At 36.2% G+C, this 43548-nt stretch carries 32 protein-coding genes and 1 tRNA gene; 18 read left to right on the forward strand and 15 right to left on the reverse strand.

From position 1 onward, the window contains the following. The 4 genes from QM491_RS24445 to QM491_RS24460 form a co-directional block, all read right to left on the reverse strand. On the reverse strand, nucleotides 1–1002 hold a 1002-nt coding region (locus QM491_RS24445; RefSeq protein ID WP_283330183.1), incomplete at its 3' end, for a hypothetical protein. Nucleotides 1003–1017: 15 nt separating this feature from the next. Then, on the reverse strand, nucleotides 1018–3765 hold the full coding sequence (locus tag QM491_RS24450) for a hypothetical protein (protein ID WP_283330185.1): 2748 nt from the start codon (nucleotides 3763–3765) through the stop codon (nucleotides 1018–1020). A 21-nt stretch (nucleotides 3766–3786) separates the two neighbouring features. Beyond that, nucleotides 3787–10269: a beta strand repeat-containing protein gene (locus QM491_RS24455; RefSeq protein WP_283330186.1), complete on the reverse strand. Its 6483-nt coding sequence runs from the start codon at nucleotides 10267–10269 to the stop codon at nucleotides 3787–3789. 1876 nt (nucleotides 10270–12145) lie between these two features. Continuing rightward, nucleotides 12146–13948 carry a WD40 repeat domain-containing protein gene (locus QM491_RS24460; protein WP_283330187.1) on the reverse strand — a complete coding sequence of 601 codons (1803 nt, stop codon included), beginning with the start codon at nucleotides 13946–13948 and terminating at the stop codon, nucleotides 12146–12148. Nucleotides 13949–14536: 588 nt separating this feature from the next. On the opposite strand from QM491_RS24460, the gene QM491_RS24465 reads away from it, so the two are divergent. Continuing rightward, nucleotides 14537–15325, forward strand: a complete 789-nt coding sequence (locus QM491_RS24465; RefSeq protein ID WP_283330188.1) for a Fic family protein — start codon at nucleotides 14537–14539, stop codon at nucleotides 15323–15325. Nucleotides 15326–15551: 226 nt separating this feature from the next. Here QM491_RS24465 and QM491_RS24470 read toward each other — a convergent pair whose 3' ends face one another. From QM491_RS24470 to QM491_RS24515, 10 genes are all read right to left on the reverse strand, one after another. Then, on the reverse strand, nucleotides 15552–18809 hold the full coding sequence (locus QM491_RS24470) for a T9SS type A sorting domain-containing protein (RefSeq protein ID WP_283330189.1): 3258 nt from the start codon (nucleotides 18807–18809) through the stop codon (nucleotides 15552–15554). Nucleotides 18810–19681: 872 nt separating this feature from the next. Next, a complete protein-coding gene (locus QM491_RS24475; RefSeq protein ID WP_283330190.1) occupies nucleotides 19682–20443 on the reverse strand; it encodes an SDR family NAD(P)-dependent oxidoreductase in 762 nt (253 codons plus the stop codon). Nucleotides 20444–20678: 235 nt separating this feature from the next. Then, nucleotides 20679–21248, reverse strand: coding sequence for a TetR/AcrR family transcriptional regulator (locus tag QM491_RS24480; RefSeq protein ID WP_283330191.1), 570 nt, complete (start codon nucleotides 21246–21248; stop codon nucleotides 20679–20681). A gap of 142 nt (nucleotides 21249–21390) precedes the next feature. Continuing rightward, nucleotides 21391–24450, reverse strand: a complete 3060-nt coding sequence (locus QM491_RS24485) for an efflux RND transporter permease subunit (RefSeq protein ID WP_283330192.1) — start codon at nucleotides 24448–24450, stop codon at nucleotides 21391–21393. Nucleotides 24451–24460: 10 nt separating this feature from the next. Next, nucleotides 24461–25498, reverse strand: coding sequence for an efflux RND transporter periplasmic adaptor subunit (locus QM491_RS24490; RefSeq protein WP_283330194.1), 1038 nt, complete (start codon nucleotides 25496–25498; stop codon nucleotides 24461–24463). Between the two features lie 21 nt (nucleotides 25499–25519). After that, nucleotides 25520–26905 (reverse strand): TolC family protein, encoded by a 1386-nt coding sequence (locus QM491_RS24495; RefSeq protein WP_283330195.1) that lies wholly within the window; start codon nucleotides 26903–26905, stop codon nucleotides 25520–25522. 102 nt (nucleotides 26906–27007) lie between these two features. Next, nucleotides 27008–27613 carry a TetR/AcrR family transcriptional regulator gene (locus tag QM491_RS24500; RefSeq protein ID WP_283330196.1) on the reverse strand — a complete coding sequence of 202 codons (606 nt, stop codon included), beginning with the start codon at nucleotides 27611–27613 and terminating at the stop codon, nucleotides 27008–27010. 245 nt (nucleotides 27614–27858) lie between these two features. Beyond that, on the reverse strand, nucleotides 27859–28008 hold the full coding sequence (locus tag QM491_RS25585; protein ID WP_374761272.1) for a hypothetical protein: 150 nt from the start codon (nucleotides 28006–28008) through the stop codon (nucleotides 27859–27861). A gap of 1250 nt (nucleotides 28009–29258) precedes the next feature. Further along, nucleotides 29259–29792 (reverse strand): hypothetical protein, encoded by a 534-nt coding sequence (locus QM491_RS24510; RefSeq protein WP_283330198.1) that lies wholly within the window; start codon nucleotides 29790–29792, stop codon nucleotides 29259–29261. Nucleotides 29793–30144: 352 nt separating this feature from the next. Then, nucleotides 30145–30504 (reverse strand): helix-turn-helix domain-containing protein, encoded by a 360-nt coding sequence (locus QM491_RS24515; RefSeq protein ID WP_283330200.1) that lies wholly within the window; start codon nucleotides 30502–30504, stop codon nucleotides 30145–30147. 667 nt (nucleotides 30505–31171) lie between these two features. Between QM491_RS24515 and QM491_RS24520 the strand changes: the two genes are divergently transcribed. The 14 genes from QM491_RS24520 to QM491_RS24585 all read left to right on the forward strand — a co-directional run bounded on the left by QM491_RS24520 (nucleotide 31172) and on the right by QM491_RS24585 (nucleotide 38294). Further along, nucleotides 31172–31244, forward strand: a tRNA-Met gene (locus tag QM491_RS24520). Between the two features lie 154 nt (nucleotides 31245–31398). Next, nucleotides 31399–31563, forward strand: coding sequence for a hypothetical protein (locus QM491_RS24525; protein WP_283330201.1), 165 nt, complete (start codon nucleotides 31399–31401; stop codon nucleotides 31561–31563). A 551-nt stretch (nucleotides 31564–32114) separates the two neighbouring features. Beyond that, a complete protein-coding gene (locus tag QM491_RS24530) occupies nucleotides 32115–33437 on the forward strand; it encodes a hypothetical protein (RefSeq protein ID WP_283330202.1) in 1323 nt (440 codons plus the stop codon). Further along, nucleotides 33425–33700 (forward strand): hypothetical protein, encoded by a 276-nt coding sequence (locus QM491_RS24535; protein ID WP_095160485.1) that lies wholly within the window; start codon nucleotides 33425–33427, stop codon nucleotides 33698–33700. Before QM491_RS24530 ends, QM491_RS24535 begins: the two co-directional genes overlap by 13 nt. 32 nt (nucleotides 33701–33732) lie before the next feature. Next, entirely contained in the window at nucleotides 33733–34062 is a 330-nt protein-coding gene (locus QM491_RS24540; protein ID WP_283330203.1) for a helix-turn-helix domain-containing protein, read from the forward strand. A gap of 195 nt (nucleotides 34063–34257) precedes the next feature. Beyond that, nucleotides 34258–34638 carry a hypothetical protein gene (locus QM491_RS24545; RefSeq protein ID WP_095160482.1) on the forward strand — a complete coding sequence of 127 codons (381 nt, stop codon included), beginning with the start codon at nucleotides 34258–34260 and terminating at the stop codon, nucleotides 34636–34638. A 117-nt stretch (nucleotides 34639–34755) separates the two neighbouring features. Continuing rightward, complete coding sequence (locus tag QM491_RS24550; protein ID WP_283330204.1) at nucleotides 34756–35064, forward strand: hypothetical protein; 309 nt, start codon at nucleotides 34756–34758, stop codon at nucleotides 35062–35064. A 32-nt stretch (nucleotides 35065–35096) separates the two neighbouring features. After that, on the forward strand, nucleotides 35097–35282 hold the full coding sequence (locus QM491_RS24555) for a hypothetical protein (RefSeq protein ID WP_283330206.1): 186 nt from the start codon (nucleotides 35097–35099) through the stop codon (nucleotides 35280–35282). Nucleotides 35283–35296: 14 nt separating this feature from the next. Continuing rightward, the gene (locus tag QM491_RS24560) at nucleotides 35297–35746 is read left to right on the forward strand and encodes a hypothetical protein (protein ID WP_283330207.1); all 450 of its coding nucleotides are present in this window, start codon (nucleotides 35297–35299) and stop codon (nucleotides 35744–35746) included. Nucleotides 35747–35805: 59 nt separating this feature from the next. Then, nucleotides 35806–36075: a hypothetical protein gene (locus QM491_RS24565; protein ID WP_283330208.1), complete on the forward strand. Its 270-nt coding sequence runs from the start codon at nucleotides 35806–35808 to the stop codon at nucleotides 36073–36075. A 248-nt stretch (nucleotides 36076–36323) separates the two neighbouring features. Beyond that, complete coding sequence (locus QM491_RS24570) at nucleotides 36324–36686, forward strand: hypothetical protein (RefSeq protein ID WP_283330209.1); 363 nt, start codon at nucleotides 36324–36326, stop codon at nucleotides 36684–36686. Between the two features lie 127 nt (nucleotides 36687–36813). After that, nucleotides 36814–37014, forward strand: coding sequence for a hypothetical protein (locus QM491_RS24575; RefSeq protein ID WP_166580202.1), 201 nt, complete (start codon nucleotides 36814–36816; stop codon nucleotides 37012–37014). Between the two features lie 81 nt (nucleotides 37015–37095). Continuing rightward, the gene (locus QM491_RS24580; protein WP_283330211.1) at nucleotides 37096–37884 is read left to right on the forward strand and encodes a Fic family protein; all 789 of its coding nucleotides are present in this window, start codon (nucleotides 37096–37098) and stop codon (nucleotides 37882–37884) included. Nucleotides 37885–37955: 71 nt separating this feature from the next. Further along, nucleotides 37956–38294 carry a hypothetical protein gene (locus tag QM491_RS24585; RefSeq protein ID WP_283330212.1) on the forward strand — a complete coding sequence of 113 codons (339 nt, stop codon included), beginning with the start codon at nucleotides 37956–37958 and terminating at the stop codon, nucleotides 38292–38294. A 473-nt stretch (nucleotides 38295–38767) separates the two neighbouring features. Here the strand turns inward: QM491_RS24585 and QM491_RS24590 are convergent, their stop codons facing one another. Beyond that, a complete protein-coding gene (locus tag QM491_RS24590; protein ID WP_283330213.1) occupies nucleotides 38768–40111 on the reverse strand; it encodes a hypothetical protein in 1344 nt (447 codons plus the stop codon). A gap of 503 nt (nucleotides 40112–40614) precedes the next feature. On the opposite strand from QM491_RS24590, the gene QM491_RS24595 reads away from it, so the two are divergent. From QM491_RS24595 to QM491_RS24605, 3 genes are read left to right on the forward strand one after another with little or no spacing between them, the layout of a single operon-like run. Beyond that, the gene (locus tag QM491_RS24595; RefSeq protein WP_283330214.1) at nucleotides 40615–41382 is read left to right on the forward strand and encodes an ABC-three component system protein; all 768 of its coding nucleotides are present in this window, start codon (nucleotides 40615–40617) and stop codon (nucleotides 41380–41382) included. After that, complete coding sequence (locus QM491_RS24600) at nucleotides 41382–41621, forward strand: ABC-three component system middle component 7 (protein WP_283330215.1); 240 nt, start codon at nucleotides 41382–41384, stop codon at nucleotides 41619–41621. Before QM491_RS24595 ends, QM491_RS24600 begins: the two co-directional genes overlap by 1 nt. After that, nucleotides 41599–43197, forward strand: a complete 1599-nt coding sequence (locus QM491_RS24605) for a DUF2326 domain-containing protein (protein WP_283330217.1) — start codon at nucleotides 41599–41601, stop codon at nucleotides 43195–43197. Before QM491_RS24600 ends, QM491_RS24605 begins: the two co-directional genes overlap by 23 nt. The last annotated feature ends 351 nt before the right edge of the window (nucleotides 43198–43548 follow it).

The following is a 43548-nucleotide window of genomic DNA, read 5'->3' on the forward strand; positions in this document are numbered from 1 at the left end:
CACTGTTACACTATTGCCCGGCTCACTCGAAGCTGGGGTGTAGCTCATTATTCCAGTTGTTGGTGCAAATGTTACTACTCCACTCGCATCCCCTCCTGTTCTAGTTATCACTGTGCTTAGTACTGGTAAGAAATCATCATTTGATAAAACACTTACTGCACTGGTAACACCAAATGGAGCATTCAATACGTCGTTATTCGCTGTTGCTACTTGTGGGTTTAAATCAGTACTATTTGGATTACCATCTTTATCACAATCCAATGTCAACCAATCAGAGTTTACATTGCCAATTACTTGGTCGGCTTTGTTATAACTACATGGATCGTTGGGATTTGTGTTGTCTGCTGTCGTCAATGGATCGTTATCAGTTCCTGTAGCTTCTTTGTAGTTAGTGACACCATCGCCATCGCAATCTGCATTACGCCATGTAGTACTTGTGTTAGCTAGTACCTGTGCCGAACTCCACACACATGGATTCGTTGGTTGAGTATCAGTTACATCAGGATCACCGTCACCATCTGTATCTCCAGTAATTACAGTAATCGAAGTCGTACTGTTGTCATTACCTGGCAAGTTATTTATGGTTTGGGCTCCATTAAATCCTAGGGTTCCTGTTACAGTTAGCGGTCCACCTATATTTACCCCTGTATAACCTAATATAATTTGGCTACATTCTCCAGGTATAATAGCAACAGTATTTTCTAAACGAATTGTTTGACCATCATTTGATAGAACTGTCCAACCATTGGTATTAATAGCTACTACAGAGGTTCCTATTAGCGTACTTGGAAAACTAATTAAGGGACGGAGTTTTCCTACGGCAGCACTACGACTACCGCCATCATTATTACAAATATCCACTGTCACACGACCCAAGGTTGAACCTTGAGTCAGTGTGGATGGTTGGCTTATAATATTAATGCTTACATCTTGAGCCTGTATCTCTACACTAACTAGTGTCAAGCAGACCAGAAGAATTACTATTTTTCGCAAAATGTTCATAATGCTTGCTTTTAATTAGTTAGCTGTGATTTTGGTTTCAACAGTATTATTATTTACTTTTTCTTCACCAGCTGAACCGTAGATAATAGTTACTGTAATATTTTGGCTTGTATTACTAGGTACATCTGTTTTACGTGTAGCTGTAAAACCAATAGTTTTCTTACCATTTTGTGGAATTACTACACCAGGTTTAGCTGTCACTGTAATAAAGTTAGCGTTCTCAGTAAAGGTCCAATCGCTATTACTATTGGCAGTACCTCCAACAAAGACATCTGAATTACCTGAAGTAGATGAATACGTAATGGTAAAGCCTGAAATTTTTGCCACTCTAAGCACAATTGTACTTCCGCTCACGTTTGGCTTATTATTAATTTCGAACACATTTACCACAAAGTCTCTAGAAGTACCTGCTGTTGAGAATTCCAAGCTATTGATTTCAGTAGTTGGTGTTAAGTCTGGCAATAAGGCATCTTTCCATACATTTGGCAATCCATCTACTGGAGTCAAAATACCATCTCCATCTGGATCACAATTAGTTGAGCAGTCTACGATACCATTGTTATCTATATCTAAGCTTGGGTTCAAGCCTCCTTCGATTAGGTCATAAAAACCATCATTATCACTATCTAAATCATAAGGATTAGGTTTACTATCACCATCTACATCTAAGAGAGTTAATAATAATCCAGTACCTGCAGTAGTTGGGATACCTAGCACTGAAATTATACCATCAGCCATACCATCGCCATCTAAGTCTATACCGTTGGCTTCATCTACATCATTGATACCATCGTTATCACTATCTAAATCCAAACGGTTTGGAATACCATCACCATCGGTATCAGCACTTAGTTGTGCACTTTCAACTGTATCCAAAATACCATCATTATCATCGTCCAAATCATCGGTATCTGGTACACCATCCGCATCAGTATCTACTGGAACCGTGATATTTACAATAGCATTAGCACATACATTTGGCACTGTTGCAATGTTACATACTTGGTAAGTTACAGTAACGGTTGTACCTCGTTCTGCAAACGTTGGAGTATAACTCAAAATACCTGTAGCTGGTGCAAAAACGGCTGTTCCTGCGGCTGTTCCTCCTGTTCTTGTAACAGTGGTTGTCACACCTACGAGGAAATCATCGTTTAACAAAACATTTACAGTACCTAATGAACCATATATGGCAACTAACGAATCGTCCAAAGCAGTTGCTACTTGAGGATGAAGATCCGTTCCGTTTAGATTACCATCTTTATCACAATCTTGTAATTTCCATTCTGGACTTGTACTACCCAATACTTGATCTACAGCGTTATAGCTACAACCATCCAATGGATTAGTATTATCCCCTGTAGTAGTAGCGTTATTATCAGTACCAGTAGCTTCTTTGTAGTTAGTTACACCGTCACCATCACAGTCAGAATTACGCCAAGTTGTACTGGTATTTGCTAAGACTTGATTTGAAGGATTATAATCACAACCATTTGCATAATCTGTACCATCTGAGATTTCTTGAGCATTAGTAACACCATCGCCATCAATATCAGGATTAGCCTCACGGTAATCAGGAATACCATTTGTATTGCTATCTGGCAGAGTAGGATTATTGGCATCTCCATAAGATGCACTTCCATCAACTGGTGTCACAATACCATCACCATCAAGGTCTGTGATAAGATCAACTCTTCCATCTCTATTCAAATCAAGAGTTGCAGCGCTGGCAATACCACTTTCTAATAAATCACTTAATCCGTCCTCATCGCTATCAGTATCTAAATAATCAGGAAGTCCAGTTCCATCTGTATTAATTGGAGTTGGGTCACTGCTATCTCCTCTAGAGCTACTACCATCAGCAGCACCTACAATACCATCACCATCAGGGTCAGTTCCATCTACAATACCATCACCGTTGGCATCTATTAGGGCTGGATTACCACTTTCGATAATATCATTAATACCATCATTGTCACTATCCAAATCATAAGGATTGGTACGAGTATCTAAATCACTATCTGGAGGGACTGTTCCTGTTATTTGATTAGCACTTGTAGGAATACCTGTAAGTCCAACAGTTCCATCAGCAATACCATCATTGTCTGCATCTACCCCTCCTGCTTCGATTACATCGTTGATACCATCATTATCACTATCTAAATCGAGGCTATTAGGCACACCATCACCATCTAAATCTGCCGAAAATTGAGCATCTTCAAATACGTCTAGAATACCATCATTGTCATCGTCTAAGTCAATTGTATCGGCAATAGTGTCGCCGTCTGTATCCAAAAACACAGTGATAGAGGTGGTACTGATATCGTTTCCAGGTAAGTTACCAAAAGTTGGTAATCCATTAAATTGTAAAGTACCAAGTACAGGAAGTGGTCCTCCAACAGAAACACCTGTATATCCTAGTACTATTTGGCTACATTCTCCTGGGGCAATAGCAGTCGAATTTTGTAAACGAATCGTTTGACCATCGTTAGAAATTACTGACCATCCTGTAGTAGTTACTGTAACTACAGAACTTCCTGTAATCAAATTAGGGAAGCTAATTACTGGTTGTAATTTTCCGATAGCTGCACTGCGACTACCTCCATCGTTATTACAAATATCTACGGTAACACGCCCCAACATTGAACCTTTCGAAACTGCAGCAGGCTGGTTAAGGATATTTATACTAACATCCTGCGCATTCACTTTATACAATCCTATAGTTATAAGAGCTGTAATGAGCATTAGTTGTTTAATATGTCTCATGATTTCTAGTTTAGTTTAGTGTTAGTTAGCTGTGATTTTAGTTTCAACAGTATTGTTATTTACTTTTTCTTCACCAGCTGAACCGTAGATAATAGTTACTGTAATATTTTGACTTGTATTACTTGGAACTCCTGCCTTACGTGTAGCTGTAAAACCAATTGTTTTCTTACCATTCTGTGGAATTGTTACCCCAGGCTTCGCCGTCACCGTAATAAAGTTGGTATTCTCTGTAAAAGTCCAATCACTATTACTATTAGCTGTGCCACCAAATACATTTGAGGTACCAGATGTGCTTGAGTAAGTAATCGTGAAGGCAGAAGTTTTTGCTACTCTAAAGCCAATCGTACTTCCACTTACATTTGGTACATTATTGATTTCGAATACATTTACCACAAAGTCTTTAGAAGCACCTGCTGCTAAGAATTCCAAACTGTTAATCTCTGTAGTTGGTGTTAGGTCTGGTAAAAGAGCATCTTTCCAAACATTTGGTAATCCATCTACTGGAGTCAAAATACCGTCTCCATCTGGATCACAGTTCGTAGTACAATCTACTATACCATCACCATTCGCATCCAAATTAGGATTCAAACCTCCTTCTTCTAAATCACTCACACCATCATTATTGCTATCTAAATCATAAGGATTAGGCTTACTGTCGTTGTCTGTATCAGGTGGTGTAAGACCCAAGCCAGCAGTAGAAGGAATTCCTGTTGGGGATACTAAGCCGTCGGCCATACCATCTCCATTATCATCTATACCATTAGCTTCGTCTACATCGTTGATACCATCATTATCACTATCTAAATCCAAACGGTTTAGAATACCATCCCCATCGGTATCTGCACTTAGTTGAGCGTTTTCAACTGTATCCAAAATACCATCGTTGTCATCGTCCAAATCATCTGCATCTGGTACACCATCTGCATCTGTATCGACTGGTACCGTAATAGTCACAGTAGCACTTGCACATACATTTGGTGTAACCGTAGTGTTACATACTTGATAGATAACTGTTACTGTTGTACCTCGCTCTGAAAGCAATGGTGTATAAGTAAGTACTCCTATCAATGGGTTAAAACTTACCGACCCATTTGCTGTACCTCCTGTTTTGGTAAGACTTACTGCAACACTAGGTAAGAAGTCATCATTTGCTAAAATGTTGAACCCTGTAGCACTACCATATCTAGCTGAGTAGGCATCATTTACTGCTGTTGGAGTTTGTGGATTTGAATCGGTACCATTAGGATTCCCATCTTTATCACAATCCAATTGTTTCCATTCTGGACTTGTACTACCCAATACCTGATCTACTGCATTATAGCTACATCCATCTAATGGATTTGTGTTATCGGCTGTTGTAGAAGGGTTATTATCAGTACCCGTAACTTCCTTATAGTTAGTTACACCATCTCCGTCGCAGTCCGTGTTTCTCCAAGCTAATGTTGTATTGGCCAATACTTGATTCGGTCCCCAAACACAACCATTGACCGCATCTGGGTCAGTATTGTCAGGATCACCATCACCATCCAAGTCACCCGCTGTAGGTACGCTAATCGTAACTGTGGCAGAAGCACACACATTAGGTGTTACCGTTGTATTACACACTTGGTAAATAATCGTTACATTCGAACCAGGCTCAGTCGGTGCTGGCGTATAGGTCAGCGCACCTGTAATATTGTTTAATGTAAATGTACCCACAGCAGAACCTCCAATTCTAGTAAGAGAAGTATTGCTTCCTACTAAGAAATCATCATTTGAAAGTATATTTACAGCACTTGATACACCAAATGGAGCTATCAACATATCAGCTTTGGCAGTTGGAGTTTGTGGATTTGAATCGGTACTGTTAGGGTTACCATCCTTGTCACAATCTGCATTTCTCCATTCTGTACTTGTATTTGCATATACTTGATCAGCTACATTATAGCTACAAAAATCTAGTGGATCAGTGTTGTCGGCTGTAGTAGCAGGGTTTCTATCCAAACCATTGATTTCGTCTTTGTTGGTTACACCATCTCTATCGCAATCGCCTGTGCTTGTTGCTACTAGTGTCACTTGACTCAAATTCAAACTACAAGCACTCTTAGGGTCTGTGTTATCGGCTGTTGTTGCAGCGTTTCCATCTAAACCTACAGCTTCATCATAGTTTTTAACACCATCACCATCACAGTCAGCGTTACGCCAATCTGTAGTTGTATTCGCCAAAACTTGGTTTGCACTCCAAACACATGGGTCGTTTGGTGCTAAGTCAGTATTATCAAAATCACCATCACCATCGCTATCACAAAGATTAACTGTTACTGTAACCGCCCCAGATGCAGGACTATAACAACCAGCAGTTGCATCATAATAGAAAGCATAATAAGTGCCTGCTCCCGCAGCTCCTGGTGTGCTAAACGCTGTACCTGTATGAGTGTTATTAGTAAACCAAACCAAGGTAGAGCCTACAGGAGTAGTGCTCGTGACTGCACTATTCAAGTTAGCCGTGGTTGCTGGACAAATATTAGAAATTGCTGTTGTGGAGCCTCCTCCTGTGAGAATTGGAGCAGTAAAACCTGCTGTTGTGGCAGTACGTAAAACGACCCCATAAACACGGGTAGTACCTACGTTTACACCTACTAGGTTGGAGATTGAGATACGAACTTCATTAAATGGTTTGGTAGTTTTGAATCCTATCACCTGACGAGTAGAACTCAACAATGTAAGTGAAATCAAACCTCCTGCATTACTTTCTTGAGCAACGCCATTCAAATAGGTTGTGATAGAAGCATTATTAAATAAGCTAGCTCCTAATAAAGAACTGTTTTCAACATCGTAACCAGCAAAAGTTCCAGCAGGATAAGTTGAAACTGCATCTTTTACTGAAATAGACCCACTACTAAGTATACCAGCTGTCAAAATAATATCAGCATAGTTTGAAGTACTAGCATCTAATACGTTTGCTGTATTATTGACTGCACAAGCCACACATGCGGCACCACTGATACCTGTCAAGCTACCATTAAGTACTGCTGGATAAGTAGGTGATACAATGTAGGTATCACCACAAGCTAAAGCAGGTCCTGCACATAACTTTTGCACCACAAGATTATAAACATTGGTAGTACTAATAATTCCCAATAAGTTAGTAATCTGGAATTGTACCTCATCAAAGTCCTTTGTAGTTACAAAACCGACTAATTGATTTCCTGAACCTGTCAATAAAGTAGAGTTTACAGAAAGTAAAGTATTAGTAGTTGTGGTTTCTTGTAAAACTCCCGCCTTGTAAGTTTTAATAGTAATACCCGAAAGTAAGTTGGCATTAATCAAGCTCGTATTTGAAATATTGAAGCCCGCAAATGATCCAGCAGTATAGGTCGTCAGTACATCTTTTACCGAAATAGAAGAGGTACTACCAAGTGCTGCTGCCATTGTGATAGTAGCAAAATCTGAAGTACTTGAAGTAATTAAGTTTTCAGAGTTATTAATCGAACATCCTACACATGCTAATCCAGAAATACCTGTATTAGCATCATTAATAACAACAGGATAAGTTGTATTAGAAAGGATAGTCTGCGTATTACAAGCCAATGCTGTTGGAGCACAGAATTTTTCAATTACTGGATAATAAACCTGTCCTGAGAATAAAGCTCCAACCAATGTTGTATATTTAATACGAACCTCGTCAAATGCGGCCGTTGTTACAAAACCTACCGTTGCTAAGCCTGAACCGTCTAGCAAACTAGATTCGATACCAATTAAGCTAGTTACAACGTCTTTGCCTTCTACAAAAGCTCCATTATTATAAGTTTCGATTCTTACACCTGATGCAATACTACCACTAATCAAATTGGCTGAGCCGATTTTGAAACCTGCATAATAACCTGCTGGATACGTATCAGCGGCGTCATTATCTTTTACAGCAATAGTGATATTACATCCCAAGCCTGTTAAGCTAAAGCTTACGTTGTTTGTCAAGTCAGTATCTACTAGGTTGGAGTTATTACCTGAAATAATTGGTAAACAAATACCTCCAGTTGCTCTAGTCGCCGATAAATTTGTGTAAAGCGAGTTGGTCCAAGGAGATTTTGTATTACAAGGACCTCCCGTAGCACCTGTTCCAGAACAAGACGAAATAAATACGTCTACTGAATTTGATGCAACACTATAACAACCTGTAGTAGCATTATAATAGAAAGCATAATAAGTGCCATTAGTAGCAGCAGTCGGCGTTGTGTAAGCTGTACCTGTATGAGCATTATTCGTAAACCATACTAATGTAGTACCTGACGGAGCAGTACTTGTTACCGCACTATTCAAATTCACCGTTGTTGCTGGACAAACATTTAATAAACTTGTAGAGCTTAGTACTGGAACTGCCAAAGCAGGGTCACATGGATCTAAAGGATTTGTTCCGTTTGTTTTTTCTGTCGAGTTGCTTATTCCATCACCATCACAGTCAGAAGTATTCCAACTTGAAGAAGGAGTTCTTGTTTGGCTAGCCAACACAAATGAACAAGCATCCATTGGATCTGTACCATCAATACCCTCCTGACCATCTGTTACGCCATCACCATCAGCATCATCAGAAGATACAGGAATAGAAATAGAACATGTACCTGATGCATTAGGAGAAGTAATTGTCAAGGTTCTTGTACCTGCAGTACCACTACCATCATACGTAATAGGAATATCAACAAACGTTGCCCCTTGTGCTATCGTTGTCGTGAAAGGCGATGGCGTTGCAACAATACCCGCACCAGCGATCGTTACAGTCAATGAAGTTTGTCCGTTAACTGCATTATTGATAGGAACACGTAAAGTAGAAGTTTGCCCTGTTGTTCCATTAGAATATAAAGGCGTACCTACTAATCCTGCTGATGGAGACGAACAGTTAAATGAGAAAGTAGCAGGCACATTGGTTACTGTAGCACAAGAGCCTAAGTCACCTAGGTTTACACCACTAACTAAACCAACATAAGTTGATACACCCGTTGAAGCGTTAATTTTCCATAAGTCAGTATTACTCCCATTGATACGAGAATAATAAAAGGAATCCCCAAGATACGCCAAACCGTTACCTACCGCACCATTACCCATAGTTGGAAATGCACCTGTTGCTGTAACTACTTTTGTAGCAGTCAAAGCTGTTGGGTTGATACGATACAAGTGAGCAGCACTACTTTCCATCAAAATACAATAAAGGTTACCGCTGGCATCCACTGCAATATCATTAAGAGTGGTACCATTAGTCCATGTTGCATCTCCTGTAATAGTACCTACTGGAGTACCATCGCCTGTACCTGTCCATTTAGTTAAAGCCTTCAATGCTATACCATACACAATCCCAGACGCAGGATCTGTACCCAAACCAATTGGAGAAGCAATTACGTTACCTGTAGAGTTCAACGTTGCCGTTGTGGACTGCGCAGAAGCAGTATAAATAGTACCACTGGCGTTGTTAACAGACGTTACAAATCTATTTTGATTCAAATTGCCTGGAATAGGGCCAAAAGCCATATTACCTTGGTTTGTCTGATTACCTTGTGCCACCAATGTAGTAGCCAATGTCGACAAATCAATTCTATAGATTGAATGAGTGGTTGCCACTACCCCAAAAAGTTCATTACAGCTTGGAGCCGTAATAGGAGTATAGGATTGACAAGACGCTAAGTCTAAATTAATATTTGGAGCAGACCCCAAAAACGAAGCGAGCTGAACATTTGTCTTTACTGTACCTTGACCTGTATTAGGATTAATCTCATAGATTCTCGCATTAACATAAGTTGTCAATAAAACAGCACTTGTTACAATTTCTGTAGCATAAATCATCCCGTTGTAAAAAGCAATACCCTGAAAGTTGGCAGGAATACTACCACTTAACTGAATTACCTGAGAAGCAACCTTGGTAGACAAATTGATCGAATATAAATAACTAGCAGTACCATTTTTGACTGGCACATACATTTTACCAGCATTATCAAAAAACGCATCATTTGAAATAGTACCTCCAGTCCAAGTGGCATCTCCTGTAACTACCCCCAAATCAGCCGAAGGAGAAGGATACACTTTTACCAAATGTCTATCTGATGTCATTCCATAAACGTAGCCAGCATTTGCCCCCGTAGTAAGAGGATTGGTTGTTAACCCTCCCAAAGCAAGCGGGAGTGTTATTCCTGTACTAGCATTGTTCTTGTAAACCGTAGAACTAATAGGTGTTTCTGAGGAAACAAATACTGTAGAACTAAGACTCGAAGCATCAGGACCAACGGCCAAGTTACTCTTTCCTGCCGTCATGGTCGTGACTAGTGTCTTAGACCCATCAAGAGCTGAAATAGAATAAACCTTTCCGTCGTAGCTGTTGAGTAGGAACAAATCTGTACAGTTTTGTCCTAGAACAGGCGAAACAAGGAATACCAATGCAAACTGAAAGCCTAATAAGATCCATATCCTATTGGTAAGGATATTTCCCAAATAGCTAAGGTATTCAGTGAATACATTCGATGCTCCAAACAATTTCCGCATGGCGTGGGAAAATGTAATTGTTGAATTCATCTAATTACTTAGGGGTTAAATTGAATAAAAGGGTTCAATATGATTGTTCCTTTGACAAAAGGAAACAATATTTTAGTCCACACCATACGAGGTGCTGACAACTAGAATACAGAAATAAAGGCTGTTCAATCTTTGAGAAGAAGATGGAATTGAGTAGCGTAGCTAAATATATATAGCGTCAAGAAATACTTATTCTTGAGAAGATGCTTGAATGGCAGAAGTAATGTTTTTATCATGGCGGATAATATTAAATTTTCAAATTAACTACTAAGATGGCTGACCTTAATCATTATTAGCTGGCGTAATTAAATTAGTACGTTCAATATAGCCAAAGGTCACCATGATACGCAAGACATGGATGACACCACTAAATATGATGAAGCTCAGAGATAAAATTTTGGATAATCACAATCGAATAGGTCGAAAAATCTGCCAGAAGAATCTTTGTTATGTAAAGCGGGGACTACCTATGGCGAAACATTTACCCATGCACGTACCAAACAAATAAAACTTTTATAAAAATATTATAGATTAATACTAAGGCGAATTGCTTAATCTTATTTAAGCAAAAAGGATACCAAAAAAGTATTTTCTACTAAACGACTCAAAAAAAAATAAAGAAATACTTAAAAATAAATTTTGATTAAGTAGTGGGAAGGAAATCGGACTTAGGTGAAATTTAGAAACTAAACTTGGAGAGTACTGGAATGAATATTTTCGTTAAAAACTAAAATTTACTACTTTGACATTAAAGACTGATAAAAATATTTTTCAGCTAACATCATCATTATATCAACAAGATACAATTTTTCCTTTTTATAATTATTCTTAGTAAAATAAAGCAACCTGATAACGCAGTTTTTTTGAGGATATCCTATTTTGTACATATAATAAACATAAGCCACCTTCGATACTGTAACAATTACCCTAGGAATCCAATTTAATAATTTCAAGTACCTAAGATTTTGGACTTATATTACATATACGATGCATCAACCAATTATTTGTAGCAAAACAAAATATCTAGCTTCTGTTTGTCGCTAATATTTACGTAATGAATTCAATTTTGGATTTATAAAAAATAATTTTTCAAAACGATTAGAAGGCTCTTGAAGATTAGTAGAAAACCATACGATTGAGGTTAGATATTTGTGTCATGAGAGGAGAGTTCAATTATTAACTTCACCACATTAGAATATTCAAGCTTGATGTTTTTACAAAGGAAGAATTGAAATTGATAAAGCTCCGTCATCGTTGAATATTACCTCGCATCTACGCTCGATGTTTCTAGGGAGTATTACTTGGTTCACGAGTTTGGTCGTTCCACAAAAATTATCTATTGAATTTGGCAGTTTGTTCAATTGTTGAAGTGAAAAATTTAGACCTACATTAAATGGTTCTAAATTTAGTTCGTTAGTAGACCTTTTAAAATAGTCTTTAATGGCTGGATGTACGTACATGAAAGTTATTGCTTAGGGCAATACTATCTCCATTCATTTTTCTATTTGGTTGTATTTTACTTATTGCCTTTACATTTTTCCTGATACTACTAAATTCCAGTTGATATACCAAGTCGAGCGTGACGCTCTTTTTTACTTTTAGGTCGTAGGAACGCTTCGCTTATCCAACGATCAGTCGAAGCTAATTTTGCTCCACAGCCAGCTTATAAATAACTTTGGATAGGGAACACTACGACATAGTAAAATACTACGGCAAGCTGGGGAGTCCTATCAGAAATTTGGTGATGTTGAAATTACCTGTACTATAAAGTAGTTATTTAATCAGCCCAATAAAACAAAATTTTCAAGTACCTTTTAGTGTATAGAGATAAAAACAAAACTTGTCTCTAATTATTTGTAACATTTACTTTAGGGGTTATATTACCTTCCGAAAGAGGCAGGTCTATCCAATAGGTATTGGTACCAACTTTAGCAAAATGACCATCTGGGGAAAAGGAAACAAATAGTATATTCATATTTAAATGCCATCTTTTTAATTCCTTACCTGTTTTTGTATCCAATAGTATAAGGGTATTATCTATTCCGCCCATTAAAACTTGCTTACTATCAGGGCTAAAATTCAAGGTATAGACATAACAATTTGGCTTTGTGAAAGTCCATACTTCTTTGCCTGTTTGAATATCCCAGAGTTTATGAGATGAATAACTACCACTCATCATGTATTTCCCGTCAGGACTTAAAGCAACGGAGGAAACAGCATAAATATGTCCGCTGAAGGTTCTTACCTCTTTACCTGTTTGAATATCCCAAAGTTTAATGATATGATCACTATCTCCACTTACCAAGTGCTTTCCATCAAGGCTAAAAGCCACGCTATTAACAGTATTATTATGTCCCCTGAAGGTGCTTAGTTCTTTGCCTGTCTCTGCATCCAATAGTGTAAGCGTGTACCCAAAATTACCACTACTTAATATTTTGCTACCATCAGGACTAAAAGCAAGGCAGAGAACATCTTTTGCAAAAAAACGACTTCTTTTCCTTAATGTTCTTAGCTCTTTGCCTGTTTGTACGTCCCAGATTTTAAGGGCATTATCACCAATACTTCCACCCAAAATCTGCTTTCCATCAGGACTAAAAGCGATGGGGGTAGAAAAATAGCCGTTTAGAGGTAATGACCATAACTCTTTACCTGTTTGGGCATCCCAGAGTTTAGATAAATAGTCATTCCCTGCACTCATTACATATTTTCCGTCGGGGCTAAAGTTCATAGAGTAGCTAGTAGAACGATGTCCTGTCAAAACTCTTGCCTCTTGACCTGTTTGCACATCCCAGAGTTTAAGGGTTTTATCATTACTACCACTAATTACCTGCTTACCATCAGGGCTAAAAGCAATGGAATTGACAGTATTAATATGCCCTGTAAAGGCTCTTATCTCTTTACCCGTTTGTACATCCCAGAGTTTAAGTATATTATCACTACAACTTATTATCTGTTTACCATCTGGACTAAAAGCAATAGAATTGACAGCATTAATATGCCCTATAAAGGCTCTTATCTCTTTACCCGTTTGTACATCCCAAAGTTTAAGGGTATTATCATCACTCCCACTTAGTATCTGCTTACCATCTGGACTAAAAGCAATGGAATTCACCCCTTTACTATGTCCTGAAATAGTTTTTAACTCTTTACCTGTTTTTATATCCCAGATTTTTAGTGTATTATCACCACTCCCACTTATTACATGTTTGCCAAGAGGGCTAAAACTTACACATTTGACCAAGCCACTATGCCCCTTCAAGGTTCTTAATACTATACCTGTTTGTGCGTCCCAAATTTTAAGGGTTTTATCATCACTTCCACTTAGGATCTGCTTACCATCTGGACTAAAAGCAATGGAATTCACCTCAGCATGATGCCCCTTTAAGATTTTTAATTTTGTACCTGTTTTTACATCCCATATTGTTACATCGAAGGTATGAAGGTTTAAATTCCACCCTGCTGTTATTATCTGCTTGCCGTTCGGGCTAAAGCAAATTGTACGAAAACTTGAATCCTGCTCCCAGAAAACCTTTAGCTCTTTGCCTGCTTGTACATCCCAAAGTTTAAAAATATTTATATAGCAACTACTTAGTGCTAACTTCCCATCAGGACTAAAAGCAACGCTACCTACAGGCAAATCATGTAACATTTGACTGGTGAATCTTTTTGCTCCTACTGGATCTTGAGCATGACTAATGAAATGACAATAGATACAAATATATAGAATGCCTAGGTATGCAAACTTTTTGATTAAAATAGATGAATTCATTTGATGATAATAAAAGGGATAATTTGTTTGTTTTGATAAAGTTAAAATGATTCGTTTAGAATATTGCATTATCCGAATTATTTTACATTTTACAAATGTGGGGAAGCTTACAACCCTAGCTTCGCACTAAACACACTCTCCAATATTACTATAAAAGTATTCCTTTCGTAAAAAATGATGAGAGCTTTGTACGGAGTCCTCCCCTATTCATGTGGCTATTAAATGTAGCTCTGCTTTCATAATTAAGTATAGCCCAAATTTCTTTTCTCGTAAAACAAGGATATTATAATACCCATTGATAACGAAAAGCACTTCTTGAATATGCTTTTGTTATTTCTCTAGCAGCGATTTTTTATTATCTTTTTATTAGTTGGCACTAAGAAAGCGGAAACTAGTGATTCGATTATCTTCCAAGTCATCAAATCAATAACTTTTCTCTTTAAATGCAACAATAAGCATATTTGTAACATGGGGAAAAACCTAAAAATAATATCATCTGAGTACTTAGAGGCATATTCTTCTCAGTCTAACTTGGACTGGTTGAGTATTTCTGATAAGCTAAATTCAAAGGCTAATTTGACAACTGGAGACTTTGAACATTATATTATTGCATCCTCTCTCTATTCTTCGAAAATAGAAGGAAATACCCTTGATGCTAATAGTTTCTTTAGAAATAGAGATAGTAAAGTTTCTCCGAATAAAAAGGAAGTTCAAGAAATTGAGAATTTAGTAAAAGCCTATAAATTCTGCTCTGAGAACATACTCAATAAGGCTAACTTTTTGAAAGCTCATGAGATTCTTTCAAAGACGTTACTTACAGCAAATATGAGGGGTAAAATCAGGAAAGAGCAAGTTGGCATTAGAGATTCAGCAACCTTAAGACCTGTATATTGGGCTGTAGAGCCCCAATTTGTTAATCAGGAAATGACCAAGTTATTTTCAGACATCACAGAGCTTCTAAAGAAAAACCTAACTCATAAAGAAATTTTCTATTATGCCTCTATGATTCACCTTTGGGTGGCATTAATTCACCCTTTTATGGACGGTAACGGTAGGTCTGCAAGGTTATTAGAAAAGTGGTTTTTAGTTTCAAAACTAGGTATGTCCGCATGGTCTATCAACTCTGAGAAGTATTACTTCGACAACCGTCCTGAATACTATAAAGCTATTGCATTAGGATTCAACTATTATGCGCTTCACTGGGAAAGATGCGTACCATTTTTATTAATGCTACCTGAGTCCCTTAAGAGTATATAATGATAAAGCCTGCTACTAATAACAATGGTAGCAGGCTTTATTATTACTTCTGTTCACATTCGGAAAGCAAGTCTGTTCCTTTCATTATCATTGAAACCTCATTAGCTTTCACCAGAGAGTAAACAACACAGCAAATAATTTGTCATTTGAAAACTCAAAATTAACACTGGGTGACTATACTTAGTTTTTGATATTGGTTACCGCTTAAATTAACTTTTTAAAAAAGCTATCTTACAATGGTTACTTTATGGTATTCTATTTTACCATCATTCAAGTCCACTGAAAGCAAATAATTACCTGAAGGAAGGTCTTTAATACTGATACCTTCTGCTGAAATAGCATTAGATTCTATTACAGTGATACCACTCATATTTTGCAATTTCACATGGTTAACTTTACTCAAAATACTGGTTGCAATATACAATATATCCGAAGCTGGATTAGGATAAACGATAGATACCATATTTCTTTCTGTAGTAACTTTATTAAGTAAGATAGTACTATTATAATCTTTTGATGAAGAAGATACATAGTTATTACCTGCACTTAAACTAGAAGTATTGAAAGACGAGTTCGCTTGATAATTTTGGTTGTTATTATCTACTGATTGCCCTGGAATAACGAAAATAGGAGTTTCTGTCACTGCTATATGAAAATTATGAGTGTTATCTGTAACACTTAGACTATCCATTTTTTCACTTCCTGCTTTTGGAGAATAAATTTTAATATCGTTGACATTATTCAATGATAAAGTGTAATTCCCTGTTCTTCCTATCTCATCTGGAATCATTAAAGCATAAGCAGATTTCCCGTTTAGCTCATATCTATCCACCAAAGGATCTTGTGAAATGGTTTCTTTGTAAACGTAATCCCCTACTAGATTTTTTGTTTGGTACAAATAATCAGCAATCGGGCGACGCTGTCTTAGTGAGTCTATTAAGCCTGAAGATGCAAACTGAGTGGCATTACTAAGGTCTGAATCATACAACATATAGAAGAAGCTTCTTTCTAACCCTAAGCGATTATACATCAATGCCGAACGAAGTCCCCAATCTGCTTGAGTAATAAGAGCAGATTTATTACCAATTGGAATAGCTTTTAGTGGACTGCTTTGATTCAAATCAAAGCCTAATTCTGTAATCCACACTGGCATATCGTAGGCTTCATCATGTGCGAGTTGAACAAACTTCTTTGCAGTATTTAATGCCGAAGAAACTTCTGGAGCAGCAGCTCTTGTCGAAGAACCACTTTGAGACGAGTTAGCATTGTCTGAATATAAGTGATAATTAATTACATCCCAACATAAATTGACTTTCCCATCTGGCTTATAACCTCTGAACTCTTTGCACCAGTCAATCATTCCTCTTACATAGTCTGGGTCAGCAGAAGCTAAACCTGCCATTACTACTTTGATGTTGGGGTCTGCATTTTTAACACCGATACCAGCTCCCATAGTATTTTTATGTCCATCATAAAATGCTGATAAGTTAGCTGCATATTCACGGGCTGTTTGATAACCTTTACGTCCTTTCCACCATTTATCTCTTTCATTACCACATTCAATGTATTTGATAACATTAAGCCCTACTTTTAACACATTTGGGCTATCGCTTGTCCAACGTGGTTGATCAAAAACACTAAGCAATGCAGTATCAACGTTAGTATTGCTTCCGTATCTTGCGACATACTGAAACGCTACTTGAGCTTGGTCTCTATAAGCATTAGGATCTGAATACGAATAACCATACCTTGCTGGAACAATTTGTCCATCATGATATGAAGAATCAGGGTAGGTATTAAAAAACCAATAAGGAACCCCTTGCAAACATGGCAAAACCTCTATGCCATCTTGCTTACAACGTTCGTAGATTGCATCATAATTCCATCCTCCATTAAAGCATGGATTATAGGTGTAAACATTTTCATAATGTTCTATTTTCTCCCAGTCCATATACTGACGAAAACCTGTAAACGCTTTAAAAGCCTGCACTTTATTTTCATCAATTAAAGAAGCATCAATAGCTTTTAAGAAATCCCATTCAAAAGAATTGATACCAAAAGCATCTTTCATCTTTATATTTTTCAAAGGTGGGCTCGTTTGAGCAACAGTACTTGCGGTGTAAGTACCATACAATTCCATTTCTCTAGGATATCCCCCATAACAATTGATAAGTAAATATCTAAAGTTAGCAGTAGAAGGATTTGCAAGAACGAAGTTATTAATATCACTCGGATTAGGCCCTACCCATTGGTTATACGTACTTCCTGTGAAAGTAGCAATCAAAACTCGTTCCCATTGGTCAGTAATACCGTATAGCTTAAACGGTTCGTTTGTCATAGTGCCTGAGCCATCATAAAATTTTACACTTTGAATATTAATTACTTCTCCTTCTTTTAAAGGATAATAGCAATCATAATTATCTAAGATTTTACCCCAACCAGTGAAGACCTCATTTTCGGTATTGCCATCAAATAAAGCATCTAGTCCATTCCCTACATGGTTTAATTGGTACCATCTTTTCGGAGCAATTGGGATTTTGGTGCCCACTATTGTAGGACCAGTCGGTGTAGTTGGTGTGTTTGGGTTTGTAGTTGATCCAGTTACAATTGCCTTAGCTACTCCATTAACAGGGTTTCCATAGACATTAACTTTCTGGGGAACATTATTGCCGTATTTACGAACAATAATCGCATCAGCCACAATCGGATTTGCCAAATTCAAGTCAACAAATGAATTATAAGTTGATCCATCAAATAAACCTAAAAATGTTTTTGTAGTATCATTTAGAGCATAAATGGAGGCTGGTCTATCAGTAAAAACGCCTGTATAGTCAAAAAAGGAAAGCTTTGAAATAATGCTTTTAAATTCAAGAGTCAGCTTTATATCTACCCAAACGCTATTGCTACTCGACCATGAACTTTCTACCAATACATCCAAACTATCTGAAAGCCAAGGCGTATAATCTTGTCCTGTGTTGATATTAGGCGTGATTGCAAAGTATCTTAAACGGTTTAAGGGTGAGCTATTAGGTGTTGTCTCCCCAAATATTTGAACTTTCTGAGGGATATCATTACCAAATTTTCTTATGACAATAGCATCAGCGATTACAGGATTGGTTAAGTTCAAATCGACAAAATTATCGTAAGTAAAACCATCAAATAAACCAAGTAATGTCAATGTAGTATCTTTCAAAGCATAAATTTGAGCTGGATGTTCCGTAAAAACACCTGTGTAATCATAAAATGAAAGCTTTGAGATGGTACTTCTATGCTCGAGAGTTAGCCTAACATCAACCCATTTGGCATTATTAGTCCATGCACTTTCGACGAGTGAGTCTAGGTTATCTGTGAGCCAAGAGGAATAATCTTGTCCAGTGTCTTCGCTAGGATTAATAGAGATAATTTTTACACGATTTGTACTTTGTGCATAGCTAGTGTGTAAAGAGAAGAATAAGGCACAACATAGTAATAGAGCTTTTTTCATTTTTTATTAGGTAGGAGTGAAAATATAGGAGAAACTCTATACCAAATATAGCTTTTTTATCATTCATCTCTTTTATTCATCGAAATTAATATAGAAGGTTCTTTACGTAGAATGGCCAGCTTTAGGTTTCTCAATATATTAACATACGTCTTGCCTCAAGCAATGGTTGAGAAAACTCTTTCCATGTATGGGATAACAGATACTTGCCTAACTTATAATGTGTGCACGCACTATCCGCTACACACGTCGATATCTGTCCATTGAACAGAATCACAATGTAACGAAAGGTTCTAAAATTTATAAATATAGTATGAGTCTAAATTAGAAAATAGGAATCATCTTAGTCAGAAAAGAGAGACTAAGGCGCTGAGGATTTTACAGAATTATTAGCTTTCTATTTTTAGTTCGGGTTAAAAGAGTTGTCCATCAATAATAATTCCTTAAATGGTTGGCTACACTTATTTTCTAAATGACGAAGGAATAGCCCTAGTACTCACTCAAAAGCTGTAAGGTGACATAAATTATCTACGATTTAGTAAAGTCATAGACAATATCTTTAATCCATTCATCGCAAGTTATTTCATTAATCCAACTAGAGACGACAAGTTAAGACGTATACTTATCGCAGGCATTAGTTAAATGATTTTATATTAGATTCATAAAGGTGGTAAACTAACAATGAAGAATTATAATTACATACAACTACATGTTTCATTTGGCGGTATGAGTCCAGTTGATAATAGAATGAAAAAGTATGACACCTTTCTTGAGCTTCGTGTAGTAAAAAGGAACGAAGCCCAAGAAGGGTGAAAATATGATCAGGTAGCGCTAATCAAGTAATGTTCTTATTTTATTATAGTAGCAAATTATTATCAATATTTCATTCCCGGACTTATTCCTCCCATAATATTTACAGCAGTTGACCTGCTCAATAATTTGAACGTAAACAGCATCATGCGATTTTTCCAACCTGATACAACTCTGGGCTTATTTCGCTTTTCAAGTGCTCTAACTAAATCATTTGCTACGTCTTCGATATTGGAAAGTACAAACTCAGGATAAGAAGAGGTTTCACCACCTGCATTGCTATGGAAATCAGTTCTTGTTGCTCCGGGATTAAATCCTAAGATAAAGATATTCTTCTTTTTAAATTCAAACCACAAGGATTCTGAGAAGTTAGCTACAAAGCTCTTCGTAGCAGCATATACGGATGCACCTGGAAATGAGGAATGACCTAACATGGAGGCTACATTAACCAATGCATCACCCGATTTTGCTTTTTTCAAAAATGCGTAAGACAATACTACAAGAGTATTCATATTTAACTGCATACTTGATAACTGCTCATCGAGTGGCATTTGGATAAATTGTCCATACATCCCTACGCCCGCATTATTTATGAGTATATCGTAAGAGTGACCCTCTATATGTGTAACTAATTTTTGTACATCTTCTGGTTTTGTCAGATCACATACATGAATCGTATGTCCTATACCCGCAAGACTGTTTTTTGCTTTATTGAGGGCCTCCTCTCGTCTTGCTACAAGGGTAATCTGGTATTTTTTTGCAGCTAAAAGTTTCGCTACTCCTAGTCCAATGCCGCCACTGGCACCGGTAATCAATACTTTTCTCATAATTTGATTTGTTTTTATATTGAGTATGACAAAATACATTTCATTTTGGAGAGCAATGAGAAATAGGGGATAATCTAATCTTGAAGTCTATTTTTTAACTCAGTGATGAAAGCAATATGAATTAACCCCTAAGTCGTTTTCCCAGTTTCAATTAGTCTGGTAACGGAGTAATTTAACTGACCAGATATGTCTATTACACTAGCTAAATGATGTCTTCATTATACAACAATCAATACTAAAAAGTTGCAATACATAAATCCCAACTCAGATACATATAATTTAATGTCTGTTGTTCTGATTGAAAAGTATGCCTTAGTCGATTTTTCACATATAAAGAAATCAGTCCATCTAGGAGAAACCATAAATGTAATGATGCTGTATATGTATAATGATTAATAGTCATTTTGGGGGTAACACACGCATTTACAGCATTCTGTATAATAAGAAAAGTTTGATAAAAGTAATCCATATCTTGACTATTGCTAACAGCCTCCATGGGAGAATGCTGTATGAATATCAAATCATATTGCTCAGGATTCTTTACTCCAAAATCAATATATAACCTGCCCAGATTCTTTAATCTCTCGACTGGATTTTCATATACATCAATGGATGTCAAGGTAGTCAACAGCCTTTCAAATACCTCTTTCTGGATAGCGTTAAGAATCGCATCCTTGGTCGGATAATACAGGTAGATTGTCGCAGGGCTATATCCTATCTTTTCAGATATTTTACGGATTGTAGTAAAACCCAAACCTTTCTCTGAGTGTAAATCAATCGCAGCATCAAGGATCAACTTTTTCATCACTATCCGTTCTGTGATTTTTTGTTCTCTTGCGTCCAATATATTATTGTTAAAGTACAGTTGGAAGTAACAGCGCCTACAAAAATTAATATAACAAGATTGCCCTTGCCACACTAATTATAAGTTATTTACTTCTTTTAAGTTAATTATCGTCTTCTGCTTCAATGCTTGGCGGAATCAGTTTATACATCACTGGCGTAACAACCCTCGATAGTATGGTTGAACTGATTAGCCCTCCTATCAACACAATCGCAAGTGGAGCAATTTGCGGATTGGGGTTCATGGCAATAGGTATAAGACCACATATAGCAGTTATTGAAGTAAGCACCACAGGCAGGAATCTGGTTTCCCCAGCAATATGGATTGCCTCATCTATACTTTTACCTTCTTCTCTGAGTTGATTGGTAAAGTCAACAAGTAATAGCGAGTTCTTGACCTGTATACCCGATAGCCCGATGAAACCGATGATAGAAACAAGGGACATTGGATTTCCTGTCATCAGTAAAAATACCACCCCGCCTAAAACACCCAAGGGAATGATGGATAGAACGATAATGATTCCCTTGAAGGTTTTGAACTGTAAAAGCAACACTGCAATAAACAGGAACGTGCTTAAAATAATAACCGACAGAAAATTCCCGCCCAGTGCATCCCCTTCTGATTCAGCCTCACCAGACAATTTGTAATAATAACCCTTTGGCATCTTCAATTTATTAAGCTCGGGTATTACTTCTTTCAAAATATCGTTGGCAAGTACATTGTCCTTCGTCAGCGAAGTAACCTTTGCAAAACGTGACTTATTGAAGTGATTGATGGCAGTTGGTGAGGTTTCAAAGCCGACACTCGCAATCTGCTCTATCTGTACAGGCACTCCTTGAATATTACTTACATAAAGGTTTTTTAGTGCATTTAGATTTGAAAATTTGTTGCGTGGAATCGTAATGACAACATTCCTTGTATCGCCCCTATCATCAATATAATCGCCAACATTTAGTCCAGCAACAGCCATTCTAATCACCTTATCTATATCACTGGTCATCAAGCCTAAGGTTCTTGCTTTTTCTTTATCAATGCTGACTTTTACATCCGTTTTATAGGTATTCAGCTCGTTATTAATAAAGAATGTGCCTGGATGCCTACGTAGTATTTCCTCTACTTTAAAGGTAAGCAAACGTAAGGTATCCTGATTGTCACCAAAGACCCTCACGACGATATTGGCTTCAATTGGGGTGCCTTGGTCAAAATCTTTCACCTCTATCTTGGCATACGGGAAATTACTAAACTTGTTTCTCAGTCTTTTAATAAGCTCAGTCTTAGCATTTGGATTTGTTTCTTCCTCCAACTGAACAAAAATCTGTGCAAAGTCTGGTTTGATGTCTTGTTGGTGCACATTATAATAAATTTGCGGATTACCCTTTCCTACGTTAGAGGTGTAATAAACAATCTCATTATGCTTTTTCAATTCCATTTCGACCAGTTTCGTAGCCTTGTCACTTTCAAGGATATTTGCCTGCAAAGGCATTTTAATATTGATTAGAAACATTGGCTTTTCCGAAGTAGGGAAAAGTTTAAAGCCAGCCAACGGAAACAATAAAAAGGCAAGTACACTCAATGCAAGCGATATACCAATTGTAATTTTTGGCCACTTCAAGGCAATCGGCATAATGCCTTGGTAAGAATATGTTAAAAAGCCCTGTAGTTTTCGTAGAAAGAAATTACCTTCCCCGTGTGTATGAGTTTTCAAAATCTTGCTTCCTATAAAAGGCACTAGTGTAAGTGCTACAATCATTGATGACAATACACTGGTAATGATGGCCATAGGCAGACTTCGGATGAATTCTCCCGCTATATCAGGCAAAAAAGCCAAAGGTAAAAATGCAATGACAAGAGTGGCTGTACAACCAACCACAGCTATCCCAATCTGTTTAGTCCCATTTAAAATGGCATCCTTTCTGGAATGCCCTTCTCTAAGCCACCTTTCTATATTTTCAACAACAACGATGCTATCATCTACTAAAAGACCCAATGCAACCACAAGCCCCACAATACTGAGTTGGTTAAGCGAGTAACCCGAAAAATTCATGGCAATAAGACCAAGAGCCAAAGAAAGTGGGATGGAAATCATTACTATCAAAGAAGGTCTAAAACCCAACGGTAATAGCGTAACAATCACAAGCACTATTGCCAATCCGAAATCAAAACCAAGGTGTCCTAGGCGTTTTGAAACCATGTCTGCTTGGTCGAAATTTTTGACCATTTTGATTTTCTCAGGCAATGTTTCTGAAAACTCTTCCAATACAGGCATATATTCCTTTTTAACTTGGCTGATATCTACATTATTTTTCATAGCCGCCGTCACAAGAATACAACGCTGACCATTAATACGGGTAATGTGGTTAATAGTGCCGTCTTTATAGCTTACCCTAGCGACATCCTTTAGATAAACGATTTTCCCGTTGGCGTTGTAGATGACCGTATTAGCAACATCTTCTGCATTTTTAAACTTCCCACTGGTTTTAACATTAAATACCTTACTGTCCACATGAATACTTCCGCCTGGAATGTCGGCGGCTTCGCTTTGCAAGCTACCAACAACCAGATTCAAGGGTATTTTCAACTGAGCCAGTTTATCTAATTCCAAATCAATACGAATTTCTTGCTCTGGCATCCCAGTGTATTTCACTTCCCTTAGATTGGTAATCTTTTCAAGTCTCGTTTTCAGGATATCGGCATTATCCCTCAATATTTTCGACGAGGCAGTGTTTGATACTAATGCAACCTGAATGATTTTCACATCAGACGAGGCAATTTTTTCGGTCTTAATCAGATAGATTTCCTTTGGAAGCTCGCTATTTTTTAAGGCATTGATTTCAGTGGAAATTTCCTGATACTTATTATCCACATCTACACCATATTTGAACTTGACCTGTATTGCGGCTACCCCGTCTTCCACCGTGGTCAAGATCTTATCGATGTTCTCCAAACTATAAATTCTATTTTCGATGGGCTTTACCACCTGCTCTTCCATATCCTTTGGACTAGTGCCAGGATAAATTACGGTAATTAGATACTGTGGTGGATGTGTAGTCGGGTCTTCAGAGCGTGGCATTGTAAACAGCGTCAGCAGACCGACAACAGCGACCAGAAGAAAAATAATCAGCGTAAACTCATAATTTTTGACAGCAAAACTGGTGATTTTCATTTCTTTGAGATTACTGGATTACTTTAATTATAGATTCTTCGCTCAGATAAGCACTGTTGGAAATAACCACCTGATCGGTTGCTTTCAGCCCATCTTTTAGGTACACAGTTTTATTGTCGAAACTCAAAATTTCAACAGGGACCTTACTTACTTTTCTAGCACCTTTTAAAATAAAGGCATAACCAGTATTTCCATCAACTTCTACCAAAGCATCATAAGGAATGCTTATCACATGTTGTGCTCTCCCTGCTGCGATCTGTGCTTTTCCAAACATACCTACAGCAGGTCTAATATTGTTTAGTTTCAATTTTAGTTCTACCTGAAATGATGCTGCATCTGAGGTTTGAGACTTCCTCAATACATAGGCATCAATCTGTCTATCGGGATAGCCATCTAGCGTTACTGTAGCTTTTTGTCCTACCGAAACAGAAGCCCATTCTCTATCAGTAAGCCCAATGCGTAGCAGATAGCCTTCGTTCTGTTTGGCCTCATTGATAACCAGAACTGGGTAGCCTGCTCCAACCACTTCCCCTTCCGACGCCATCCGCTTGGCTACAAAACCATCAGCAGCAGCATAAATTTTGGAATACTGCTCGTTAAAAGAAACCGATTCCCGTCCTTTTTTCGCAATATCTAACATCGTCTTAGTATTCTGTAATTGCTCTTTGGTATATACACTGTCTCTGTAGAGATTTACCGCTCGGTCATAATCACGCTGAGCCTTTTCCACGCTCAGAGTTGACTGACCTAGACCCGCTGCGATTTCTGTTGCATTCAATACTGCAAGCAATTGTCCTTTTTTGAAAGATTGTCCTTCTTCTACAAGAATTCGGCTAATTACACCACCTATCTTGAAACTATATTTGGCTTCATGTTCTGTGCTCACAAGACCAGTGGCATTGATGTTGCCCGATAAGTCCAAAGAGCTGACGGCAAGCACTTTTACAGCAAGCACATTGCTGTCTTCAAAATGCGTTTTTTCTTTTGGTTTCTCTTTACAGCCAGCAATAATACCCGCTGCTAAAATGAGTAATGGAATTTTTTTCATGTAATAAGCTAATTTAATTTATTAAAATGTGAAGCTTGCATTGGCACGTTCTATCGCAGTCTGGATAATCCACGTATCAAATAGTGCGATGTTGGCATCCAAGCGGGCATTGATAAGTTGATTTTGAGCATCGAGCAGTTCAATGTAAATGACTACGCCTTCTCGGTATAGTTTGAGCTGGTCGTTGTAGTAAGTCTGAGCCGTTTTGAGCTGCGATTGGGCAGATTGATACTGTGCGACAGCACTCTTCATCTGATTTTGGCGTACTCTCAACTCTGTTAATAATTGATGTGATACATAATCCGTTTGGGCTAAAATACTTTTTTGTTCGGCTTCAGCCTTTTTAATCCGATAATTGTTTTTTCCAAAGGAGAAAAGATCCCAGTCAAGCGATAATCCCCAGAAGTAGTAGCGACTTTTTTTGTTAAAGTCTAAGTTGAATGCCTGTGAACCTAGGTCTATAAACGTTCCTATTTTGGGTATGATATAGGATTTGGCAAGTCCAGTCAGGTTAGTATTGATGTCCTCTGCAATTTTTAGTTTAAAAAGTTCTTCTCTGTTTACCACATCACCAGCTAAGAGTAAATCCATTTCAGGTAAACCGCTCATGGAATCAATCTCGATGCTGTCGGTAAGAGGACGATTGAGCAGAAAGTTGAAGTAGTTGCGGGCTGCTTCTTTTGTCTGTCGGGCTGCAATTAACGAAGCATTAATTTTGGACACCTCGTTGGTGCTACGAGTAACACTAGTCCGATTTACTTTTTCATTATCAAACAAAACCTGATTAATTCGTTGCCCTTCCTGCACCAATCCCAACGAGGATTCATAGATCTTTACGGCATTAAGAGCCTTTCCGTACTGGTAATAAGCTGTTTTGATTTCCTTGACCAGTTCTCGCTTGTAAACCAGTACTTCTGCTTTTTGCAAGTCTACCTGCTGGGCTTTGATACGTTTGTTATACTCTAGCTCTGCATTTAAAAGCGGCATCGTAGTCCGAAATTTGGCATCATAAAAATTGTCAGGAAACAATTGGATGCTCTGGTTTTGCAGATTAGGGAAAGCCCCCGTCCCAGTAATCTGATTGAGCGTGGAATAGACGCCATTCAACAGATCTCCAGTAGGAAAATTAATCGTTCGACCGCCACTTGCTTTGGTATAAGTCGTTGAAAAGGATATACTTGGCATAAACATAGTCTTTGCTTCTGCCAGAGCCAGCACATTCCTTTCGAGAATAAAACCCTGTTGTTTGATACTCTGATTTGAAGTAAGCCCTTCTGTAATGTAATTCTGTAGTCGGCTCTGCCCTCTTGAAGGAAAGACCAACATGGCGAGCATCGGAAGCGATAATACAGTCATCCATGCTCTGGATTTTGTCGTAATTTTAATCACTGTAATAAATTTAAACACTGTTCAAATGAAAATTAAAAAAGTAGGACGAATTGACAAGAATGAAGTACATCCTGTTATCATCGTCCTGTGTTAGCTGAACGCTTTTTTACTAAAAAGATACTATTTTTTGTCTATCAACGCAATAAAGGTTTCATATCCATGAATCATCAGTTCTTCGCCTGGTTTTTCAAAAAAACCAGCCATTCGGTCTTTGCAATACAACGAACAGATTCCATGCACGGCAGAAAGCGTCATAAATGTCAAATACTTATTATTCAATCCTTTGAACCAACCTTGCTCCTGACAAAGGTGGATTACACCAGACAAATGTTCGATGGCCTCTTGTGCTATTTGGAAGCCTTCACCTTGTACTTTTCCTGTTTCACTTACTAGAAACATTAGGTTATAATAGTCCGTATGATTTTGTGCAAAACGAATAAAAACCAAGCCTAAGGCTTTGTACCGCTCGAAAGGATTTTCGATGGTATTCACGGCTTTCATCTGGCTTAAAAGCAACCTAAATCCTTCTTTATGTAGCTCATGGAAAATCTCATTCTTGTCTTTAAAATAGAAATAGATTGACCCTGGGCTGTAATTGATTTCGCTGGCAATGTTTCGGATACTGGTCTGCTCATAACCTTTTTCAAGAAATATCTTACGGGCACTATCTAAAATCCGTTTGTGCATTTCTAATTTTTCCTGCTCTTTTCTCTTCGCTATCGACATATCAACTTTATTTGATATGCAAATTTATTAAACAGTGTTCAATAAAAAAAATATTTTGCAATTTATTTTGAACAGTGTTCAAAAACGCCAATAAAATATGCGCTTTGCTCTAAGTTTTTTTGTATCAGAGAATCCCTTCAACGTTTTACAAAGTTATAACGCTATAAAAATAGCTAGTATAGACAACCTGTTTGGACTTATACTTTTTAGTACATTTTAGAATATACAGGATCTATATCATTTGACTATGTTTCACATTCCTTTTTTATTCTATAATCTACTGGACTCATACCATCTAATACAATATGCAGATGGACGAAGTTATAACCCTTCATCCAGAGATCGGTTTGTTGTCGTACTTCCTCCAAAGAATCAAACGCTTTAGCATCTATCACTTGTCTACGGTAAGTTTGATTGAATCGCTCAATGTAGGTGTTGGAAGCTTCCCCAAAACAGATTAGCTTAAATGTTAAATTTCAATAGAATAATTAGCTTTTAATCCAATCTTAAATATAATCTCACACTAGCTTTGCACTACCCCCCCCTCTCTAAAGCCACTATCTTCTTCTCATAAAAAGTATTCCTATCTTAGAAAATGATGAGAGCTTTTTGAGGAATACTATTTGTTAATATCAAGATTAAAGGTAGCTGTACTTTCACAATCAAGTATAGGCCAAATTTCTTTTTTTTAGTGCTTGAAAGGGTTTTAAAATAGAAGTCATCTTGACTTTTGATAGAATTGCATAGAAATAAAAAAGGTTGCTGATATTTGTTTTGCGAACCATACCAAGCAACCTTTTTATGTACTACGTACTTAGCAAAGATATAATAGAATAAGAAATAATCGGTTATTTACCTGAAAGAAAACGAGGCTTTAATCCACAAGTTCCTCTTAGTGAAATAATTAACTGTATTCTCTATAAGTTAAGACTGGTAACCATGTTAAGAGATTCAATGGCATTTATTGCCTGTCGAAAGCTTATTCAGTACTCGTACTCTTCACTACAAAACTATTTTCGGACATTATCGCCGTTGGTGTAAGGAAGGTATTTGAAAAAAGTGTTGGATAGTACTTTTGAAAAAATACAAGTCTTCATTCGACCTTTCAAGGATAAATTTAGAAGGAAGTCATTCGTCATGTATTCTAGGTAGCGAAGAAGTTGCTTATCAAGGCAGAAAGAAGAGAAAAACCACCAATGCTCTTTACTTGACTGATAAACAAGGACTTGTATTGACTATATCAACACCAGTTACAGGTAATCATAATGATTTATTTAACATTGAGCAGACTTTGAAGAACTTACTACCATGTTAGAGGAAGCTACTATCTCTGTTGATGGACTATTTATGAATACAGACACAGGACTGTTCGCCGCTGCGATTTGATACAGAGCATTTACATCAACTATGTCATCTAAAACAAATTATCGCCAACATTGCTCCAAACAAAAGGAACACCACTGACGATGATTGGTCTCATATCATGGACGAAGAACTATACAAAGAAAAATACTCTATTAAAAGAACTAACGCACGAATAGATAGTTACAGGTCTTTGTTAAATCGATTCGATACAACACTTTCAAGTTGGATAGGATTTCACTTTATAGCATTTATTATCATCGCAATGAAGAATATTAAAAAGTCAAGATGACCTCATAAAGTACAACTCATCCATCACGGACAAATTAAAATCAACAGCAGCCTTGGACATACGATTTGTTTCCTTCAAGAACTTCAAAACATTTTTCCCGTACTTAAGATCATTCTCCAGAGTTTCGTCGTCAAGTTGTCCAGCTTCGTTGAGTTCTTGACGCAAAGTGTTGTAGAACCTAATGGCATCAGGCATTGTGAAAACATCTTGAGTTTTTTTTCTGGAAGCCTTGTCATTACGGTGTAATTCAATCATTTTTGAAGGGTGAATGAACTCGTTTGGATTTTCGGCTTCAAGTGTAGTAAGAATCATACGCATTCGTTGCTCAAAATTGTGCAGAGCTTTTTCTTTTTGCGCACTGCCTTTTCCTTCAAAACATTTGCGATCATGATTCCAATTCCTTTTTTCGCAATCAATCCCGGTACTGAATGGTTTGGACTCAACACCATCAATTTTGATTACCGCTTGTAGATTTCCCAATTCTGGATTCTTTGTAGACTTACGAAACCAGTAGTTAATTTGCATGTAGTTAACTTGCTTTAGGAGCGTTTTTTTGTCATTTGTGTAGGTTTTAAATGTAGTTTAACCGTCAAAACAAACAAAAAACGTTCGGTTGGAAAAGTGATGTAAGTAGAGAATTACCCGTGTAAGTAATTTTGTAAGTGCGAGGAAAAAACGTGTTTAGGCTTGATTTAGGCGTATTTTGCTGATAATAAACGATATAAAACAAAAAAGGCAACACGTAAAGTATTGCCTTTTTATCACTGTAAATCAAATAATGTGGACCAGCATGGACTACAAGTTCACTGGAAATGAGGATGTTACATCGGCAAAATGCAACTATGTAAGTAAACACGTAAATGAAAAGCCAAAAAAATTAGGCCGCTAATACGCCCCCACATTTACTTACACTATGAAAATTTATACCGTTTTGTTTAAGTAGTTCTTCGGCTTTATAAGCTCTCAGCCTCCAGTTTGCAATTTCATCATTCATATCTGTTACCATCCTTTTCCAAAAACTATCTGGTCTATTTTGAATATCAATATCCAAGAAATAAGACATTGGTAATTCTAATATTTTACAGATTTGTTCAAGTGTCTCTATCTTCATAGAATTATTGTCGATCATCTTTCGTAACCCATTTTGTGTTATGCCCAATTTATTACATAAATCACCTTGAGTCATGTGCTTCTCTTTAAGAGCATTCTTTAGCTTAAGATTTATATTATCCATCATGAAATCTATTTTTCAAACTTTTATTTAACTTTGAGTACCACTAAAATTTAAAATCAACTATTTTTCAAAATTTTGTTAGTAAAATTTGTTAATTACGAAAAAACGTTAGAAATTTGAATTGTTATACACGAACGTACTACGAACTATTTACGAAAATTACACGAAATCTCTAAAAAAATCAAATTATAGTTCGAATATTTGAATTTATAAATAAATGGTCATAATGAAGGAGTTAGAACAAATACGAAATGCCTATTTCTTGAAAGCAAGAAAAGACCGAAAAACAATTCGAGACTTGATGATTAGTACTTTTGGGTATGGAAATCGACAAGTACATCACAAGCTGCATGGTCGATGTATTTTAACTGATAGTGAGAAAGAATTTTTATTTGTACAACTAAAGTTGGAAAATCAAACAAAATAGTCAAATAAAACCTTGTATGAATAGCTCTATTTCCTAAATAATGTCAAATCGAAATAAAGTTACATTCATTTTACTTTAAGACAACTGTATATTTTCATACCCTCATTTAAGTCTAATAAAAATCACTAAGTTGAGTTTGACGATATATTGTTCTCACATATTATAAATTGATACTATTCCAACCAATCACGATTGTACTATCTTTTGCATTTATTAAGAGTCTATTCATTACATAAACAACACCGCAAAGTAGAGCAGAAGGTAGCTCGTGAGGCTCATATCCTCAAGGTCGCAGGTTCGAGTCCTGCCTTTGCTTCTAAACCTTAACATCTTACAGTATGATACCAATACTTTTAGTTCCAGTGTTACTATTTTTCGGAATTCTTGAGTTTTTGTTGTGTACTGTAGACTGGCTTAAGGAACAATTCTCAAAATAGTTTTATCATTCTCACTTTTATCCTTTTACAAACATGAGTACTGTTGAAGTTGAAAACCTCGTTGATTTCTTTGTTAGCGCTATGGCTATGGGCTTTGCCTTTTTTTGTGCCAACTTTGCCTACAGCTTTATTGCTGGAACAAGTTTGGAGGACAAATTAAAAGACTTCGTAGGAGGCGATTTAGAGGATGATCATTAGTATTTTATCGCATTGGAGTGCAGTTTTTTTGAAAGTATTCGTGCCATCATTTATCGTTTTCTTTGCGGTGAGGCACTTTATCGAGAAAAACAAAAGAGACGGGTTTAAATAAGAAAGAGGCTTCATAAATCCATTTGTTTGGATTTATGAATTGAGTGATTAGCTAGACTCCCACATCATTCTGTGGGAGGTTCTTTCTCTGAAGACAATAGGTGTAGATATAGATTTTAAAGACTACCACACTTTGTGTGGTAGCTTCTTTCTTCACTATGAAAATTATTTTGATTATAGTCATTGCCCTTGTGGTTATTCTACCGTTCAGGAGAAAAGACCGAAACGTATAGTTAAATAAGTTATGCCCTTTCACGGTGTCAGAATGTCCATTTAGGTGCGTTCTGTAGGGTTCGAACCCCTGATTGGCAACAAAAGCAAATTGAAGTATCTGCTACAGAAAGTAGTGTGACGACCAAACCTGTGGCGATACTTTGCCCATTTCTCAGAATATGAATCTATTTTCACCTAAATCGTCGATTGACACAGACTTCGTAAGGATGCCTAAGACGCTCGAGCAGACAAGCTCAAGCGTGTATAAGCGATACCATGCGCTTGCACAGGAGTTTAATGCCCTACAATATCTAGGTTTGTCAGCGAAGCTTCGCACTCCACACCAGAAAGTGATGGAGGCGATTCTCTATAAGTATTTGCCCATGTTCCGCAAGCTGGTCAATTCATCGACATGGGTTGATAGTCAGAGTATTCCATCCATTAATATTACCCGTAGAGAGCTGGCTAGACTCATTTCATGTGAGACTAGAAACATCTACAATATCCTTGCTAGGCTGTCAAATGCCCGTTTTATTGACATTATAGACAACAATTCGACAGGGGGATACACAATCATTCCAAACCTTTATATCGCCTTTGGTGATGTCAATTTGAAGCCTCAGTTGAAGGCTTTAACAGTCCTACCCAAGGACATCCTAATTACTCAGACGTGGCAAACTTTTCCGATATTAAAAGACAGGATAAATTTAAACAATACATATATAGCAGTAGATGTTGAATCTACCCAAGAAAATTACGGGGAAAGACACAGGGAAATTGACAGGGAAAAAAAGCAAATTGAGCCCTTTGACCTTTCTTTCCAAAAAAATAACCTTGAAAGTTCCACAGATGACAAGGAAAATGAAACCAGTGGCGCCGCCGACACCGATGATGTGGACAACTACTCTAGCGGTAGAGCAGAATACTTCCGCAATCGCCACCTTGGTGGGTTTAAGTCCCCCCTACCCAACAAAACCACCAAACCAGTTCAAGAAAAGCCGATTCAGCCACATGAAAAGGCTCAATTAATCACAGAATTCTGGAACTATGCCAAAAAGAACCTCTATCCTAAACAGAAGTTTAACGGTGAAACTGAGGTGAAAATCAAGAGATTGATTGGTAGTGATGTATTTGGGCACTTTAACGGAACTGAGAGCTATATCCACTGGAAAACGTTCTGTATGACCAAGATAGCTGAGGTAGATTTAGTGAAAAAGCACAATGAAAAGTACGACCGTGAGGCATACTGGCCACTTAACTACTTCTCGAAGAAGTATCGTGATAGAGGTGGGTTCCTAATCGCCCATGTATGGCTCAAACGTGAGCAAAAGAAATTCATAGAGGTAAGATTTGAGGACGAATTGGAAAAAGCGAAGAATTCATTAGCATTTGGTATCATACCACGTGGTCAAAAAGGTAAAATACTTTCAATTAGCGAGTTATCTCTTTACTGGGCTAAGAGAATATCAAAAAGAACTAGCCCAGAAACACTAGAAAAATATTACTCATTCATATCCAATACCAACTTATCATCACAATGGACGAATTAATCAGAACTGCCGAATGGCATATCAAGTACAGAATGCCGTCGGGGACAAACATTGCGCTCACTAGCAAAGGAACGCCAATTCAAGTTTATCAAAATAAGTATCTCAACAAGCGCATCGAAAGCGCTGAGAATATGATAAAAAAGTTTCGTGGCTTTGACCTTGCGATTATCTACGCTAAAGAGCCTAAAACGGGTAAAGATTTGGGCGAAATTGCACGATTCGACAACGAAACAAAAAGATTAGTCTTTTCAACACCACTCTAAAAAACGGGTCACAACACTTTATATCGGGTCACATGAAGGCTTTTGAAAATCCTACAACAATTCCACTCCAGATTAAGCGAAAATACAAAGAAATGCCTCTTTCTGAGCGAAGAAAGCTCTACAGCATCATCAGAGAGGAGCTTGGATACGGAGAGAATACAGATAATTCGAATATCCGAAAAATGCTCAGGGGACAAAGGAATGTCACTCCGCAAATTGTAAAGAGACTTTCAGATTTCTTAGGTATCTCCAGACAACAGTTTCAGGGAAATATTCAGATGGACATCATGGATATTGTAGGAACGATTAAACCCAATGTACCCCAATCTACACATGAACTACATCATCATCACAAAAGCTAAAGGAATCACTTTTATCAGGCTAAGAGACCATTGGGAGCAACAAGCTAATGTCGATTTCTCAAACCAAAGTAACATTATCAGTTTTTCAAGCAGACTGAGTGCCCAAAATTACTCGAGCTTTCTAAAGGACTCAGAAAGTGACTGCAAGAACAAAATCATTCAGCCAGCAACGTTAACCACCGACCATCAAGGACAATGGATAATTTCAGTCATTTGACGAATAGCCAAGTTATCAAACTACGTGAGGATATTATCTACACTTACGGAAAATACCTTGGATGTATTAACAATACAGAGAAATCTAAATATTCTATTCGGCTACAGTTTCTTTGCTTGGATTTAGGTGTTGACTTTTTCTACCTAATTGACAATGGCATCGTAAAATATCTGGCAGAGGAAGAACAAGAGGACATTGACGAAGGAGATAACTCAATCGACTTAGAATCAAATCTTACACCAATAGGACAATGTCACTTCTGCGGTGAAAACTTAAAAGACAAAAGAAAAGGAAGCCTATTTTGCAACTCAAAACATCGTGCTTCCTATCATAATAACCAGAAAAAAACCGTCCGCTAGTTGCTACCAATTTAAACCAGGAAAACTATCATTTTTTTCTTCTGTAGATCTTATTTGGTAGCAAAAGTATTGTAACATCACTCAACAGCAATTCATAAATCAAATATTGGTAGCAAAATGGAACTCAAAATCATTAACCTCCGAGATTTGAACAGTCGAGAAAATCAGGATATAGTTGAAATCATCAATGAGGTCATGAACGAGAGGTTTAACCACTCAGCAAATAAAGCAGTTCAGCATATCATTCGAACCTTCAAAAGGCAAGAGTCCGAAATCAACAAGCTAAGAACTGAGCTTCAGAAGCTCAAAAAAGAAAACGATCTAGACAAAAAAGAACTAGCTGAAACCATACATGAACTCCTACAGGGAATCGATGGTTTCAACAAATTTCTAACAGTTGTAAATAAGTTGACACCAAAGAAGTAGTAATAACCAATCACATTCAATTCAAAAATATCATGAACGCAGTAAGATTTAGAGTACTAGCCATTGAAGGCAAAAGAAGTACAAATTCAGACATTCAGGTTGGTGGAACTTACGTGGGCGAAGCTAATGACCTACGAAATAGAGTGTACTACACCGATGAGGCGGGTGACGATTGGATATTCTATGTAGACGACACTTGCGAAATCATTGACCTATGAAACGAGTAGGCATAATGATAAACTTTCATGAGTATAATGCCCTCAGGGCTTATACTCATCGTGAAAAGAGAATGACAGAGGCTTATTATAAAAAGCAGAATTCAACATCATTCTGGATACTTGACCCAAGCCTGATTGTTGCCTCTCTCTTCCATTCACATTTTGAGTATGAATACAAAGAACCTGACTACGGCGCCAGTATCATGAAATTTCAAATCCATGAAGCGATGGCTCTCTCAAATGCTCTTTCCGCAAAACGAGAATCAATATACCAAGATTTATATGCTCGTTTAAGCACTGAAATAGCCAAATGGAAACCCTCTTTGAGTGCTTTGACTTTCGAACAATGGTATCACAAATCTGGCTATCAACGAATATTTGGAGAATTTGAGGAACTAGACGAACTACTAGTCGAAATGTTACAACAAACCTTTAACGACGATAATTTTAAGGACGATTTATAATCTAAACACCCTGTAGAACTCAGCCGCTCTACAGGGCTAACCAATGGTTGATAATAAAAATGGCAATACACAGAAAAGTTAGACAGCACTCACAGACATACCTTTGGGCGTATGTCGAGTGGTCAGACGAAAAACAAGATGTGTTTACACTTCTTGGTGGGCAACAATTCCTAAAAAAAGAAGAAGCCGAGGATTATTCAAAAGGCTTTGCAGAGGGAAGCTACGAATGGATAGAACCAACCGAGTTAAAAATTAAGCGACTCAGTCTTGAGAAAGAAAAACTTCAGAAAAGACTTAATGAAATTGATTGGGAACTTAAGTTGCTTTGAATAAACAAGGATACCACTACACTATAAAATCTTAAAAATGGCAATTTTAATTTACTTAATGACTTTTGTAGGGGTATTCCTATCAATTTCAATATTCTTCATTTTAACTTTCTTTGTTCAAACTGATGTGTCAGTTTTTTGTTCTTGTATTTTTTTCATAACAATCAATGTTTTAGAATTTAGATATTATGCCAAAAATCAAGTAGAATATAGAAGAGCAGACAAGAAAAAAACACAAGCAAAATAGAATGACAAATAAGCAATCGTACCAAAGTACAGGCAAGTTGTTGCTCAGGGTAATATTATCTCCATTCATTTTTCTGTATGGTTGTATTTTACTTATTGCCTTTACATTTTTCCCATTGCCTATGCTGGTGCTTTTAAGCATGATAGGTATAGTTTGTGAGCCATTCATTTGGATTTTACGAGTGTCTGGTGTGGAAGTCGAAAGTATAGAACCATTTTTCGACTATCCAAATCAAAGTAAAATGATAGGACACTTTATTGGACTGACTATTTATATCTGGTCTCCATTCTTTATAGCATACTGGTTCATCAAGTATGCCGTAGTCTACGATACAAATATTCCAATCCGTAAGCATTTTCGGTAGCAATAGTACCAAGCAAGTATCTACTTTAGACAATTTTACTTCATTCTTGCTACCAATTTCAAACGGATCAGCTCTGCGGGCACAACGTAGAGCTCTGAAAATTGGTAGCAACTTAATTCACCTGTAGATGGCGAAACTCACCAAAGTTGAAAAGTTAATGTTTTTGAAAATCTTTGAAAAATGTACATTTAAAATTCAATACGGGCTTGAAGATACGATTGCTGGTTCTGATAATGTCCCCGAGGAACTGCCTTACATCGAAGAAGACATGGAAATGCTATCACATATTAAAATACTCAATAACTGGATTTTGGAACATTGTAGGTAACAATCAAATACAGAGGCTATTTTTCTATTCAACAAATCAATAATTTTTCTCTTTAAAGTCAACAATAGGTATATTTGTACTATGGGAAAAAACCTAAAAATAATATCATCTGAGTACTTAGAAGAATACTCTTCTCATTCCAATTTGGACTGGTTGAGTGTTTCTGATAAGCTAAAATCAAAGTCTAATTTCACGACAGAAGACTTTGAATATTATATTATTGCATCCTCTCTCTATTCTTCAAAAATAGAGGGGAATACCCTTGATGCTAACAGTTTCTTTAGAAATAGAGATAGTAAAGTCTCTCCTAATAAAAAGGAGGTACAAGAAATTGAGAACTTGGTAAAAGCCTATAAATTCTGCTCTGAGAACATACTCAATAAGGCTAATTTTTTGAAGGCACATGAGATTCTTTCAAAAACGTTACTCACCGCAAATATGAGGGGTAAAATCAGGAAAGAGCAAGTTGGAATTAGAGACTCAGCAACCCTAAGACCTGTATATTTGGCTGTAGAACCTCAATTTGTGAATCAAGAAATGACCAAGTTATTTTCAGACATCACAGAGCTTCTAAAGAAAAAGCTGACTCATAAAGAAATATTCTATTATGCATCTATGATTCACCTTTGGGTGGCACTAATTCACCCCTTTATGGACGGTAACGGTAGGTCTGCAAGGTTACTAGAAAAGTGGTTTTTAGTTTCAAAACTAGGTATGTCTGCATGGTCTATCAACTCTGAGAAATACTATTTTGACAATAGACCTGAATACTATAAAACTATTGCATTAGGATTCAACTACTATGCACTTCATTGGGAAAGATGCGTGCCATTTTTGTTAATGCTTCCAGAGTCCCTAAGAGCTATTTAAAGTTAAGAAACTGTTTCTACGACTAATAGAGACAAGCTAGCTTTTATTTTTAATTATTTACACTCTATAGGATGGAAGACAAATATCATTACAGACTGACAGCTCTACAAAAAAATGAAATTGCTCGAAATTTAATTGACATTTTAGAATCAGATGTTCAAATAACTGAAGAAACTAGAAAATTCATTGGAGATTGGATTCTAACTGGGCCAGAAGAAAAAAGAAAGGTATTTTTTGATGTATGGGACATTGTTTTAAAAAATTATTTACCCAAATCAAGACCTGTTCTATTTTGCTCATGTAGCAGAATTAGTAAAAATGGAAAAATAGCAAGCTTCACAGGAAGATTAGAATGTGCAAGAAGGTTTAGTGATGGTAAAGGTTCTCTAATAATTTGTGATACCAAATAAATTCTTGCATTTGAAGATAAATTATATAATTCTGGGGAATATAATAATTCATTTTATCCTTTGGTTGATGTTCTAGTCAAAGCAGAAAAATTAGGTGGATAGAAGTTTTCCAAAATAATCTTTGACTATATTGGAGAAGATGAGCATATAATGCGGGTTAATTTGAGCCGCATGGATATTTTTAAATGGAATAAAAGTAAGATCGAACGACCAGACCAATTACTCATATTACAATAGCATTTGTGGTGAGTAAATGTCTACGTAAGAAAGGTATTTTAAATTTAAGGTTTACCCAACCTACAACTGTTTGGGTAAACCTTAAATTTTGATATTCTCTAATCACGAAGGTTTCTTTACTATGTTGATTCATTTATAAAGTATATCCATGTGGACAAAAAATTAAAAATATCTTTGAACTTTGAGAGCAATATATGTTGCCAATAATTGAAGTTGTCTTAAAAAAGATAAGTCGGTTAATTATTTTTTTCTGGTTTTCCTTTATATCCTCTTTGAATTATGTCATCTTCTGTGTTGAGTTGTCTATCTTCCCCTGCAAATGTTAATATATACGAGTCTGTTGATTCTTTCTTATATACGATTAATGCACCAATTTTATTTATTGCAGAAATTGCCTTTTGGCTTTTAAGTTGTGTTAAATCAGAAGGATAGGTTCCATTTTCTACATAGTATCTATCTAGTGAACCACCTATAATACCCATATTTCGTCCATCGTCTTTTCCGAGATCATATTCAGTGACCAGTGCTTTGATGGTGTTATCTAGCGCTATTTGATCAACCTTTTTAGACGTCAAAAAGCTTTTAATATAAATGTTTTCGATATCTGCACTAAATAAATTTTCAACTTTTCTGACAAAACCAATACTCATTGAAGTAGTAATGGCAGAAATTTGATCATCAGTTAATAATTTAAATTTAGCTTTTAAATCAGACTTCAAATTAGATTCAACTAATCTAGATTTATTGATTTTTCCATTCAATTTAAATACTACTAGTCCAGTAGTTGCAACTCTTTTTCCTCCTTCTGCTCCATAGAACCTCAATCCTATAGAAAAATCATCGTTCCCTAATCTATCTTTTGATAACCCATTCAATGAATTTTTTAGTCTTGTCATGTAATTATCTTCAAACTCAGCAATGATCATCACTCCAGAATATTCAGTTTGAGACGTCACAATGCTACTCAAATGATTTATCAATGATGCACTTGCCTCAATATTATTAGCTTTTAATTCTGACTTAATATCAGCAGTGAGATTTGCATTAATCTTTCTTTTAATATTTTGCTTCAAGGTGTAAGGCGCATATACAAATTGAAACCTCTCTTTTTGAATTACTTTGCCAATTTGAATAAATTCATTTTTAAATAATAATAATTTTCGGTCTTTAAAATCTGTAGTTTTTTCCCAAGATTGACAGAAACTAATAAAGTCACTTCGTTTATTTATTGTGCTATCTCCTTTAAGCTTAGGAATTGCAAATTCCTCATAGAATCTCATATTTATTTCATCTAATAATGGATAATTTCCTTTGTCCACTAAATTGAAAAGGCTATTTGGATCTAAATCATCGTATTCTTCACGATAACTTCCGATCGTTTTTAAATAATAGTCCTCATTCCTTACCAAAACCTTAGGGAGATCTTTTGACCACTTCTGAGTAGAAAGATTTGTGGTACCTATGATATCTTTCACCTTCAACGTTGTATTAAAAACTGTAATCTTTCCTTGAGAGACTTGAGCGAATGAATTCAAAGAAATGACAAGAAAAAAAATGGATATTACTGTTACAATCTTCATATTCTTAGTCTGGGGTTTTATGTATTGTTATTCTAATTTTTTCTCAGGTAGGTATAAAAGATATTCAATCTTGACTTTGCTATTTATAAATAGATTTGAATATATTCACAAATGTCGTAGAAATTTTATTTTACGGTTATTTTAGATAAGCCAATACATTTAGATATCCCTATGTAAGGTTCCCTCAAAATACTATGATTTAAAAGTTAAATACTCTCTCTAATCTCAACATTTAACCAGCATTTTTTGGAGAAAATATCAACCTTTATTTATTCATCTAACTAACCCCTCTTAGGAATACTCCAATTAATTTCTATAAGGAATCTATTATTTATAAATATGTGGTAAGTAGTTATATTGACTTTTGTTAAAAAACAATTACTTCTTACAGAATTTTCATTTTTACAAAAAATAGATTGGATAGACAAAATAAAATTCAATTATATTGCAATTATATAATAGTTACCAGCAAGGCTTAGACGACAGACACCAAATAAGAAATTATGAGTAAAGAAAGAGAAGCATTTACCGAAAACGACAAACTAGTTCTATTTACTGAAGTAGATGGAATGTGTCCGTTATGCCCAAATGCTTTGATGTATGAGAAAAAAAAACAAAATAGGAAGAACTTCGAGATAGCACATATCTACCCATTAAACCCTAAAAAAGAAGAACTAGAATTACTAAAAGACGAAGAAAAATTAAGTACTGACCCTAATGATTTAGAAAATTTAATTTGCCTATGCGTTTCCTGTCATACCAAGTTTGATAAACCACGAACTATAGAAGAATATAAAGAACTAGTAGCAATAAAGAAAACATTATTACGAGAGTCAAAAGACAGATTACTTTGGAATGATACAAAAATTGAGTCTGAAATTGTAGAAATAATCAAATTACTATCCGAAGAAGACGTTGACTTAACTAAAGAAGATATTTTGGCTTATGACCCGAAAGAGATTGACAGAAAGGTTAATAACACAATAACACCTTTAACAAAAAGAAAAATCAAACGAAATGTTCAAGATTACTTCAATATCGTAAAAACCAAGTTTGTTGAATTAGATAAAATTACCCCACTAACCACAGAGACAATATCGTCCCAAATCAAAACTCATTATCTATTGCTTTGTAAAGAACATAAAGATATAAACCAAAAAGTAATTTTTGATTCAATGGTTAATTGGTTGTCAAAAAGAGCTAATCAATCAAGTGACGAAGCTTCTGAAATATTGATTTCTTATTTTGTTCAAAATTGTGAAGTATTCTAATGATTTATCCAAATAAACATATATCAGTTGAAGATTCTATCATTTACAAAATGTTAGCAATTTTGGAAGCAAAGGAAGGTTATGAAATGAATATCCACGATTTGTTTTCTAAGACTAAGAAAAAATTTAATAACGCTGACGAATTCATTTTGTCATTAGACGTTTTGTACGTACTGGATATGATTGAAGTTGACTTTGAAACAGAAATAATACGCTATGTTAAAAGAGATAAACTGTAACAAATTCATTAAAAGCCCATTGGTTTTTCAAGACGGTTTAAACGCTGTTTTGGGTGACAACTTTTCAACCAATTCAATAGGAAAATCAACCTTGTTAATGATTATTGACTTCATTTTTGGTGGCAACTCATTTATTGAGAATAATTCTGGGTCAATAAAGGAATTAGGTCATTTAACTTTTAATTTCAAGTTTGAGTTCAATTCCAAATCATACTATTTTTCTCGTTCAACAGAATCAAGTGAGATAGTTGGTATTTGCGACCAAGACTATAACTTTATAAACGAATTATCAACAGATACTTATACCGCAAATCTGAAATTATTGTATAACGTGAACTTTGAATCTTCCTTCAGGGCAGCTGTCAATCCATATTCAAGGATTTGGAAAAAAGACAATTACAACGTAGATAAACCAATTATAAACTTTAGCAAAGAAGCAGAAGCTATTTCGGTTGAGAATCTTATAAAATTATTTGGCTTACATAGTGTGATTTCTCAAACTGCAAATCAAATTAAAGATCAAGAAGAATCAAAAAAAATTTTGGCTGGTATGGTTAGGAAGAACTTTGCACCAAAATTGACTAAAACAGAATTTCAAAAGAACGAAAATGAGATAGAGCGGTTGAATAATGAAATTGCTGATATTCAAAATAATCTATTAAAATTCACTTTAAATATTGAAGAACTATCAAATAAAGAGTTGATTGAACTTAAAACCCAAAAACAAAAACTACTTGAAGCCCAAGCAAAGGTTCAAAATAAAATAAGACGCTTAGAATTGAACATCGGCAGCACAAGTGTTAAGAACAAATATTTCAATCGGTTATCGGAATTCTTTGAGAACCCTAACGAGAAAAAAATTCAAGAAATTGAATCTTTTCACAGTAGTATATCAAAAATACTGAAAAGAGAACTTGAAGCAACAAAGACATTGTTGGAAAGGGAGAATAATGAGTTTAAAGTACAAACCTTATTAATTGACAAAAAAATAGAAGGCCTATTGTCAAATGTAGAAAGTCCTAAATTCATTGTTGAGAAAATATACGACTTGACCATTCAGGTCAATAGGCTTAAAGAATCAAATAAATTCTATCAGCAGAGAGAAGATGTAATTCAAGAAGTGAAAACTTTAAATTTTTCACTTGACGAAACAATCAAGAATATTCTTAAGGACATTGAGACTAAAATTAACTCAGAACTAGTTAGAATAAATAAGGAAATCCATAGTGAAAAGAAAAAGATTCCGAGAATTTCACTTAGCCGAAAAGCATTTAAATATGATCATTCTTCCAATACAGGAACGGGCAAATCCTATGCAGACTTAATTGAATTCGACTTAGCAATTTTTAAATTGACTAACCTTCCCTTTCTGATTCACGATTCAGTTTTATTCAAGAATGTAGAAGATATGGCAGTCGATAAAATAATTTCACAATACACACAGTTCAAAAAACAAATTTTCATTTCTCTTGACGGTATAAATAGATACACTTCCGAATCACAAGACATTTTAAATGAAAAGTGTGTGCTACAACTTTCAGAAACTAAAAAACTATTCAATCGTGACTGGAGATAAGAAAAAAGACCTGCTGGTAGCAGCCTTAGATATTGGTACAACTTATTTCCCCTAAAAATCCTCTTACCGAATAAACACCTAGACCTCTTTTAAAGCGATTTAAAGGAGGTCTGTTTTTTAGTTGATAGAGAACACACCCAAACTTGAAGCGCTTAAAATCGAGTTATTAATGACTACTGATACACTTTTGAGAGAGGCATAAATTTCCCTTTTGGGAAGGGCAATATGTAAGTGTAAGCTTCCCCAAAAATAGTACGGATTAAAAGTTTAAAAAGTGTGATATTTTTTAACTTTAGGTAAGTATTATGAAAAGGAGCAAATTTAGTCCGACCGAAATTGCCAAGATTCTTA

This window comes from Flectobacillus longus (assembly GCF_030056705.1).
GTDB classification, from domain to species: domain Bacteria; phylum Bacteroidota; class Bacteroidia; order Cytophagales; family Spirosomataceae; genus Flectobacillus; species Flectobacillus longus.

Excerpts from the sequence above, each read along its gene's own strand:
- QM491_RS24450 (WP_283330185.1), bottom strand. The coding sequence starts at position 3,765 with ATGAGACATATTAAACAACTAATGCTCATTACAGCTCTTATAACTATA.
- QM491_RS24455 (WP_283330186.1), bottom strand. The coding sequence starts at position 10,269 with ATGCGGAAATTGTTTGGAGCATCGAATGTATTCACTGAATACCTTAGC.
- QM491_RS24460 (WP_283330187.1), bottom strand. The coding sequence starts at position 13,948 with ATGTTACATGATTTGCCTGTAGGTAGCGTTGCTTTTAGTCCTGATGGG.
- QM491_RS24465 (WP_283330188.1), top strand. The coding sequence starts at position 14,537 with ATGGGGAAAAACCTAAAAATAATATCATCTGAGTACTTAGAGGCATAT.
- QM491_RS24470 (WP_283330189.1), bottom strand. The coding sequence starts at position 18,809 with ATGAAAAAAGCTCTATTACTATGTTGTGCCTTATTCTTCTCTTTACAC.
- QM491_RS24475 (WP_283330190.1), bottom strand. The coding sequence starts at position 20,443 with ATGAGAAAAGTATTGATTACCGGTGCCAGTGGCGGCATTGGACTAGGA.
- QM491_RS24480 (WP_283330191.1), bottom strand. The coding sequence starts at position 21,248 with ATGAAAAAGTTGATCCTTGATGCTGCGATTGATTTACACTCAGAGAAA.
- QM491_RS24485 (WP_283330192.1), bottom strand. The coding sequence starts at position 24,450 with ATGAAAATCACCAGTTTTGCTGTCAAAAATTATGAGTTTACGCTGATT.
- QM491_RS24490 (WP_283330194.1), bottom strand. The coding sequence starts at position 25,498 with ATGAAAAAAATTCCATTACTCATTTTAGCAGCGGGTATTATTGCTGGC.
- QM491_RS24500 (WP_283330196.1), bottom strand. The coding sequence starts at position 27,613 with ATGTCGATAGCGAAGAGAAAAGAGCAGGAAAAATTAGAAATGCACAAA.
- QM491_RS24510 (WP_283330198.1), bottom strand. The coding sequence starts at position 29,792 with ATGCAAATTAACTACTGGTTTCGTAAGTCTACAAAGAATCCAGAATTG.
- QM491_RS24515 (WP_283330200.1), bottom strand. The coding sequence starts at position 30,504 with ATGATGGATAATATAAATCTTAAGCTAAAGAATGCTCTTAAAGAGAAG.
- QM491_RS24525 (WP_283330201.1), top strand. The coding sequence starts at position 31,399 with ATGAGTACTGTTGAAGTTGAAAACCTCGTTGATTTCTTTGTTAGCGCT.
- QM491_RS24530 (WP_283330202.1), top strand. The coding sequence starts at position 32,115 with ATGCCTAAGACGCTCGAGCAGACAAGCTCAAGCGTGTATAAGCGATAC.
- QM491_RS24535 (WP_095160485.1), top strand. The coding sequence starts at position 33,425 with ATGGACGAATTAATCAGAACTGCCGAATGGCATATCAAGTACAGAATG.
- QM491_RS24540 (WP_283330203.1), top strand. The coding sequence starts at position 33,733 with ATGAAGGCTTTTGAAAATCCTACAACAATTCCACTCCAGATTAAGCGA.
- QM491_RS24545 (WP_095160482.1), top strand. The coding sequence starts at position 34,258 with ATGGATAATTTCAGTCATTTGACGAATAGCCAAGTTATCAAACTACGT.
- QM491_RS24550 (WP_283330204.1), top strand. The coding sequence starts at position 34,756 with ATGGAACTCAAAATCATTAACCTCCGAGATTTGAACAGTCGAGAAAAT.
- QM491_RS24555 (WP_283330206.1), top strand. The coding sequence starts at position 35,097 with ATGAACGCAGTAAGATTTAGAGTACTAGCCATTGAAGGCAAAAGAAGT.
- QM491_RS24560 (WP_283330207.1), top strand. The coding sequence starts at position 35,297 with ATGATAAACTTTCATGAGTATAATGCCCTCAGGGCTTATACTCATCGT.
- QM491_RS24565 (WP_283330208.1), top strand. The coding sequence starts at position 35,806 with ATGGCAATACACAGAAAAGTTAGACAGCACTCACAGACATACCTTTGG.
- QM491_RS24570 (WP_283330209.1), top strand. The coding sequence starts at position 36,324 with ATGACAAATAAGCAATCGTACCAAAGTACAGGCAAGTTGTTGCTCAGG.
- QM491_RS24575 (WP_166580202.1), top strand. The coding sequence starts at position 36,814 with ATGGCGAAACTCACCAAAGTTGAAAAGTTAATGTTTTTGAAAATCTTT.
- QM491_RS24580 (WP_283330211.1), top strand. The coding sequence starts at position 37,096 with ATGGGAAAAAACCTAAAAATAATATCATCTGAGTACTTAGAAGAATAC.
- QM491_RS24585 (WP_283330212.1), top strand. The coding sequence starts at position 37,956 with ATGGAAGACAAATATCATTACAGACTGACAGCTCTACAAAAAAATGAA.
- QM491_RS24590 (WP_283330213.1), bottom strand. The coding sequence starts at position 40,111 with ATGAAGATTGTAACAGTAATATCCATTTTTTTTCTTGTCATTTCTTTG.
- QM491_RS24595 (WP_283330214.1), top strand. The coding sequence starts at position 40,615 with ATGAGTAAAGAAAGAGAAGCATTTACCGAAAACGACAAACTAGTTCTA.
- QM491_RS24600 (WP_283330215.1), top strand. The coding sequence starts at position 41,382 with ATGATTTATCCAAATAAACATATATCAGTTGAAGATTCTATCATTTAC.
- QM491_RS24605 (WP_283330217.1), top strand. The coding sequence starts at position 41,599 with ATGTTAAAAGAGATAAACTGTAACAAATTCATTAAAAGCCCATTGGTT.